Origin of the sequence: Bradyrhizobium dasycarpum (genome assembly GCF_042019905.1) — a bacterium.
GTDB classification, from domain to species: Bacteria; Pseudomonadota; Alphaproteobacteria; order Rhizobiales; family Xanthobacteraceae; genus Bradyrhizobium; species Bradyrhizobium japonicum_B.
The window spans coordinates 3,752,207-3,808,143 of record NZ_CP169574.1 but is presented as its reverse complement, the minus strand read 5'-3'; the positions used below and the strand labels follow the sequence as shown (position 1 = coordinate 3,808,143).

At 64.5% G+C, this 55,937-nt stretch carries 49 protein-coding genes and 7 pseudogenes (1 of these 56 cut by a window edge); 30 read left to right on the top strand and 26 right to left on the bottom strand.

Annotated elements, in window-relative coordinates:
- Positions 1-982, top strand: partial view of a helix-turn-helix domain-containing protein gene (locus ACETMP_RS18405; protein WP_375157291.1) — the 3' portion only. The gene continues 29 nt to the left of window position 1, outside the view; only the last 982 of its 1,011 coding nucleotides appear in the window; its start codon lies off the left edge, out of view; it ends in the stop codon at positions 980-982.
- Position 983: 1 nt separating this feature from the next.
- Here the strand turns inward: ACETMP_RS18405 and ACETMP_RS18400 are convergent.
- A pseudogene (locus tag ACETMP_RS18400) lies at positions 984-1,738 on the bottom strand (16S rRNA (uracil(1498)-N(3))-methyltransferase).
- 210 nt (positions 1,739-1,948) lie between these two features.
- Here ACETMP_RS18400 and ACETMP_RS18395 point away from each other — a divergent pair.
- Positions 1,949-2,602: a hypothetical protein gene (locus tag ACETMP_RS18395; RefSeq protein ID WP_375157290.1), complete on the top strand. Its 654-nt coding sequence runs from the start codon at positions 1,949-1,951 to the stop codon at positions 2,600-2,602.
- On the top strand, positions 2,599-3,531 hold the full coding sequence (gene ubiA, locus ACETMP_RS18390) for a 4-hydroxybenzoate octaprenyltransferase (RefSeq protein ID WP_375157289.1): 933 nt from the start codon (positions 2,599-2,601) through the stop codon (positions 3,529-3,531). The genes ACETMP_RS18395 and ubiA overlap by 4 nt, the downstream gene beginning before the upstream one ends.
- Before the next feature lie 100 nt (positions 3,532-3,631).
- Here the strand turns inward: ubiA and ACETMP_RS18385 are convergent, their stop codons facing one another.
- Complete coding sequence (locus ACETMP_RS18385) at positions 3,632-4,150, bottom strand: DUF6101 family protein (protein WP_375157288.1); 519 nt, start codon at positions 4,148-4,150, stop codon at positions 3,632-3,634.
- 264 nt (positions 4,151-4,414) lie between these two features.
- On the opposite strand from ACETMP_RS18385, the gene ACETMP_RS18380 reads away from it, so the two are divergent.
- The 6 genes and pseudogenes from ACETMP_RS18380 to lpxK all read left to right on the top strand — a co-directional run bounded on the left by ACETMP_RS18380 (position 4,415) and on the right by lpxK (position 9,955).
- Entirely contained in the window at positions 4,415-5,803 is a 1,389-nt protein-coding gene (locus ACETMP_RS18380) for a TldD/PmbA family protein (RefSeq protein ID WP_375157287.1), read from the top strand.
- The gene (locus tag ACETMP_RS18375; RefSeq protein WP_375157286.1) at positions 5,790-6,599 is read left to right on the top strand and encodes a 3'(2'),5'-bisphosphate nucleotidase CysQ; all 810 of its coding nucleotides are present in this window, start codon (positions 5,790-5,792) and stop codon (positions 6,597-6,599) included. Before ACETMP_RS18380 ends, ACETMP_RS18375 begins: the two co-directional genes overlap by 14 nt.
- 78 nt (positions 6,600-6,677) lie before the next feature.
- A complete protein-coding gene (locus ACETMP_RS18370) occupies positions 6,678-6,920 on the top strand; it encodes a DUF4170 domain-containing protein (RefSeq protein WP_028134338.1) in 243 nt (80 codons plus the stop codon).
- Positions 6,917-7,637: pseudogene (locus ACETMP_RS18365) on the top strand (lysophospholipid acyltransferase family protein). Before ACETMP_RS18370 ends, ACETMP_RS18365 begins: the two are co-directional and overlap by 4 nt.
- Positions 7,600-8,946, top strand: coding sequence for a 3-deoxy-D-manno-octulosonic acid transferase (locus ACETMP_RS18360; protein ID WP_375157285.1), 1,347 nt, complete (start codon positions 7,600-7,602; stop codon positions 8,944-8,946). The pseudogene ACETMP_RS18365 and the gene ACETMP_RS18360 overlap by 38 nt, the downstream one beginning before the upstream one ends.
- On the top strand, positions 8,939-9,955 hold the full coding sequence (gene lpxK, locus ACETMP_RS18355; RefSeq protein ID WP_375157284.1) for a tetraacyldisaccharide 4'-kinase: 1,017 nt from the start codon (positions 8,939-8,941) through the stop codon (positions 9,953-9,955). The genes ACETMP_RS18360 and lpxK overlap by 8 nt, the downstream gene beginning before the upstream one ends.
- Positions 9,956-10,200: 245 nt before the next feature.
- On the opposite strand, the gene ACETMP_RS18350 is transcribed toward lpxK, so the two are convergent.
- Complete coding sequence (locus ACETMP_RS18350; RefSeq protein WP_375157283.1) at positions 10,201-10,431, bottom strand: DUF2093 domain-containing protein; 231 nt, start codon at positions 10,429-10,431, stop codon at positions 10,201-10,203.
- 316 nt (positions 10,432-10,747) lie between these two features.
- On the opposite strand from ACETMP_RS18350, the gene ACETMP_RS18345 reads away from it, so the two are divergent.
- On the top strand, positions 10,748-11,572 hold the full coding sequence (locus ACETMP_RS18345) for a dienelactone hydrolase family protein (RefSeq protein WP_375157282.1): 825 nt from the start codon (positions 10,748-10,750) through the stop codon (positions 11,570-11,572).
- A gap of 206 nt (positions 11,573-11,778) precedes the next feature.
- Positions 11,779-11,922: a hypothetical protein gene (locus ACETMP_RS18340; RefSeq protein ID WP_375157281.1), complete on the top strand. Its 144-nt coding sequence runs from the start codon at positions 11,779-11,781 to the stop codon at positions 11,920-11,922.
- Positions 11,923-12,230: 308 nt separating this feature from the next.
- On the opposite strand, the gene xseA is transcribed toward ACETMP_RS18340, so the two are convergent.
- Positions 12,231-13,853, bottom strand: a complete 1,623-nt coding sequence (xseA, locus tag ACETMP_RS18335; protein ID WP_375157280.1) for an exodeoxyribonuclease VII large subunit — start codon at positions 13,851-13,853, stop codon at positions 12,231-12,233.
- Between the two features lie 134 nt (positions 13,854-13,987).
- Here xseA and ACETMP_RS18330 point away from each other — a divergent pair, with 134 nt between their 5' ends.
- From ACETMP_RS18330 to ACETMP_RS18305, 6 genes are all read left to right on the top strand, one after another.
- Positions 13,988-14,647: an alpha/beta hydrolase gene (locus ACETMP_RS18330; RefSeq protein ID WP_375157279.1), complete on the top strand. Its 660-nt coding sequence runs from the start codon at positions 13,988-13,990 to the stop codon at positions 14,645-14,647.
- Positions 14,536-15,006 (top strand): alpha/beta fold hydrolase, encoded by a 471-nt coding sequence (locus ACETMP_RS18325; RefSeq protein ID WP_375157278.1) that lies wholly within the window; start codon positions 14,536-14,538, stop codon positions 15,004-15,006. Before ACETMP_RS18330 ends, ACETMP_RS18325 begins: the two co-directional genes overlap by 112 nt.
- A 2-nt stretch (positions 15,007-15,008) precedes the next feature.
- Positions 15,009-15,530, top strand: coding sequence for a DUF2306 domain-containing protein (locus tag ACETMP_RS18320; protein WP_375157277.1), 522 nt, complete (start codon positions 15,009-15,011; stop codon positions 15,528-15,530).
- A complete protein-coding gene (locus ACETMP_RS18315) occupies positions 15,527-16,078 on the top strand; it encodes a hypothetical protein (protein ID WP_375157276.1) in 552 nt (183 codons plus the stop codon). The genes ACETMP_RS18320 and ACETMP_RS18315 overlap by 4 nt, the downstream gene beginning before the upstream one ends.
- Positions 16,078-16,377, top strand: a complete 300-nt coding sequence (locus ACETMP_RS18310) for a winged helix-turn-helix domain-containing protein (RefSeq protein WP_375157275.1) — start codon at positions 16,078-16,080, stop codon at positions 16,375-16,377. The genes ACETMP_RS18315 and ACETMP_RS18310 overlap by 1 nt, the downstream gene beginning before the upstream one ends.
- 329 nt (positions 16,378-16,706) lie before the next feature.
- On the top strand, positions 16,707-16,895 hold the full coding sequence (locus tag ACETMP_RS18305; protein ID WP_375157274.1) for a hypothetical protein: 189 nt from the start codon (positions 16,707-16,709) through the stop codon (positions 16,893-16,895).
- A 40-nt stretch (positions 16,896-16,935) separates the two neighbouring features.
- Here ACETMP_RS18305 and ACETMP_RS18300 read toward each other — a convergent pair whose 3' ends face one another.
- Positions 16,936-17,481, bottom strand: a complete 546-nt coding sequence (locus ACETMP_RS18300) for a hypothetical protein (RefSeq protein ID WP_375157273.1) — start codon at positions 17,479-17,481, stop codon at positions 16,936-16,938.
- A gap of 191 nt (positions 17,482-17,672) precedes the next feature.
- On the opposite strand from ACETMP_RS18300, the gene ACETMP_RS18295 reads away from it, so the two are divergent.
- Positions 17,673-18,485: a nickel-binding protein gene (locus tag ACETMP_RS18295; RefSeq protein ID WP_375157272.1), complete on the top strand. Its 813-nt coding sequence runs from the start codon at positions 17,673-17,675 to the stop codon at positions 18,483-18,485.
- Positions 18,486-18,850: 365 nt separating this feature from the next.
- On the opposite strand, the gene ACETMP_RS18290 is transcribed toward ACETMP_RS18295, so the two are convergent.
- Positions 18,851-19,369, bottom strand: a complete 519-nt coding sequence (locus ACETMP_RS18290; RefSeq protein ID WP_375157271.1) for a very short patch repair endonuclease — start codon at positions 19,367-19,369, stop codon at positions 18,851-18,853.
- Positions 19,326-20,462 (bottom strand): DNA cytosine methyltransferase, encoded by a 1,137-nt coding sequence (locus ACETMP_RS18285; protein ID WP_375157270.1) that lies wholly within the window; start codon positions 20,460-20,462, stop codon positions 19,326-19,328. Before ACETMP_RS18285 ends, ACETMP_RS18290 begins: the two co-directional genes overlap by 44 nt.
- 83 nt (positions 20,463-20,545) lie before the next feature.
- On the opposite strand from ACETMP_RS18285, the gene ACETMP_RS18280 reads away from it, so the two are divergent.
- The 6 genes from ACETMP_RS18280 to ACETMP_RS18255 all read left to right on the top strand — a co-directional run bounded on the left by ACETMP_RS18280 (position 20,546) and on the right by ACETMP_RS18255 (position 28,663).
- Positions 20,546-21,946, top strand: coding sequence for an Eco57I restriction-modification methylase domain-containing protein (locus ACETMP_RS18280; protein WP_375157269.1), 1,401 nt, complete (start codon positions 20,546-20,548; stop codon positions 21,944-21,946).
- A 20-nt stretch (positions 21,947-21,966) separates the two neighbouring features.
- The gene (locus tag ACETMP_RS18275) at positions 21,967-24,258 is read left to right on the top strand and encodes an ATP-binding protein (protein ID WP_375157268.1); all 2,292 of its coding nucleotides are present in this window, start codon (positions 21,967-21,969) and stop codon (positions 24,256-24,258) included.
- Positions 24,255-25,403 carry a hypothetical protein gene (locus ACETMP_RS18270; RefSeq protein WP_375157267.1) on the top strand — a complete coding sequence of 383 codons (1,149 nt, stop codon included), beginning with the start codon at positions 24,255-24,257 and terminating at the stop codon, positions 25,401-25,403. The genes ACETMP_RS18275 and ACETMP_RS18270 overlap by 4 nt, the downstream gene beginning before the upstream one ends.
- Positions 25,404-25,505: 102 nt before the next feature.
- A complete protein-coding gene (locus ACETMP_RS18265; protein WP_375157266.1) occupies positions 25,506-26,129 on the top strand; it encodes a hypothetical protein in 624 nt (207 codons plus the stop codon).
- Positions 26,130-26,271: 142 nt separating this feature from the next.
- Positions 26,272-27,555, top strand: a complete 1,284-nt coding sequence (purD, locus tag ACETMP_RS18260) for a phosphoribosylamine--glycine ligase (RefSeq protein ID WP_375157265.1) — start codon at positions 26,272-26,274, stop codon at positions 27,553-27,555.
- Positions 27,556-27,760: 205 nt separating this feature from the next.
- Positions 27,761-28,663, top strand: coding sequence for an alpha/beta fold hydrolase (locus tag ACETMP_RS18255; protein WP_375157264.1), 903 nt, complete (start codon positions 27,761-27,763; stop codon positions 28,661-28,663).
- 144 nt (positions 28,664-28,807) lie between these two features.
- Here ACETMP_RS18255 and ACETMP_RS18250 read toward each other — a convergent pair whose 3' ends face one another.
- On the bottom strand, positions 28,808-29,266 hold the full coding sequence (locus ACETMP_RS18250) for a nucleoside deaminase (RefSeq protein ID WP_375161933.1): 459 nt from the start codon (positions 29,264-29,266) through the stop codon (positions 28,808-28,810).
- Between the two features lie 119 nt (positions 29,267-29,385).
- On the opposite strand from ACETMP_RS18250, the pseudogene ACETMP_RS18245 reads away from it, so the two are divergent.
- Positions 29,386-31,457: pseudogene (locus tag ACETMP_RS18245) on the top strand (pseudouridine synthase).
- Positions 31,458-31,597: 140 nt separating this feature from the next.
- Positions 31,598-32,152: a 16S rRNA (guanine(966)-N(2))-methyltransferase RsmD gene (gene rsmD / locus ACETMP_RS18240; RefSeq protein WP_375157263.1), complete on the top strand. Its 555-nt coding sequence runs from the start codon at positions 31,598-31,600 to the stop codon at positions 32,150-32,152.
- A gap of 90 nt (positions 32,153-32,242) precedes the next feature.
- Here the strand turns inward: rsmD and mutL are convergent, their stop codons facing one another.
- Positions 32,243-34,054, bottom strand: coding sequence for a DNA mismatch repair endonuclease MutL (gene mutL / locus ACETMP_RS18235; RefSeq protein ID WP_375157262.1), 1,812 nt, complete (start codon positions 34,052-34,054; stop codon positions 32,243-32,245).
- A gap of 211 nt (positions 34,055-34,265) precedes the next feature.
- Here mutL and ACETMP_RS18230 point away from each other — a divergent pair, with 211 nt between their 5' ends.
- Positions 34,266-34,676, top strand: coding sequence for a hypothetical protein (locus ACETMP_RS18230; RefSeq protein WP_375157261.1), 411 nt, complete (start codon positions 34,266-34,268; stop codon positions 34,674-34,676).
- A gap of 211 nt (positions 34,677-34,887) precedes the next feature.
- Here the strand turns inward: ACETMP_RS18230 and arfB are convergent, their stop codons facing one another.
- The 7 genes and pseudogenes from arfB to ACETMP_RS18195 form a co-directional block, all read right to left on the bottom strand.
- The gene (gene arfB / locus ACETMP_RS18225; protein ID WP_257192697.1) at positions 34,888-35,304 is read right to left on the bottom strand and encodes an alternative ribosome rescue aminoacyl-tRNA hydrolase ArfB; all 417 of its coding nucleotides are present in this window, start codon (positions 35,302-35,304) and stop codon (positions 34,888-34,890) included.
- A gap of 179 nt (positions 35,305-35,483) precedes the next feature.
- Complete coding sequence (locus ACETMP_RS18220) at positions 35,484-36,851, bottom strand: M16 family metallopeptidase (RefSeq protein WP_375157260.1); 1,368 nt, start codon at positions 36,849-36,851, stop codon at positions 35,484-35,486.
- Positions 36,848-38,239, bottom strand: coding sequence for a M16 family metallopeptidase (locus tag ACETMP_RS18215; RefSeq protein ID WP_375161932.1), 1,392 nt, complete (start codon positions 38,237-38,239; stop codon positions 36,848-36,850). Before ACETMP_RS18215 ends, ACETMP_RS18220 begins: the two co-directional genes overlap by 4 nt.
- 186 nt (positions 38,240-38,425) lie before the next feature.
- Positions 38,426-39,156 (bottom strand): annotated as a pseudogene (locus ACETMP_RS18210) (hypothetical protein).
- Positions 39,157-39,250: 94 nt separating this feature from the next.
- On the bottom strand, positions 39,251-39,745 hold the full coding sequence (gene lspA, locus ACETMP_RS18205; protein WP_375157259.1) for a signal peptidase II: 495 nt from the start codon (positions 39,743-39,745) through the stop codon (positions 39,251-39,253).
- A gap of 8 nt (positions 39,746-39,753) precedes the next feature.
- Positions 39,754-42,761, bottom strand: a pseudogene (gene ileS / locus ACETMP_RS18200) (isoleucine--tRNA ligase).
- A 218-nt stretch (positions 42,762-42,979) separates the two neighbouring features.
- The gene (locus ACETMP_RS18195) at positions 42,980-43,951 is read right to left on the bottom strand and encodes a bifunctional riboflavin kinase/FAD synthetase (protein ID WP_375157258.1); all 972 of its coding nucleotides are present in this window, start codon (positions 43,949-43,951) and stop codon (positions 42,980-42,982) included.
- 230 nt (positions 43,952-44,181) lie between these two features.
- Between ACETMP_RS18195 and ACETMP_RS18190 the strand changes: the two genes are divergently transcribed.
- On the top strand, positions 44,182-44,577 hold the full coding sequence (locus ACETMP_RS18190) for a response regulator (protein ID WP_008567674.1): 396 nt from the start codon (positions 44,182-44,184) through the stop codon (positions 44,575-44,577).
- A 162-nt stretch (positions 44,578-44,739) separates the two neighbouring features.
- Here the strand turns inward: ACETMP_RS18190 and ACETMP_RS18185 are convergent, their stop codons facing one another.
- Together ACETMP_RS18185 and ACETMP_RS18180 are read right to left on the bottom strand one after the other, a co-directional pair.
- Complete coding sequence (locus ACETMP_RS18185; RefSeq protein ID WP_375157257.1) at positions 44,740-45,594, bottom strand: TIGR01459 family HAD-type hydrolase; 855 nt, start codon at positions 45,592-45,594, stop codon at positions 44,740-44,742.
- 15 nt (positions 45,595-45,609) lie between these two features.
- Positions 45,610-47,097, bottom strand: a complete 1,488-nt coding sequence (locus ACETMP_RS18180; RefSeq protein WP_375157256.1) for an EAL domain-containing protein — start codon at positions 47,095-47,097, stop codon at positions 45,610-45,612.
- Between the two features lie 310 nt (positions 47,098-47,407).
- On the opposite strand from ACETMP_RS18180, the gene ACETMP_RS18175 reads away from it, so the two are divergent.
- Complete coding sequence (locus tag ACETMP_RS18175; protein WP_375157255.1) at positions 47,408-48,247, top strand: class I SAM-dependent methyltransferase; 840 nt, start codon at positions 47,408-47,410, stop codon at positions 48,245-48,247.
- Between the two features lie 66 nt (positions 48,248-48,313).
- Here the strand turns inward: ACETMP_RS18175 and ACETMP_RS18170 are convergent, their stop codons facing one another.
- The 7 genes and pseudogenes from ACETMP_RS18170 to uvrC form a co-directional block, all read right to left on the bottom strand.
- Positions 48,314-49,444, bottom strand: a complete 1,131-nt coding sequence (locus ACETMP_RS18170) for a YihY/virulence factor BrkB family protein (protein WP_375157254.1) — start codon at positions 49,442-49,444, stop codon at positions 48,314-48,316.
- Positions 49,444-50,031: a phage holin family protein gene (locus ACETMP_RS18165; RefSeq protein WP_375157253.1), complete on the bottom strand. Its 588-nt coding sequence runs from the start codon at positions 50,029-50,031 to the stop codon at positions 49,444-49,446. Before ACETMP_RS18165 ends, ACETMP_RS18170 begins: the two co-directional genes overlap by 1 nt.
- Positions 50,032-50,123: 92 nt before the next feature.
- Positions 50,124-51,084, bottom strand: a pseudogene (gene prmB, locus ACETMP_RS18160) (50S ribosomal protein L3 N(5)-glutamine methyltransferase).
- Entirely contained in the window at positions 51,084-51,566 is a 483-nt protein-coding gene (locus tag ACETMP_RS18155) for a molybdenum cofactor biosynthesis protein MoaE (RefSeq protein WP_028134373.1), read from the bottom strand. Before ACETMP_RS18155 ends, prmB begins: the two are co-directional and overlap by 1 nt.
- Before the next feature lie 4 nt (positions 51,567-51,570).
- The gene (moaD, locus tag ACETMP_RS18150; protein WP_375157252.1) at positions 51,571-51,822 is read right to left on the bottom strand and encodes a molybdopterin converting factor subunit 1; all 252 of its coding nucleotides are present in this window, start codon (positions 51,820-51,822) and stop codon (positions 51,571-51,573) included.
- Positions 51,819-52,436, bottom strand: a complete 618-nt coding sequence (gene pgsA, locus ACETMP_RS18145; protein WP_375157251.1) for a CDP-diacylglycerol--glycerol-3-phosphate 3-phosphatidyltransferase — start codon at positions 52,434-52,436, stop codon at positions 51,819-51,821. Before pgsA ends, moaD begins: the two co-directional genes overlap by 4 nt.
- Before the next feature lie 108 nt (positions 52,437-52,544).
- A pseudogene (gene uvrC / locus ACETMP_RS18140) lies at positions 52,545-54,604 on the bottom strand (excinuclease ABC subunit UvrC).
- Positions 54,605-54,844: 240 nt separating this feature from the next.
- On the opposite strand from uvrC, the gene ACETMP_RS18135 reads away from it, so the two are divergent.
- Positions 54,845-55,468 (top strand): outer membrane protein, encoded by a 624-nt coding sequence (locus ACETMP_RS18135; RefSeq protein ID WP_375157250.1) that lies wholly within the window; start codon positions 54,845-54,847, stop codon positions 55,466-55,468.
- Between the two features lie 99 nt (positions 55,469-55,567).
- On the opposite strand, the gene ACETMP_RS18130 is transcribed toward ACETMP_RS18135, so the two are convergent.
- A complete protein-coding gene (locus tag ACETMP_RS18130) occupies positions 55,568-55,783 on the bottom strand; it encodes a cold-shock protein (protein WP_008544396.1) in 216 nt (71 codons plus the stop codon).
- Positions 55,784-55,937 lie beyond the last annotated feature (154 nt).

Below are 55,937 nucleotides of genomic sequence, written 5' to 3'. Positions count from 1 at the left end.
CAACGGAGCGGAAAAGACCGCGGGCAGCCGTTCGACGTCCTTCCAGCGTCTCAAGCCCTCGTCAGCGCTCGAGCTCCGAGCCTATGACATCGACCATTTCGGCGAGACGGAGAGATATGCCGGCGCGTCCAGCATGCCTTTGTCGCCGGGAGCGACGGCCATCATGCGTGCGCGGCTCGGCCTGCCGAGCCTGACCCTGTCCCTGGTGAAGACCTTTCCGCGGATCATTCGTGGCTATCAATTGACGAATGCCGCCGTCGTCGTGGTGCCGATGGATCACGTCACCTCGGCCCGTATCAACGGGCAATCGATAGGGCGTTCCGTCGTGGTTCTGAGAGGCGTCTCCGATTGCCTGGTGCACGAGCCGGAGGGCCGGCTGGTAGCCGTCGTGTCTTTCACCCCGCCCCGGCGCGAGCCCTGGACGCAAATGGGTGACGGCTACTATCTGGTGAACCCGGCGTCGGACGTCCTTGCCTCGTTGCGCCGTCTGGTCTGCGTCACCCTCGAAATCGCAGCGCATGATCCGGACTTTCTCAACGAGCCGATGTCGCTGACCGCCGTCGAGCAGTCTCTACTCAGCACGATGGAAGCTGCGCTGAGCAGCAGCGCAAAGGACAGACCCGTGTCGTCCACGATGGATGGCTATCGGCGCATCGTCTCAGACATGGAACGGCTGATCCGGCAGGATCTGACGATCTGGCACAAGACGCCCGAGCTCGCGGAGCAGGTGGGCGTCTCCGTCCGCACGCTCCAGAGCGCGACCCAGGCCATTTGCGGCCTCAGCCCGCATCGCTATAGCCGGGTTCTGCGCCTCTGGTCGGTGCGCAAGCAGCTGGGCGACGGTGGGGGGCACCGCAGTGTGAAGGCCTGCGCGCTTGCGCACGGCTTCGGGCATCTGGGCGAGTTCGCGGCGAGTTACAAGGCGGCCTTCGGAGAGCTGCCATCCGAGACCCTGCGCCGCGCCGAGCGGGACACGATCTAAGTTAGCCCCCTTTACTGCCCCAATCGCCCAATACCGCCTGGACCAGCGCCAGCGCCGCCACGGCGGCTGTGTCGGCCCGCATGATCCGGGGGCCCAGGGCGAGCCGGAGGATCTTGGGCTGCCGCAGCAGCAGGGCCCGCTCGTCCTCGGCAAAGCCGCCTTCGGGGCCGATCAGGACGTCGACACCTTGTCCGGCCGCGCGCACGGCTTGCAGGCTCTGAACCGGGTTTTCGACCTCTGCTGCCTCGTCGCAGAAGATCAGCAGGCGGTTGGCCGGGCGCTGGCTGAGGAAGCGCTCCAGGGCGACCGGTTCTGCGACAGTGGCGATGCTCAAGATGCCGCACTGCTCGGCTGCCTCGACGACATTGGCCCGCATCCGCTCGGTGTTGACGCGGGAGGCCTGGGTGAACCGGGTCAGAACCGGATGCAGCGCGGCGGCGCCCATCTCGATGGCCTTCTGGACCATGTAGTCGAGCCGGGCATGCTTCAGCGGGGCGAAGACATAGGCGAGGTCGGCAAGCCGGTCCTGGGGCCGGGTCTGCTGGAGGATGACGAGGCCGTCCGGCCGCTTGCGGCCTTCAATGGCGGCCTGCCACTCGCCGTCGCGGCCGTTGAACGCCAAGACCGCGGCCCCGGCGGAAAGCCGCAGCACGTTGCCGAGATAATTGCTCTGGTCGCGGTCGAGCGCGACCCTGGCGTCCTGGGCAAGGGGGCATCGACGAACAGGCGGGGAGCTCGAAAATCGTGGGAGGGCATCGGTCAAAAGTCCAATTTGGCGCCGTTATTAACCGAAAGCGGCCATTTCGGGGGTAAATATTGCCAAGCCGCCGCGTCGGTGCGCCGCGCTCTTGCCCTATTCGGCGGGTTGTTAAGCGCCGGCGGGAATCGTAAAATCGCGAGCACGCTGGTTGCGCTTCGATTGGAAGACGCTGGACCCCGTAAGCTCCTGCCGGAGAGATTTTCTTGATGATCCGTCATTTGATGGTTCCGATCGCTGCCGCCATGGTCACCATGGGCGCCTCTTGTGCCTATGCGCAAAGCGCGTTCCCGGCTCCCTTGCCCAATCAGGCCCCCGCCAGTTCGCCGTTTCCGCCGGTGAACGGTGCGGCGCCGACCGCGTCGGTCGGTACGGCTCCGCAATCGTCATTTCCCGTGAACGGCGCGGCGCCGATCGGTGGTGCCGGTGCTTTCGGCGCGGCTCCGCCGACGCAAGCCGGTCCCGGCGAGGATTGCATGAAGGCGTTCATGCCCCTGCGCGAAGAAGCCGAGAAGCGCGGCAAGCTGATTAAAGCCGCGAGCGACCGTCACGCGCCGCCTGACGAGGCCTGCAAGCTGCTCCGCAATTTCAGCCAGGCCGAGAGCAAGATGATCAAGTACATCGAGACTCACGCCGCCAAATGCGGAATTCCGCCGCAGGTCGGCGCGCAGATGAAGGACGGCCACAAGAACACCGAGTCTATGGCCAACAAGGTCTGCAACGTCGCGCAGCAACAGCAGGCGCGCCCCGCAGGCCCGTCGCTGAGCGAGGTGCTTGGGTCGGCCTCGGCGCCTGAGGCCAATGCCGGCAAGAAGGGCGGCAGCACCTTCGACACGCTCAACGGCAACGTCCTCACCCGATGAGCGACGCATCCGCCCGCGTTGCCGATTCCACCGGCAACTGGGTCGATACGCTCGCGCCGCCTTGGGCACGGCCTTACCTCCGCTTGTCCCGCTTCGATCGTCCGATCGGCTCCTGGCTGCTGCTGATGCCATGCTGGTGGTCTGCTGCGCTTGCAAGCGGCATGGCGCATGACGTCCGCGGGCTGCCGCTCACCATCGTGTTGTTCTTCATCGGCGCCTTCGTGATGCGCGGCGCGGGCTGCACCTGGAATGACATCACCGATCGCGATCTCGACGACAAGGTCGAGCGCACGCGCTCGCGGCCGCTGCCGTCGGGGCAGGTGAGCACGAAGCAGGCGCTGGCCTTCATGGTCGTGCAGGCGCTGGTCGGTCTCGTGGTGCTGCTGCAGTTCAACCGCTTCGCGATCGCGACCGGCATCGCATCGCTCCTGATCGTCGCGATCTACCCCTTCATGAAGCGGATCACCTGGTGGCCGCAGATCGTGCTCGGGCTTGCCTTCTCCTGGGGCGCGCTGATGGGATTTGCCGTCACCTTCGGCCGCTTCGATGTCACCGCGCTGGTGCTCTATGCCGGCGCGATTTGCTGGGTGATCGGCTATGATACGATCTACGCGCATCAGGACGCCGAGGACGACGCGCTGATTGGCATCAAGTCGACCGCACGCCTGTTCGGCGCGCATACGCACCAGGCGCTGATCCTGTTTTACGGGCTCGCGGTGATGCTGATCGGCGTCGCGCTGGCTTCCGCCGATGCGCTCTGGCCGGCCTGGCTCGGGCTCGCCGCCTTCGCCGTGCATCTGGCGTGGCAGATCATGCGCCTGCGGATCGAGGATCCGGAATTGTGCCTGCGCCTGTTCAAGTCGAACAAGCATGCGGGCTTACTGCTGTTCGCCGGATTGCTCGCGGACGCGGTGATGCGGTCGGCGTAGCTCTCGTAGGGTGGGTTAGCGAAGCGTAACCCACCACTTCCGTGGCCGCGGAAATATAAGAGGTGGGTTACGCCTTTGGCTAACCCACCCGACGGCACCTTTAATTCCGCGCGATGATCTCGCGTTCGCCCTGATGAACGGTGAGTTCGCGCGCCATCGCAACGCGGCGGCGCATCAGGAATTTCGGACGGCGGGCGCGGATCGCGTTGGCGCGGCGGCGGCGCGGGGCGGGCTTGCGGGCACCCTCGTCGAGCTGCGGCAGCGCGAAGATTTCGCTCCAGACCGCCCAGGCCTGCGCGATCTCGTCGCCGTCGGCCCCGACCAGCAGCGGCACGGACAGCGAGGGATCGCGATGCACCAGCACGAGGGCCTGGGCCTCGTCGTTGCCGCGCAGCGCGACGCCGGTGAAGTCGCTGACGCGGACGTTGATCGCCATCTGCATGCCGCGGACGGCACGGCGCAGCACGACACGCTCGCGATGAAGCTCGATCTGCCTGACATATCCGTCGGCGCGCGGGTCATGCGCATCGAAGCGGACCGGAAGGGAAAGAGGGTCGAGCCGCAGCGAGCGGCTCGACCCGGCGGGGTGGGCCCCGCATGTTGCTGTTTGACGCCTCACGGCTTTCGTTCTCCCCGCCGGGATTATGTTCCCGGTCGATGCGAGGACCTTAGCGCGCGCCCTTCCGAAACCGCTTAAAAAGGCTGGTTAACCCACCGTCACTGCTCCTCATGATTGACAAGACCTTGGCGCGCATGATTGACGAGACGTTGCGCCGATGGTGCGAATCTGAGCTTTTGGTGGGCTGAAATGCTTGAAGTCCGCGTGATCAGGGCACATCTGTGGGTTCCGGTCCCCGCACTCCGCCCCAACAGGATTTCGTTCGTGAACTCTTCTCCGTCCGCAAGCTCGACCACAGCCAATCGCGACCTGTTCGATCAGTCCGCGCTCTCCGATCTCGCGCAGCGGCTGGTCGAGGCGGCCAGGCGCGCGGGCGCGGACGCGGCCGATGCGGTCGCGGTGCGCGGCGTCTCGCAGGGCGTCGAGGTGCGCGACGGCCGCGTCGAGGAATCCGAGCGATCCGAGGGTGACGATGTCGGCCTGCGGGTGCTGGTCGGCCAGCGCCAGGCGGTGGTCTCGACCAACGACGTCAGCGGCGATGCCGTGACCAAGCTTGCCGAACGCGCGGTCGCGATGGCGCGCGTTGCGCCCGACGACAAATATGTCGGCCTCGCCGATCCCGCGCTGCTCGCGCGCGATTTCCCCGATCTCGACCTGCTCGATCCCGATGTGCCCGCAACCAGCGAGCTCGAGCGCCGCGCGCTCGCGGCCGAAGCCGCGGCTCTCGCGGTGAAGGGCGTGACAAAATCCGGCGGTGCCTCGGCTTCGGCCGGCATCGGCGGCATGGTGCTCGTCACCTCGACCGGCTTCCACGGCTCCTACCTGCGCTCCAGCCAGGGCATCTCGGCCACCGCCATCTCGGGCGAGGGCACCGGCATGGAGCGCGATTACGACTTCACCTCGGCCCCGCATGCCGCCGATCTGTTGTCGCCGGAAGCCGTCGGCCGTTCTGCCGGAGAGCGCACTGTGGCGCGCTCCAATCCGCGCAAGGTCGAAACCTGCAAGGTCCCCGTCGTGTTCGATCCGCGCGTTGCCGGCTCCCTGGTCGGCCATCTCGTCGGCGCCATCAACGGCGCCTCGATCGCGCGCAAGACCAGCTTCCTGAAGGACAAGCTCGGCCAGCAGCTGTTCGCGAACAACATCCGCATCGTCGACGATCCCCTGCGCAAGCGCGGCCTGCGCTCGCAGACCTTCGATGCCGAGGGCGTCGCGGTGCAGAGAACCGCGCTGGTCGACGAGGGCGTGCTGACGACCTGGCTGCTCGATTGCGCCACCGCGCGCGAGCTCGGTCTCGTCACCACCGGCCACGCCCATCGCGGCGTCTCCTCCTCGCCCTCGCCGGGGCCTTACAATCTGCATCTGGAGCCCGGCACGCCGAGCCCGGCCGAGCTGATCTCCGACATCAGCCAAGGTTTCTACGTCACCGATCTGATCGGCTCCGGAGTCAACGGCGTGACCGGCGATTACAGCCGCGGCGCCTCCGGCTTCTGGATCGAGAACGGCGAGATCACCTATCCCGTCAGCGAAGTCACCATCGCCGGCCATCTGTTCGAGATCTTCAAATCGATGCAGCCCGCGAACAATCTCGAATTCCGCTACGGCATCAATGCGCCGACGGTGCGCATCGAGGGCTTGACGCTTGGCGGACGCTGACGCGAACGACACGATTCTGATGCGCGACGCGGCGCTGCTGCGGGACACGGTGCGGGAGGCGGGCGCGCTGGCGCAGTCGATGTTCCGCACCGAGCTGAAGAAGTGGACCAAGGGCGCGTCCTCGCCGGTGTCGGAGGCCGACATCGCCGTCAACGATCTGCTCGAAACGCGCTTGCGCAGTGCGACGCCGGATTATGGCTGGCTCTCGGAGGAGAGCGCCGACGATGCGGCCCGGCTGTCGCGGCGGCTGACCTGGATCGTCGATCCCATCGACGGCACCCGCAACTATTTGGGTGGCCATGACGATTGGTGCGTCAGCGTCGCACTGGTCGAGGATGCCACTCCCGTGCTGGCCGCGGTGTTCGCACCGACGACCGGCGAGTTCTTCTTCGCCGTGCGAGGCCAGGGCACGACGCTCAACGACAAGCCGGTGCGGGCGACCTCCGGAGCCGAACTGGATTTCGCCCGCGTCGCCGGGCCGAAGCCGCTGGTCGAGCGCCTGAAGCCGTCGCTCGGCGACATCAAGCTGCGTCCGCGAATCGGCTCGCTGGCGCTGCGGCTGTGCCGGGTCGCCCATGGCGCGCTGGATGCGGCTTTTGCGGGGGGCAACAGCCACGATTGGGACCTTGCGGCGGCCGATTTGATCGTGCAGGAAGCCGATGGTAGGATGAGCGACCTCTCCGGAGAACCCATCCTCTATAACCGCCGGGAAGTGGCGCACGGGGTGCTGGTGGCAGCGGGACGCGATCGTCATGCGGGCATTGTCGCGCATTTTCGAAACCGTCCCCTGGCCTGAAGCGCCCGTCGTCGTGCTTGTCGAACACTGTGCTTGTCGAACAGTGCTTTGCCGGGCGGCCCGTTAGGAACAGAACTGATGCCAGATAGTGCCCCGCAACAATTGCTTCACCTCGTCATCGGCGGCGAGCTCGTCGATCTCGAGCAGAACGTCTTCAAGAATCTCGACGACGTCGAGATCGTCGGCCTCTATCCGAATTACGCGACCGCCCACGCCGCCTGGCGGGCCAAGGCGCAGTCGACGGTCGACAACGCGCAGATGCGCTATTTCATCGTCCATCTCCATCGGCTGCTCGACCCGAATCAAGAACCGGCACGTTGAAAAGACTGCTTCGCAATACGCTGCGGAGCAGCTGGTTTCAGCGTGCCGTCGGGGTTCTGGCGGCCGAATATCTGCGCCTGGTCTGGCGCACCAACAAGTTCACGTTCGATCCGCCTGATGTCTATGGACGCGTCGAGCCGCAGCTCCCCGCGATCTTCGCGTTCTGGCACGGCCAGCATTTCCTGACGCCCTTTATCAAGAATCAGGACAAGGCCTCCTATCGGGCCAAGGTCCTGATCTCCCGCCACCGCGACGGCGAGTTCAACGCCATCGCGGTGGAGCGGCTCGGCATCGGCCTGATCCGCGGTTCCGGCGATCATGGCGGCGCCTTCCATCGCAAGGGCGGGGTCGGCGCCTTCAAGGAAATGGTGCGGACGCTCCAGGACGGTTGTAATGTCGCGTTGACTGCCGATGTCCCCAAGCGCGCGCGCGTGGCCGGGCTCGGCATCATCATGCTGGCACGGGAATCGGGGCGGCCGATCATGCCTTTCGCGATGGCGACCAGCCGCTTCCATCCGGCTGAAGAACTGGGACCGCACCACTATCAACCTGCCGTTCGGGCGGGGCGTCCTGGTCGGCATCAAGGAAATCCACGTTCCCGCAGATGCCGACGCGGCCACGATGGAAGCGCTGCGGCTGGAGCTGGAAGAGACGTTGAACGAGGCGACCCGTCGCGCCTATGCGCAGCTCGGCCGCCCGGGGCCGCAAGATGGCTAAATCGCTGCCCATTGCACTGCCGATGACGCTGCGGATGTATCGGCGCCTGGCCGCGGGCCTGGTGCCGCTTGCGCCTGCGCTGATCAAGCGGCGGCTGAGGCAGGGCAAGGAAGACCCCGCGCGCGTCGGCGAGCGGCGGGGCCTGTCCCGCGACGTGCGGCCGCATGGCCCGCTGGTCTGGATTCACGGCGCCAGTGTCGGCGAGGTGCTGGCCGCGGCGGCGCTGATCGAGCGCTTGCGCGATCTCAACCTGCGCATCCTGCTCACCTCGGGCACCGTGACCTCGGCCGCGGTGGTCGCAAAGCGCTTTCCGCCCGACGTCATCCATCAATATGTGCCGTACGATTCGCCGCGCTACGTCGCGCGCTTCCTCGACCATTGGAAGCCGTCGCTGGCACTGTTCATCGAATCCGATCTGTGGCCGAACCTGATCCTGGCCGGCGCGGCGCGCCGGGTGCCGATGGTGCTGATCAACGGGCGGATGTCGCCGCGCTCCTTCCCGCGCTGGCAGCGCATGCACAGCACTATCTCGGCTCTGCTGTCGCGGTTCGACATTTGCCTGGCGCAGTCGAAGGTCGATGCCGAGCGCTTCTCCGCGCTGGGCGGCCGCGATGTCGTCACCACGGGCAATCTCAAGCTCGACGTGCCGGCGCCGCCGGCCGATCCCGCCAGGCTCGAGCGGCTGATGGCGATGACGCGCGGCCGGCCGATCATCGTCGCGGCCTCGACCCATCCGGGCGAGGACGAGATGCTGGTGGCGGCGCATCGCAGCCTGGTCGGCTTCTTCCCGCAGCTCCTCACCGTGATCGTGCCGCGGCATCCCGATCGCGGCTCTTCGATCGCGGGCCTGATCACGGCCTCGGGCCTGACGCCGGCGTTGCGCTCGCGCGAGGAGCTGCCGACCGCGACCACCGACATCTACGTCGCCGACACCATGGGCGAGCTCGGCCTGTTCTATCGCCTCTCGCCGATCGTGTTCATGGGCGGATCGCTGATCCGCCACGGCGGGCAGAATCCGATCGAGGCGATCAAGCTTGGCGCCGCCATCGTCCATGGTCCGCACGTCTTCAACTTCGCCGAAGTGTTCGAGGCGCTCGATGCGAGCGGCGCGGCGCGGCAGGCCGATACACAGGAGGCGCTGGTCAAGCAGCTCGGCCTGCTGCTGGCCGAGCCGACCGTGTGCGACAAGATGCAGCGCGCAGGCGCCGGCGTGGTCGAGCAGCTCGGCGGCGCACTGGATCGCACCATGACGGCGCTCGAGCCCTATCTGCTGCAATTGCGGATCGAGATGGGGGCCGCCAATGCGTGAGCCGGCCTTCTGGTACCGGCCACGTTCTGTTGTCTCAAATGCGTTATGGCCGCTCGGAGCGCTCTACGGCGCGATCGCCGAATGGCGCATGCTGCGCCAGGGCGCCGACGCCGGCATTCCCGTGATCTGCGTCGGCAACTACCACGTCGGCGGCGCCGGCAAGACCCCGACCGTGCTGGCGCTGACGAAGCTGCTGCGCGCGCTCGGCGAGACGCCGGTGGTGCTCAGCCGCGGCTATGGCGGGCGCCTGAAGGGCCCTGTCATGGTCGACCGCGCACGCCACACCGCGGTCGATGTCGGAGACGAGCCCCTGATGATGGCGCGCGACGTCCCGGTCGCGGTCGCGCGCGACCGCCTCGACGGCGTCGCGCTGGCGAAGTCGCAAGGCGCCACGATGATCGTGATGGACGACGGTTTTCAGAATCCGCGCCTGCTCAAGGACGCCTCGCTGATCGTGATCGACAGCGAGCGCGGCCTCGGCAACGGCCAGGTGTTTCCCGCCGGCCCCTTGCGCGCGCCGTTGCAGGCGCAGCTCGCGCGCACCGATGCGCTGGTGCTGATCGGCGATGGCCGCGCCGCCAACGACGTCGCTGCCGAGCTCGCCAAGCGCGACAAGCCGGAGCTGCGCGCGCGGCTCAAACCGGATGCGGCCTCGCTCGCGCGGCTGCTCGGCCGGAAAGTGTTCGCCTTCGCCGGCATCGGCGATCCCGAGCGCTTCTTCCGCACCCTGCGCGCCTGCGGCATCGAGGTCGCGCGCACCCGCGCTTTCGCCGATCATCACATGTTCTCGGGTGAGGAGATCGCAGCCCTCGCGGCGGAGGCCCTGCGCGAGCAGCTCACGCTGGTGACGACGGAGAAGGACCTCGCACGCCTGCGCGGCAGCGAGGGCGTGCCTGACGATATCGTCGCGTTCGCCGTCCATCTCGAGTTCGATGAGCCGGCCAAGCTCGAGCGCTTGATCAGCGAGCAGCTCTACAAGGCGCGCGAGCGGCGATTCTCGGGGCGATGATCTCGTAGGGTGGGTTAGCTCGGCGACTGCGCGAAGCGAAGTCGCCGGGCGTAACCCACCATCTTCGTCCCGCGTTTGCGGATGCACGGTGGGTTACGCGGAGCAGATGCGCTTCGCACATCTGCTCCGCTAACCCACCCTACGGCGCTTTGCCCACCCTGCGGCATCTCACCATTCAGCCGACATTCATCGCAAGGCTTCTATCGATCTTCGGACGATCGGAGAGTTCGATGATTGCTGCGAGATCACGATTCCTGCGGTTTCGGCGCGCCGGGAAAATGCCGCTGCAGGACGGCGGCGGGCGTGGCGTAGGCCTCCTGCAGGTCCACGCTCCAATACTTCAGCTCGTCGAGCGGGATCCGGACGTCTGATATCGCGCAGCGCACGAAGGTCCCCGGCGAGATCACGCGGAAATCGCCGTCGAGATATTGCACTTGCGCTTCGCCATGGCCAGAGGGGCCGAACTTGTTCAGCACGGTCGAAAGTCTCCGTGGAAGGCCGCTCCCAGGGAAACCCCTGGAGGGCACGATGTGTTGGCCGGGATGTAGCATAGATAGGGCGGCTTGTCCGCCCGGTAAACCCACCGGCTTGTGATGTTTTGCCGCCGCTCCCGCGCAATGGAGCTCTCCGTCATTCCGGGGCGATGCGCAGCATCGAACCCGGAATCTCGAGATCCTGGGTCTGGTCCGCAGGGTCGCTTCGCGATCCCTTCGGACCATCCCGGAATGACGACGAAGGAGAGACTTCGATCCGAGGGCCGCCGGTTTCAGCAACTCCTGCGGACAGAGTCCGATGCGCCTTCGATTGACCGCCCTGTTCGTGACGCTGCTGATGTCGGCCGCGCGTGCCGCGCCGGCCCCGCAGCCGGTCGAGATTCCGCTGCCGTCAGGCGTCCTCCATGCCCAGCTCTACAAGCCGGACGGCGCAGGCCCGTTTCCGACCGTGATCGCGCTGCATGGCTGCGGCGGCCTCAGTGGCCATTCCGAGTCCGTCCTGCCGCGCTATCGCGACTGGGCCGAGCGCCTGCTCAAAGCCGGCAATGCGGTGCTGTGGCCCGACAGCTACGGCTCGCGCGAACTCGGACCGCAATGCCGCGTCAAGGAGATGCACGTCAAGGCGCGACGTGAGCGCGTCGGCGACATCGCGGCGGCGCGGGCCTGGCTGATGAAGCAGAATTGGGTGGCGCGCGACCGCGTCAGCCTGATGGGTTGGGCCAATGGCGCCAGCGCGCTGCTCTGGGCCGTGCGTCCGCAGAGTGCCGCGCGGGACCTGGGTCCGGATTTCCGCGCCGCGATCGCGTTCTATCCCGATTGCCGGATTTCCGCCGGCCTCGGCTGGAGCACGCGGGTGCCGACCCTGGTGCTGATCGGCGCCGATGACGACGTCTCGTCTCCGCCCGCCTGCCGCCAGATGGTCGAAGGCGCGCATGGCCGCAGCGCACTCGCGCGCATCGTGGTCTATCCCGGCGCCGATCACGATTTCGACCGCGCCACCACGCCGCTGCACGCCGCCGCCGGGAGCGTTGATGCCGCCGCGCCCGAGCGCGGCCATTCCGGCATGGATGCGCAGGCGCGCGCGGAGTCGCAGAAGGACGTCGTGAAGTGGCTGGCGCGCTGAAGGTAACGCCGTAGCCCGGATGGAGCGCAACGAAATCCGGGATAGTGGAGCGTGGAGTACTTCCCCGGATTACGCTGCGTTCCATCCGGGCTACCGTGACCAACGTGAAGCGCGGCCGACCTGGAATCTACCGATCGCACAGGACGCCGGTTTCAGCAGGTGACGGCGCCTTGGTTCGGCCACGATATCGATTCAACGCAGGTCCCATGCGCAACCGCATCGTCCTCTTCTCCGCACTGGTCGTCTTCACCGTCGCGCTCTTGCTGTACGAGGCCCATGCCGGCCAACAGCGCGCGCCGGACCATTGCGGCTTCTGGACCACGATCGACGCGGGATTGTCCTGCCGGTAGGGCGAGCTGTTTCCACGCACGCCGTCATTGCGAGCCAACGGGTCCGCGCGAAGCGCGGCCCGATGACAGGCTCCGCGAAGCAATCCAGAATCTCTCCGCTGAAGGACTCTGGCTTGCTTCGTCGCAAGGGCTCTTCGCAATGACGGGGTTGGTGGATGCACGCGTCTCACACACTCCCTGTCATCGCCCGGCTTGACCGGGCGATCCAGGACTCCGAGACATGAGTGGTTCACCGAGACGCCGCGGCGTACGGGATTGCCCGCATTCGGCGGGGAATGACATCGAGGGTGGAGCGCCGCCCTCGCGCCTCAGAACAGGCTGCCCTGATCCACCGGCTTGGCCACGCGCTTCGGTGCGGGCTTGGCATCCGCCGCGGCCGGCTTTGGCTGCGCCGGCGTGCGCTTGGCCGCCGGCGCCGGTCGATCCGCATCCGCGGTCGCGCCGACGCGGCCATCGGCGAACTCGATTTCGACGCGTGCGCCAGGACCGATCGTATCCGCCGCATGCAGCGGATGTCCCGCCTCATCGCGCACCAGCGCGAAGCCGCGCGCGAGCACGCTGCGATAGGACAGCGCCGACAGCAGCTTGCCGCTGTTCTCGACGCGGGCATCGAGCCGGTGCAGCAGCGTGGCGAGCGCGCGTTGCGCCCGCTCCGCCAGGCGATGCGTGCGCTCGCGTTGGCGGAGAATCGCATTGCGCTGCGCCTGCGCATTGGAGAGTTTTGAGGCGCGCAGGCGGATCTGGAGCCCGGCGAAGCGGTCGCGCCGCTGCCGCAGCAGCGAGCGCGCGGACAGGCCAAGCCGTTCGCCGCACACGGTCAGGCGATGATCGGCCTGCGCGATCTGGCCGTGCAGCACTCGCAGCGTCAGCTTCGAGCTGGCGGCGGTGAATCTGCGGAAATGCGCGTGGGTGTTGGCCTTGAGGCAGCGGGGCAGGGAGGCGCCGGCCGAATCCAGCCGCTGCCGGGGAATGGCGAGCAGATCGCCGGCTCCCGGCAGCGCGCGTGCGGCGGCGCGCAGCTCGCTGCGGCGGCTTTCCTGGGCGCGTTGCCAATAGGCGCGGGTGCGGCGGCCGAGATCGGCGACCTCGACGAACAATTCGCTGCGCACCGGCACCGCCATCTCGGCCGCCGCGGTCGGCGTCGGCGCGCGCTTGTCGGCGACGAAATCGATCAGCGTGATGTCGGTCTCGTGCCCCACCGCGGAGATCAGCGGGATCATGCTCTCGGCCGCCGCCCGCACCACGATCTCCTCGTTAAACGACCAGAGATCCTCCAGCGAGCCGCCGCCGCGCGCGACGATCAGCACGTCGGGGCGCGGAATCTTGCCGCCTTCAGGCAGCGCGTTGAAGCCGCGGATCGCGGCCGCGACCTGCTCGGCCGAGCCGTCGCCCTGCACCTTGACCGGCCACACCAGCACGCGGCGGGGAAAGCGGTCCTCGAGGCGATGCAGGATGTCGCGGATCACCGCGCCGGTCGGCGAGGTCACGACGCCGATCACCTCCGGCAGCCAGGGCAAGAGCTGCTTGCGCGCCTCGTCGAACAGGCCCTCGGCGGCGAGCTTTTTCTTGCGCTCCTCCATCAGCGCCATCAGCGCGCCGATGCCGGCGGGCTCCAGCGCCTCGATCACGATCTGGTATTTCGAGGAGCCCGGATAGGTGGTGAGCTTGCCGGTGGCGATCACCTCCAGCCCCTCCTGGGGCTTGAAGCGCATGCGGCCGTGCACGCCCTTCCAGATCACCGCCTCGATCTTGGCGCTCTCGTCCTTGAGCGCGAAATAGCAATGCCCGGAGGAATGGGCGCCGCGGAATCCCGAGATCTCGCCGCGGACCCGGACGTGGCCATAGGTGTCCTCCACCGTCCGCTTCAGGGACTGCGAGAGCTCGGAGACGGTGAATTCGAAGGCGTTGTTGAGTTGTTCCGCAGGCGGCATCGGCAAACGATTCGGCTTTTTGGGGTCGAGGACGACGTTAAGGATTTTCGCAGGCCAGCGCCAATCAAGGGATTGATCGAAAGAGTACTCTGTAGTACAGAGTTCTCTATTAATTGATAAATTGGGAGTGCGTTATGGCCATCCGATTGCTGCGCGGCGTCTTGAACGGCCTGAAATGGGCCCTGTGTGGCGTCGGCGCCGTGGCGCTGACCTTGACCGCCATGATCGCAACGCCGCTGCAGCGGCCGCCGGAGATGCGCTCGGTCTCCGATTCCGCCAAGGGGATCGACTGGTCCACGCTGCCGCCGCTCGAGCGCTTCCAGGCCCGCGACGGCACCTGGATCGGCTATCGCCATTATTCGCCGGGCGGCCCTGCGACCGGCGGCGGCGCAATCTTCATCCACGGCTCCTCCGGCTCCAGCGCCACCGTCAACCATGTGCTGACCCATGCGATCGCTGCGCGCGGCGTCGAGACCTGGGCGCTCGACATCCGCGGCCATGGTGGCTCCGGCACCCGCGGCGACATCTCCTATGTCGGCCAGCTCGAGGACGACCTGATCGATTTCGTCGCCCATGTGCGCAAGAGCGCGCCGGACCTGCCGCTCACCCTGATTGGCCATTCCGCCGGCGCCGGCTTCTCGCTCCGCGTCGCCGCGTCGCCGCGACGCCGATCATGCAGGACATGTTCGTTCGCACCGTGCTGCTCGCGCCCTATCTCGGCTATGACGCGCCGACCAACAAGCCCGGAAACGGCGGCTGGGTCAGCGTCGACATTCCGCGTTTCTTGGGCCTGACCGCGCTACGCAGGCTCGGCATCGATTGCTGCACGCAGCTCCCGGTGCTCGCCTTCGCGGTGCGGCCGAACATGGAGAAGCTTCTCGTCTCCACCTATTCCGACCGTCTGATGCGCAACTTCGCCACGCGCGGCTATCGGCTCGATCTGCCGGCAACCACACGACCGATCACCATCATTGCCGGCGCCGAGGATGAGATGATGATCTCGGACAAATATGCGGACACGGTGCAGGCGATCAAACCGGCGATCGACGTCAGGATCATCGACGGCGTCAACCACATGGGCATCGTCACCAATCCGAAGGCGCTTTCGGTCATCGCCGAGGATGTCGCGACACGCGGGGCGGCGGGGAGCTGATCATGTTTGCGCATTTGACACCAATAGGGGCCATTCATGCGGTGCTGGCGCTGCTGTGCCTCGTCGTCGGGCTGGTCCAGTTTCTGCGCCCGAAGCGCGGCGCAGGTCATCGCGCGCGCGGCTATTTCTACGTCTACGCGATGCTGGTCGCGGACGCCGCGACCTTGCTGCTCTATCGGTTCACCGGCCAGTTCAACGCGTTCCACGTCGCGGCGATCGTGAACTTCATCTTGATCGTGCTGGCGATCGTCCCGCTCCTGCGCACGCCGCGTCCGTCGAACTGGCGAAGAATCCACTACAATTTCATCGCCTGGTCCTACGTGTCGCCGGTTTCGGCGGGACTCACCAACGTCTCGACACGGCTACTGCCGCTGGCAACACGCGAGCAGGTCGTCTTGATTGCGCTTGCCGCGTCGCTCGTCACGATGACGATCGCCTATATCCTGATCCGGAAGCATCAGCCTCCGTCAGAGGCACCTATCGCGTCCGCCGCCCTGGCCGGGCAGAATGGAGCGCCATCGTGATCGACAGCAAGCGGGCCACCGACGCGATGGCCGATATCGACGAGACTGTCCGCCGCGTGCGCCAGTCGATGATCTATCAGGTGTCCAGCCTTGCTCTGCTGATGTGGGGCGTGCTCGCGTTCGTCGCCAACATCGCGGGTTGGTTCTGGCCGCGTTATGGGCTCCATTTCTGGATCGCCGCCTACGCAGTATCGATCGCCGGTTTCGTCGCCATCGGCGTCTATCACCGGTCGCGCAGCCGCCTTCGCGTCTTCGATCGCCGGTATCTGCTGACGTTCCTGTTGATCGCCGCCTTCGGCATCTTCGTCTGCTATTTCGGCCAGTTCACGCCGCGCCAGCAGACGGCGTTCTGGCCGATCTACATCATGCTGTTCTACATGATGGCGGGCGTCTGGTTCGGCACTGCGTTCCTCGTGATCGGCGCCACCATCATCGCGCTGACGCTGATCGGTTACTACTTCATTCCCGGCCTGTCTCTGCAGTTGTGGATGGCCGCCGTCAACGGCGGCGGCCTCACCATCGGCGGCCTCTGGATGCGGCGGAACTGATGGCTGAGCTCGACGACATCATCCACCAGCCGCTGCGGCTGAAGATCATGGCGGCGCTGAACGCGTTGCCCGCGGAGGTCGGCCTGGAGTTCGTGCGGCTGAAGAAGCTGACCGGGGCGACCGACGGCAATTTGGGGGCGCATATCGAGACGTTGGCGAAGGCGGGATACGTGTCGGTGGAGAAGGCGTTTGTCGGCAAGAAGCCGCAGACGACGGTGACGGCTACCGCTGCCGGGCGCGGCGCGTTTGCGCGGCATGTGGCGACCTTGCAGGAGATTATTGCGGGGAAGCAGGTGTAGTCTCCGCAGTCATTCCGGGGCGCGTCCTCTTGGGCGCGAACCCGGAATCCATCCCTCCGCCGAAGCTGCGACCCAATGGATTCCGGCTTCGCGCTGCGCGCGCCCCGGACCCAGGACAGACATTTCCAGCGCTAATAAGCCCGCATGGAAGCTTGAATGACGCAGCGAAGTCGGCCCGGCCTGTTCGGCTGGTACGTGCCGCGGCTCCACGCAGAGCCTCAACGAAACCGGGAACAATGTCCAGGCGATCTGATTGGAACGTTGGTACGTCAATCCGGGATAGAGCAGCGAATTTCCTGGGAGGCGTCTTATCAGGAGGAGCCCACCAAATGGATGGCGAACGAAAATCATCAAAGGCGGGAGCACAGGCCGCCGAAGGCTTGCGTGAAGCGGCTTCCAAGGAAGAAGCGAAGAACGAGAGCAAGATGGGGCACGATCTAGCCAAGGGGGCTGATCGTTTCGAAGAGCGCTCGAAAAGCTCCGATGGAAAAAGCGCAGAAGAGAAACAAGAACGGTGAATCCAGGCCGCAATCAAACCTGATCTCATCACGCTTTAGTCTAGCTCTCTCGCTCAGGCTTTACCGAGATCAGGCGTGAGATAGCCTCGGCACTCTCGGACGGCTTCAGATGACCTGCATCGATGGTGAGTGCGGGCTGAGGCATCGACAGCATGCAGGCGTCGAACTGCGGTCGGAGTGCGCGCAGTAGCGACAGATCCCGCATCTTGCCGAATGCGGCACGATCTTCATCGACCAGGCGTCGCTCTTGCTCTGCCTGTTCCAGGTGAAGTGCCACGAAGATGACCTCGCCGCCGTTCCGCTCCACCAGTTCCTGTACCCGGACCGGAAAGTCTCCAGCCACCGTCGGCTCGGGGGCGAATGTGAATATCAACGATCGCCTCTGCTTTGCAGCTTCCTCGAACACGGCCATCCAGAACTGCTCGCGCAAACGCGAGAATGCCTCCGTGCCGAACGGAAACACCGCGCCAACTGCGTCGACGACGAGGTGGTTGTGAAACAGCGCAATCCCCGTCCGGGAGGCAAGATGGCGCGCGATAGTCAGTTTTCCCGAGGCGACTTGCCCATAGATGAAAATAAGCTGCATCGGATCATGATATCACAGGGACTCCCTCGAAGGCTTCTCCTGGAATCGCCACGTCCAGGCATTGCGGCGGCTCCAATTTCGCCTGTTGGCCCCGGAGCTGACATCAGGACGCAGGAATTGGCCCTTTCGGGAACTACAAGCTTGGTGCAGACTTCAGGCCATATTTCGAAGAATTCTATAGGGTGCTGCCGATGCCAATTTTCCTCGATCGACACGATCTCTCGGGGCTGACGGCCGCCGATATCGCCGAGGCGCATCGCAAAGATTTGGAAGTGCAAGATCGCTACGGCGTTCGTTTTCTGACGTACTGGTTTGATGAATCGCGCGGGACGGGCTTCTGTCTCATTGACGCACCGGATATCCGAACGGCGATGAGGGTTCATGACGAAGCTCACGGCGACGTAGCGAAAGATGTCATCGAAGTGGACCTCTCGGCGGTCCAGGCGTTTCTGGGGAGGGTGTCCGACCCGGTCCTTGGCGGCGGGGCAGACGATGTCAAATTCGATTCAGCGCTGCGAGCTATCATGTTCACCGACATCGTTGGCTCGACCAGCATGACGGAGCGTCTTGGCGATGCCCGTTCAGTGGAGATGGTTCGGGCTCATGACGCGCTGGTGCGCCGGGCCTTGAAGGACGAGGGCGGGCATGTGGTGAAGCACACCGGCGATGGTATCATGGCATCCTTTGCCGACGCCTCTGCCTCCGTGCAATGCGCCCGCGCCATCCAGCGTGCATTTGAAGCCTTCAATCTGGCAAGCAAGGAAAAGCTTCAGGTGCGAATTGGCATCGATGTCGGCGAGCCGATTGCTGACAGCAACGACCTTTTCGGTGCGACCGTTCAACTGGCCGCTCGTTTGTGTCAGTTGGCCGACCCCGATGCCATTCTGGTGTCAAAGGCTGTACAGGATTGCATCCGGGATCGCGCGCAAGTGTCAGGCTTGGGTGCCTACCATCTGAAAGGCTTTCAGCAGCCCATTGATGCATACGGAATCGAATGGCGTTAACTGTCGCGACTACTGGCGACGTCTGCGTTTGGCCCTTGTGCGACCTTGGAAGTTTGCTGCTTCTCCGCCGCTGTCGGGTCTGAGTGGACCTCACGCGCCGAGCCGCTTATGAGCACACGTCCTAGCGGGTTGGCTTCGGCTCGAAGGGATTGCTGCGGATCGTTCACCTCTCCCGCTTGCGGCGGGGGTAAGGGGGACTTAGCCTATTGAATATTGTTTCTTTGAGGATCCACCCTCTCTCCAGCCCTTGTCCGCAATGCGTTCAGCTCAGGAACCCAGGCAATTTCAGAGGCACAAGACTCCGCTGTCAGACTTAGTGCTAGTAAGCCTTGTTACCACTCGCAACCGACAGCCTTGGTGGCCTATCACGCATTTCGCCTGCTCCGCAGAAATTTCCTCAGGAGCCCTTCAATTCTCGCTTCTTCAAAAGTCTCGCACTCCCAGATCACCAACACCTTCCAACCAAGACGACGCAGGGCCTCAATAGCTCTGATATCGCGCTCGACGTTTTCCGCGAACTTATTTTCCCAGTATTCGGCGCGTGTTTTGGGGGTGGTAGAGCGCGTACAGTTCGGATGTCGATGCCAAAAACAGCCGTGCACGAATACAGCACGGCGGCTTCCGGGAAAAACGATGTCAGGCGTTCCGGGCAGGTCGCGACGATGCAGCCTGAACCGAAATCCCAACCTGTGAGCTACACGCCTTACAATCAGTTCAGGGCGCGAATTCTTTGCCCCGATCCGAGACATAAGTGCCGACCGAGCGGCGGATACTGTGCCCGCAGCGAACCTCGATCTAGTTCGGCTCCTTTGAATGTCGTCTCGGCGTGCCACGGAGTTACTACGCTGCTCGCGTCGTTTTTCGCCTCGCGTTACGCAAGGCATTAAGAAACCCGTTTGGCACCCTGAGCCCGCCCTCTTCCGCTCGCCTGATAAATCCGTCTAAAGCCCTATCCGAGAGGCGCGACCAAGTTTCGTCCCGGTATGTAGCTATAGACCGCCTAGGGACGGAAATAGGTTGATCATTTGCGAGGACCCCAATCCTCCCGGCTCCAATATTGTAGCCAGCGTCGGGCCACTTTTTGCCATCTCGAATAGCGGTCACGGGGAAATCAAGGGGCTCACCGGGCGCCTTTATGCGCCTCGCTACCCAATTAGCAACAGGCACTGAAACTGCGTTGCCGATCATTCGCCATTCCGGCTTTCTTCCGGTATGCACGGTGCTCACGCTTGTCCAGCCAGACGGAAACCCCTGCAACCGCTCGCATGAAGGCAAACTCGGCATCAATACTTCGCCGTCAGGAAACAATACGGCTGGTGCCGACGGAATACCCAGGGCCGAGCCCACTTTAAGCGGCGGAATACCGTCGACGGTGAAGCCAATGCCCGAACGTCCTTCAGTCCAATAGAACCCAAGGGGCTTCTCAAGAGTCTTCTCATGCGTCGCAGGTGAGGTCGCTTGGTCCGCCAGCAGCACACGCCTCGGATCAATATCGCGGCTCGCGACGATGTACACGCGTCGCCGCCGCTGGGGCAGACCGAATCCCATTGTGTCCAGTACGCGATACGCCCACATGTATCCGCGACGCTCAAATTGATCCGCGAGCCAGCGCATGCCGTTTCCGGAATCCAGCTGCAATAGGAAGTAGACGTTCTCGATGACCACCGTTGGCACCTGAGACCGCTCAATCAACTCGAACATTCTCTCTACAACCCCGGACTTCGCTCCCCCGATCCCGGCCTTGTCTCCGGCCATGCTCAGATTTTGGCAGGGAAAGCCTGCGACGAGGATCGATGTCTTCGGTGGTAAGCTGTGGATGGTCGCAACGTCGGCGGACTTCGGCACGTCCGGAAAATGACGCCCAAGGACGGCAAGCGCTGCCGGATCGATTTCGGCAAGGAGGATCGCTTCAAAGCCGGCCTGCGAAAAAGCCAGTTCGAACCCCCCGATCCCTGAAAAAAGCCCGGCAACCCGCATTTTCTTAACCTGTTAAGAGCGATAGTAATACACTGTTTACGTGTGTATCTGCCCAGCCCCCAGTGAGTCTACCAGGATCAAGCATGCCAGCGGTGAGCTATCGACAGGTATCTAGTGCAAGCTCATTGAAAGTGCCTGCTCTGATCCAAAGAGCTGAAATTCAGGAACTCCACGAAAAGTGCGGAATCTACACGAAACCTGAAGTCGTCCGGAACATCTTGGACGGTGTTGGATGGCTTGCCGACGCTCAACTCTTTCGGTTTCGACTCCTTGAACCAGCTGCCGGCGACGGAGCGTTCCTGATTGAAGCAGCTCGGCGCTTGATATTGTCATGCACGGCATTCGGCGTAGCGCCGCGGGTCTCAACGATTGGTCACTGCATTCGTTCGTTCGAGCTTCATCCCGGCGAAGCAAAGGCCGCCCGCTTAAGGGTATCGCGCATCCTCAAGCAACTTAGCGTGCACCCTGCCACGGCGAGCGCGCTAGCACAGCGGTGGATCACTTGCGCCGACTTTCTCCTTACTCCGCATTCGGGAGACTTGTTCACGCACGTGGTCGGGAACCCTCCATACGTTCGCTGGTCAAAAATTCCGAGTCACTTACAGCGAACGTACAAGCACGCGCTGCCACGAGGAACGACGGGTGGCGATCTATTTCTTCCGTTTCTTGATCGTTCTCTTGAACAATTAGGGCAAGATGGGAAGTGCGGCTTCGTTTGCTCTGATCGGTGGAGGTTCATGGCGTTTGCAGAAACTTTTCGTAGGAAGTGGCTTCCTCGCCTGCACATGATCTCCGAAGTTCGCCTCGCAGCTGGAACTGCCTTCGAGAAGAGCGTCGATGCGTATCCAACCGTCTTTGTGGCGGCACGAGTTAGCGCGACGCCTCCACCTCAGATATTACGCTCTACTAAGAGAACTATCGCCGAGGCGGGCTTCATCGTGAAGGTTGGTCCCGCACTGGGGCACACGGCCGCCTTTGTTCTCCAACCAGACGAAGACAATGTTGAGGCCGAATTGCTGCGTCCTTGGATTGAACCGCCTGAGATCCTCGAAGGCAAAATTCATATGAGCGGCAAGCGTGTTATCGCCATGCACGACCGCAACGGCCTGATCGCTCTGGAAAACTACCCGATGCTGGCCGCGCGCTTAAAGCGATTTAAGTCAATACTCAGCAAGCGCTCCATAGTCCGGAATGGCGCTCCCTGGTACAAGACGATTGATCGTGTTGAAGCATCGATGTGGGCGAGGCCAAAGTTGCTGATTCCAGAATTGGCCAAGGTGCCTAGGATCGCGATTGACCGTTCCGGAGCAATTCCGTCTCATGGCGTCTACGCTATCTTTGCAGGCGACCAGCAGCTTGAAGCGCTTTACGGCTCACTAAGTGATGGCCGCTTGGCACGAGCGCTCGAAGGCATCGCCCCCAAGGTGAAGGGCGGGTTCATTAGATGCTACAAGCGATTTCTCAATGAGATTCGGATACCCTAACGGTTCGACCAAGGATTCGCATGGCTGAATTTACTGTCGATACGAAACTCTTTCGCGAACTTGGCGAACTACTCGTCGGTCGAGATTCGACAGCCGTCGTCGAGCTGATCAAGAACTCGTACGACGCGGACGCAACCAAGGTAACAATTTTCGGCGAGAACCTTAGCGATCCACACAAGGGTGCAATCATCGTCGAGGACGACGGCGTCGGAATGGACATCGACGATTTCGAAAACGGATTTCTTCGGATCGCAGGAAGAACTAAGAACACAAGTGACCGTCGGTCCCCGTGGTTCAAACGTCGCTTCACTGGTGAAAAAGGCGTCGGACGCCTTGCAGCTCATAAGCTAGCTTGCAATCTTGAAGTAATCTCAAGGAAGTGGAATGGCTCTAAACGAAGCGCATTAACTGGTTTTCTTGTCTCCAAAGGCGTTAGAGCGACCATCGACTGGGATCAGGTGGAGAGGCTTGAGACGTTAGCACAAGTCGCGAAGTCGAAAGCAGTAGCCGCGCACGTTCTTCCGCAACAAGAACTGAAGGGTCGCTCTGCAGGCACACGTCTTATTTTGAAGAAGCTCCGCCGCGCGTGGAGCAGTCGCGTGCTCGCTACTTTTTTTCGCGAAGTGATAACACTTACCCCACCGAGAGCTCTAGCTGATCCGCTGCCCAAGAACCTCATCGACGGGACCTCAATATTGCCCGACGTTGCAGTTCGTGATGCGCAACGTGAAGCCGGCTTCAATATCGAGTTCGCAGGCGAGTTTTCATTGCAGGAGCCTGATATTGCGGGCACAGTCGAGAGTGCCGCTTGGATAATCGAGATCGACTGCGACTCGGAAACTCGCGTTCTTAGGATTGCTGTTGTTCCCACGAAAGCGACTTGCAAGGAATTTCCTGGTGCCGAGCCATTTTACCTGAAGAGAACACTTGACTCGACTGTTCCGCGGATCGGCTTCCAAGCGCGGATACTCCAACGGCAACACACCGCGTGGCCCAACGCCGTGGCCGGCGTAAGGGTTTACTATGAAGGATTTCGCGTGCTGCCCTACGGGGATCCCAGCGACGATTGGCTCGATCTAGACAGAGACTACCGCTCTCGAGGCAGAGGCGAGCTTGGCAGGCTCCGCCGCTTCTCAGGCTGGAAGCTTCCCGACGGCGATCCGAGAGAGGGATTGACCCTTCAAGGAAACAAGATGTGGTTTGGCGCCGTCTTCATCACAAGACAGCGCGCCGGCGACCTTCAAATGCTCGTCAACCGCGAGGGATTCCTTCCAGGCCAGACGTTTGAATTCATTATCGACATGGTTCGGCTCGGGATCGATCTACAGATTCGTCAGAATTACTCTGCGCGAACGGTCGTAACGCAGGCGCGAAAGAACGATCAACAGCGTCAGCAACGCGCGGCGAGCTCTTCGTCCTCATATGAAGCGCCTACTTCCTTCCTTGTTGGAAGCTTGCAAACTGACGCTCTTGGATCGCTGCGCGAGGCTCGCGCAGCACTCTCTCGTGGAGACACCCAAACCGCGAACGACACGCTGACTTCCGTCGAACGGGCAATATCATCAGCAAAGGAACTTATTGGAGAGAATGCCTCGGAGGCGACAATGTATAGAGTGCTGGCTTCAATGGGACTGGAGCAAGCAGCGTTCATACACGAGGTGAACGCCTTAGCCGTGCTGTCGCAGGGGGTCGCACTGTCGCTTGAAGAGTTAGCTAAGACCACCAAAGAGCAGAAGCTTTCCCGGCGGATCAACTCGATTGCGAAGGACTCTCGCGATATACGCGACAGACTTCGACGGAACGCTGTGTATCTCGCCGATATGACCGGAATTGAAGGTCGCCGCAGGCGTTCTAGACAACCGCTCCTAGAGCGCTTCCAAAAGGTCGCAGATTTTTATCGCGCCTCAATCGAGAAGCGGGGGGTGGAAGTTCGCAGCGTCATTCCGATTACCTTAAAGACGCCAGCAATGTTTCCGGCCGAGGTCTCTGCCATATTCAACAATCTGATGAGCAACGCTATAAAATTCGCAGGCGAAAGTGGCAGAGTGGAAGTGTCGGCTACTCCTGAGGAGGACGAATTGGTGATCCGGGTTGAAAATACCGGGGCTCGCGTCGATCTAAGGACGGCTGAGAAATGGTTCGAACCCTTTCGCTCGTCCACTTCGGAGGTTGATGATTCACTGGGGCAGGGAATGGGGCTTGGACTGACCGTCACCCGAAGCTTACTTCAAGAATATGGAGGCACAATCCAGTTCGTCAAACCGTCCAAACCTTACGCGACTGCCATTGAAATACGGATACCGGCACCATGAATTCCGAACCGCTAATCCTTGTCATCGACGACGATGAAAACGAAGTCCTGCCCAAGTTGCCCGAAGGTTTTGCTCTAGAAGTCGTTGACCCGAATTCGGAGCGAGAGGCGTTCGCCAAATCGGTCTCGGAGCAAGCGACCGAGGCCTGCTTGATCGTACTGGATCAGAAGTTTGTCGATAATCCCGTTTCAATTTCGCTGGATGCTCAAGACGGCTCCAGCTTTGTATCTCATCTGAGGTCGTGGTCGCGCAGGGCCAACCAGCCACTACCGCCGATTGTAATGTTCACAAACGATCCTGAGGTTTTCGCCAACGAGATACCGGCGGTTGGCCCCGCCGTCCCGATAATGGGCACTTTCGTGGGGAGAGAGCACCGGCTAGCACCAGCTCTCGACGTCGAGTGGATCCAGTTCAAAGACGGCGAGCGTGCGACTGAGAACTTGCGAGACTTGGCGGAGGCATTTCTGAATATTGCAGACGAAATTGGAGACGATGGCGTAAGTTTGGATGACTTGAGCAGCGCTTTAGAGATCCCTGACGCTGTATGGTCTGATAAAGCCATCGAAGAGTTGCAGAATGCAAGGCCTCCGGTAAACCAAAAGGAGAACATCTCCCTAGATTCGACCCGCGGCGCATCACAAGTTGTGAGGTGGCTTTGTCATAAAGCACTGCCTTATCCCGGACTCTTCTTGTCCGATCACTACGCTGCATGGGCTTTGAGCTTATCGGTCGAGGATTTTCGGCGCGTTGCAGATCAGGAGCGCTCGGGTGAATGGCTCAAGGAGTTGGACCGCTCCGAATATATCGGCCCATTGGATGAATTCATGGGACGCCGCTGGTGGCGAGCGGGAATTGATCAAATGGTTTGGCTTCTTGATGAGGCGGCAACGTCTGCCGGAAGTAGGAAGGCGGCCTTATCCTTGCTCGTCCCCGGTTTTGAAATAAGCGAAACGAAATCCTCATCCTCTCACGTAGTAGTTTGTAATGAGGACTTCGTTGGATCGCAGATAGTTTCAATCGAAGAAGCAATCCAGGTACACCCGCCGGGGTGGCCGGCGGAAGCGCTTGAGCCTTGGATGTTGAGGGCCGAGGTCCGAAGTGATCCGATCCTCAAGGCGATGGCCGATCCAAATGATTTAGATTAGGGGGATCGAACTTTGCCCGTCGTTTTTGACATTCGCTTGATGCAGAGTGATTTAAATGCGTTTGCGAAAGCCAGCGCTAGATTCCTTGCAAATGGGAACCGATTGAATGAGCTGCAGGCGCAGCTGGCCACCGCCGCTACGAACGCAAAACAAGGCGACCGGCTGGTCCACTGGACAACCAGCCACGGCGGCGATGATCGGCCTATCCGCACGCGCCCAAGCACCAGCTACCGAAGTCACGGCACTTATGCGAAGCCGTTGATTGCCGAAATCTCATTCAAGCTTTCGGGCACGCTAGCTGATGATGACGACAATCGACTAATCGTCTCATCGGGGGGAACATGCATTAAGCTGCGATGGGACGGCGAAAATCCTGATTGCACCGAGTGTCACTTTGATATCCATCCAAACAAGCTTGGTCACCCAACACTTCACACACAGTTTGTAGGGCAAGTTAAAGAGCTTCCGCGTCTAGTTTCTTTCTTTGCGCACCCTCTCGATATTCTCGAGTTCGTGCTGATGGAGGTGTTTCAAGAGAGCTGGAGAAGGGCGAGAGCTGGAGTGACGTGCAAAGCCCAACTTCACAATTATCCGATAAATCAGCGCGGCCGATTGGTCTCGGTGCTGCAGACTTACGCTAGTTGGCTAACGGCCGAAGACGAAGTCGCTCCTCTTTTGACCTTGCAGACCACGCCTGTCCCGCCTTTCGACCTTTACCCTGCGTGAGCCACGATAAGACAACTTCGTTTAAGGGTTCGCCCGCCGGGCTTCGCGAGGTGGGCGGTTGATCCGTATAGCCTACCCCCCTTCACACCCGCCCCGATTCGTGCGACCTCCGCCCCAGCAAAACCCTCATCCTGAGCCCTCGATGCACATTCTCCTGCTCGGTTCCGGCGGCCGCGAACATGCTCTGGCGTGGAAGATCGCAGCTTCTCCCCTGGTGACCAAATTCTGGTGCGCGCCCGGCAATGCCGGCATCGCCAGGGAGGCGGAGTGCGTGGCGCTCGATGTCGCCGACCATGCCGCGGTGATCGACTTCTGCAAGGCGAACAAGGTCGAGCTCGTGGTGGTCGGACCGGAGACGCCGCTGGCGGCCGGCATCGTCGATGATCTCACCGCCGCCGGCATCAAGGCGTTCGGGCCGAGCAAGGCGGCGGCGCAGCTCGAAAGCTCCAAAGGGTTCACCAAGGCGCTGTGCACCGAGTTCGGCATTCCGACCGGGGCCTACAAGCGGTTCACCAAGGCCGATGACGCGCGCGCCTATGTGCAGAGCCAGGGCGCGCCGATCGTGGTGAAGGCCGATGGCCTTGCCGCCGGCAAGGGCGTCGTCGTCGCCAAGACCGTGCGCGAGGCCGAGGACGCCATCGCCATGATGTTCGAGGGCGCCTTCGGCGAGGCCGGCGCGGAGGTCGTGATCGAGGAATTTCTGCCTGGCCGCGAGATCAGCTTCTTCGCGCTGTGCGACGGCGAGACCGCGATCCCGCTCGCCTCCGCGCAGGACCACAAGCGCGTGTTCGACCACGATGTCGGCCCGAACACCGGCGGCATGGGCGCCTATTCGCCGACGCCGCTGGTGACGCCTGCCATCCACGACGCGATCATGGCCAAGATCATCCTGCCGACGGTCGCGGGGATGAAGCAGCGCGGCACCCCGTTCCGCGGCGTGCTCTATGCCGGGATCATGCTGACGACGCAGGGCCCGAAGCTGTTCGAGTTCAACGTCCGCTTCGGCGATCCCGAGTGCCAGGTGCTGATGCTGCGCATGATGAGCGACCTCGTGCCGGCGCTGCTCGCGTCATGTGATGGCCAGCTGAAGAATTTCGATCTGCGCTGGCACAAGGAATCCGCGCTCACCGTGGTGATGGCCGCACAAGGCTATCCCGGCGATTACCAGAAGGGCACGCGCATCGAGGGGCTCGATGACGCGGCCAAGGTGGACAATGTCGAGATCTTCCACGCCGGCACGGTGGCGAAGGATGGCGCCATCCTCGCCAATGGCGGCCGCGTGCTCAATGTCTGCGCGCTGGGAGCGACCGTGACGGAAGCGCAGGCGAGGGCCTACCAGGCCGTCGACCGCATCCGCTGGCCGGAAGGCTTCTGCCGCCGCGACATCGGCTGGCAGGCGGTGGAGGCGGAGAAAGCCAGGAATTAGCGCGTCATTCCGGACGGCGCGCAAGCGCGCCGATCCGGAATCTCGACGTTGGCGTCACCGGATCGCCACACCTGCGCTTCAGAATATCTAATCAATCATTGGGCTTAGTGACCCCGATGATCATACCGCTACTGTGCATGGGGTTGTTTTCGCACTTTTTGGTGTCGGGGGCCGGCCCCGAGTGACCCCTCAAGGATGCAACAAGATGTCCGATCTCGCCGACCTCTATCCTGGCTTTGCCGCCGAATGGATCGATACCTCGTTCGGCCGCATCTTCGCCCGCGTCGGCGGCAAGGGACCGCCGCTGTTGCTGCTGCACGGCTTCTCCGAGACCCACGTGATGTGGCACCAGGTGGCGCCTGAACTGGCCGAGCACTTCACGCTGATCATCGCCGATCTGCCCGGCTACGGCTGGTCCGACATGCCCGAGAGCGACGCGCTGCACATCCCCTACAGCAAGCGCGCGATGGCCAAGGCCATGGTCGAAATGATGGAGCGGCTCGGCCACGTGCACTTCGCGCTCGCCGGCCACGACCGCGGCGGCCGCGTCTCCTACCGCCTCGCGCTCGACCATCCCGGCCGGCTGTCGAAGCTCGCCGTGCTCGATATCCTGCCGACCTATAATTACTGGGAGCGGATGAACCGCGCCTACGCGCTCAAGATCTATCACTGGACCTTCCTGGCGCAGCCCTATCCGCTGCCGGAGACGCTGATCTCTGGCAACGGCGAGTTCTTCCTGCGCTTCAAGATGGCGAGCCAGACCAAATCGAGGACGCTCGATGCGATCGATGAGCGGGCGCTCGAACATTACCTCGCCCCGTTCCGCGATCCCGCCCGCATCCATGCGATGTGCGAGGATTATCGCGCCGGCGCCTATTTCGACTACGACCTCGACAAGGCGGATTTCGAGGCCGGCAAGAAGATCACGATCCCGATGCTGGCGCTGTGGGGCAATGCCGGCGTGGCCCAAGCCGCCGCGACGCCGCTCGATACGTGGAAGCAATGGGCCACCGACGTCGACGGCATGCCGGTGGATTCGGGGCACTTCCTGACGGAGGAGAACCCGGACGTGACCGCGAAGGCGTTGCGGGAGTTCTTCTTGGCCTAGGCACCGCCCTCCGCCACACACTCAACTGTCATCGTCCGCGAAGGCGGACGATCCAGTACTCCGAGACGAATGTGGTTCACTCGATAGGCCGCGGCTTACTGGATGCCCCGCCTGCGCGGGGCATGACAGCGGAGTGTGGACCACTCAGCGCCGCTCCCGAAAGAACTCCTTGAGCAGCCGCGCCGCCTCGCTCTCGCCAACGCCGGAATAGACGTCCGGCGCGTGATGGCAGGTCGGGGAGGCAAAGAACCGCACGCCTGATTCCACCGCGCCGCCCTTGGGGTCGGCGGCGCCGTAATAGAGCCGCCTGACCCTTGCAAACGAGATCGCGCCCGCACACATGGTGCAGGGCTCCAGCGTCACGTAGAGGTCGCAGTCGACGAGGCGCTCGCTGCCGATCTTCGCTGCGGCCTCGCGCAGTGCGATGATCTCGGCGTGGGCGGTCGGATCATGGTCGGTCAGCGTCCGGTTCGCCGCGCTGGCGATCACCTCGTAATTGCGGACCACCACGCATCCGATCGGAACTTCGCCCGCCTTTCCGGCGTTTTCCGCCGTTTTGAGCGCCAAATCCATGAAAGAGGGGGCTTTCAAGCCTCGTATCATCGCCAGAAACCTGCTAGTAGCTCCGCCTTCAGCAAGAGTGGATACCGATTTTGCCTGAGCATGCGGCTCGGAACGAGCGCGCGCAATGCTCATCGCGCTACCCCCAAGTGAGATCATTCATGCCGCGCGACAGCGACAAAGACAACGATTCCCGCGGCCGGCGAGGCCCGCCCAAAGGCGGCCGCAGCGGCAAGGCGCGCGGCCCCGAGAAGAAGTTCGCCAAGCGCGGTTTCGAGGGCAAGAGCGAGGGAGGGGCGACAGCCGCCCGCCCCGTGGCGATCGCGACAGCCGCCCATTCCGCCGCCGCGAGGAGGGCGATGCCCCGCGCCGCGATTCGTCCGACCGTCCGCGCTTCAAGCGCGACGATCGCAGCAGCGAAGGCCGCGGCGAGCGCAGCTTCAAGCCGCGTGGCGACCGGCCATTCTCCGATCGTGGATCACGCGATGGCGACAAGCGCTCCTTCAAGCCGCGCGGTGACCGCCCGTCCCAAGGCCGTGACGATCGTCCGCCGCGCAGCCGCGATCGCGGCGAGTCCCGTCCCGCCGGCCGGTTCGGCGACAAGAAGTTCGGCGACAAGCGGCCGTATTCGCCGCGCGGCGACCGTCCGGAGCGTCCGTTCGACGGCGAGCGGAAGTTTTCGCGGGGCGGTCCGGATCGCGACCGTGGCGATCGCGGCGAGTCAAAGCCCTGGCAGAAGCGCGACGACCGCCCGCGCGGCGATCGGCCGCCGCGCAAGGATTTTGGCAAGGGTCCGCGCAAGGATTTCGGCGGCCGTGACCGCAGCGGAGACAAGCCCTGGCAGAAGCGCGACGAAAGTCGCGACGGCGGCCGCGGCGAGGATCGTCCGCGGTTCTCGCGTTCACGCGACGATCGCGCATCGGGCGATCGCCCGTTCCGCGAGCGGCCCAAATTCGACCGTCCGCGCGAGGATCGTCCAAAGTTCGACCGGCCCCGTCGTGACGGCGATGGCGACCGCGGCGGGCGTGGCGGCGACCGGCCGAAATTCAATCGTCCGCGCGAGCGGTCTGAGGGCCGTTCCGATTGGCACGAGCATCCGCGCAGCGAAGGCCGTTTCGGCGATCGCCCGCGCCGCGAGAACGAGGATGACAGCAGGATCTTCGAGAGACGTCCCGCCTTCGGCGGCCGCGGTGCCTATCGCGAGCGCGATCGTGACGTCGACCGGCGGCCGCGCCGGGACGAAGAGTCGAAGCCGAAGAAGGCCGGCGAGCGCATCGCCAAGGTGCTGGCACGTGCGGGCCTCGCCTCGCGCCGGGACGCCGAGGAGATGGTCACGCAGGGCCGCGTCACCGTCAATGGCCGCGTCATCAACTCGCCCGCGCTGGACATCACCAAGAACGACGTCGTCATGGTCGACGGCAAGCCGTTGCCGGAGCGCGAGCGCACGCGGCTGTTCCTCTATCACAAGCCGCGCGGGCTGATGACCACGCATGACGATCCCGAGGGGCGTCCCACCGTGTTCGACAATCTGCCGGAAGGTCTGCCGCGGCTGATCAGCGTCGGCCGGCTCGATTTCAATACCGAGGGCCTCTTGCTGCTCACCAACGACGGCGGGCTGGCGCGCACGCTGGAGCTGCCCGATACCGGCTGGCTGCGCCGCTACCGCGTCCGCGCCCACGGCGACGTCACCCAGGCGCAGCTCGACGAGCTCAAGAACGGCGTCGAGATCGAGGGCGTCAAATACGGTCCGATCGAGGCGACGCTGGAGCGCGACCAGGGCGCCAATGTCTGGCTGGTGTTCGCGATCCGCGAGGGCAAGAACCGCGAGGTGCGCAACGTCTGCGCCCATCTCGGCCTCGAGGTGAACCGGCTGATCCGCGTCTCCTACGGCCCGTTCCAGCTCGGCGAGGTCCCGGAAGGCCAGGTCGAGGAGATCAAGTCGCGGGTGCTGCGCGAGCAGCTCGGCGACAAGGTGATCGAGAAGTCGGGGGCGCAGTTCGACGTGCCCGCGAAGCCGGCCGCGCGCGAGGACGATGCGCCGCGCGAGACGAAGCCCGCCAGCAAGCGCGCCGTGATCAACGACCGCAAGGGCCGCCGCGTGCTGGTGCAGCGCACCGGCAGCGAGGAGGCGCGCGAGCGCAACGAGGAACAGGCCAGCGGTTACGGCCCGCCGCGCCGTCCCAAGCGCGGCTATCACGGCAAGCGCGACCTGACGCCGCGGGATGGCGAGTAAGCTTCAATGCTTGGAGCGACGCCGACACCGCGCAACAGGTCGTCACGGCCGGGCTTGACCCGGCCATCCACGTCTTGCTTGCGTCGACTACTGAAGAACGTGGATGCCCGGGACAAGCCCGGGCATGACGGAGTCGTGTAATGCGCGTCGTCGGCGGTCGCTTGAAGGGGCGCAATCTGGCCTCGCCGTCCTCGCGCGACATCCGCCCGACGGCGGACCGCTTGCGCGAGTCCGTGTTCAACATCCTCGTGCACGCCTATGACGATCCGATTGCCGATGCGCGCGTGCTCGATCTGTTCGCCGGCACCGGGGCGCTCGGCATCGAAGCGGTCTCGCGCGGGGCGAAGTTCACGTTGTTCGTCGACAATGGCGCGGAAGCGCGGGCGCTGTTGCGCAGCAATGTCGAGACGCTGGGCCTGGGTGGCGTCACCAAGGTCTATCGCCGCGACGCGACCGATCTCGGACCTGCGCATCCCGTCGAGCCGTTCTCGCTGGTGTTCCTCGATCCGCCCTATGGCAAGGGTTTTGCGGAGAAGGCACTGGCGTCCTTGCGCGACGGCGGCTGGCTGACGCCGGGCGCGCTGCTGGTGGTGGAGGAGGCCAAGGCCGCGCAGTTCGCGACACCGGCGGGCTACGAAGAGCTAGAGCGGCGGGCGTATGACGACACGGAGTTCGTGTTTTTGCGGAAGCCGTAGGATGGGTAGAGCGTAGCGAAACCCATCGTCTCACCGCGTGGGTGGAATTGATGGGTTTCGCTTCGCTCTACCCATCCTACACGACCGGAACTATCGCCGCCCGAACAGCTTCTCGACGTCGCTCAGCTTCAGCTCGACATAGGTCGGCCGGCCGTGATTGCACTGGCCGGAGTTCGGCGTCGCCTCCATCTCCCGGAGCAGGGCATTCATCTCTTCCGGCCGCAGCCTTCGGCCGGCGCGCACCGAGCCGTGGCAGGCCATGGTCGCCGCGACGTGCATCAGGCGGCGTTCGAGCGGAAGCGCCTCGTCCCATTCGGCCATGTGCTCGGAGAGATCGCGCAACAGGCCGCCGGCATTGGTCTTGCCGAGCAGCGACGGCGTCTCGCGCACGGCGACCGCGCCGGGGCCGAAGGACTCGATGGCGAGGCCGAACGAGGCGAGCTCCTCGCTGCGCTCCAGCAGGCGCTCGACCGTGGCCTCGTCCATCTCGACGATCTCGGGGATCAAGAGGATCTGCCGCTGCACGCCGTTCGTCGCCAGCGACGCCTTCAGCCGCTCATAGACGATGCGCTCATGCGCGGCATGCTGGTCGACGATGATCAACCCGTCGCGGGTTTGCGAGACGATATAGGTTTCGTGGATCTGCGTGCGCGCCGCGCCGAGCGGGCGGTCGACGAGGTCCGCCACCGGCTGCGTCTCGAACCGCACATCCGCGCTGGGAGCACCGACATCGAACGCGGCCTGCGCGCGCTCCGCAAGAACGGATGCCGCGGCGCCCTCGAATGACGGCATCGGCGCGACAGGCGCGGCGGGCGAGGCGCGCCAGTCCCAGCTCGCTGGACGCGGCGTGAAAGCGGGCCGGAACGCGGACAGCGCGCTCTCGCCGCTGTTGGCGGCGGTGCGCCGGCCCTCGCGTGCCAGCGCTTCCTTCAATCCGTGCACGATCAGCGCGCGGACGAGGCCGGCATTGCGGAACCGCACCTCGGTCTTGGCCGGATGCACGTTCGCGTCGACCTCGCGCGGATCGAGCGTGACGAACAGCGCCAGCACCGGATGGCGGTCACGCGGCAGATAGTCGGAATAGGCCGCGCGCACCGCGCCGAGAATCAGCTTGTCCCGCACCGGACGGCCGTTGACGAAGAGATATTGCCCGAGTGCGTTGGCCTTGGTCAGCGCCGGCGCCGCCGCATAGCCGGCGACGACGATGCCCTCGCGCTCGGCATGAACCTCGATGGCGTGGCTGCGAAACTCCGCGCCCAGGATGTCGCCGAGCCGGGTCAGCCGTCCGGCCGCGCCGGGCAGCGCGGCTGCCCAGGTCACCGGCGCGCGCTCCTCGCCGGCAAGCGTGAAGGCAATGTCGGGCCGCGTCATGGCGAGCCGCCGCACCACCTCGCGGATCGCCTCGGCTTCGGTGCGGTCGGTCTTGAGGAATTTCAGCCGCGCCGGCGTCGCATAGAAGAGGTCGCCGACCTCGACGCGCGTGCCGTGCGCCAGCGCGGCCGGCATGATCTCGGATTTCTCGCCGCCTTCGACCGTCAGTGCCCAGGCATGCGGCTCGCTGGCGTGGCGCGTGGTGATGGAGAGCCGCGCGACGGAGCCGATCGAGGGCAGCGCCTCGCCGCGGAAGCCAAGGGTCCGAATCTGGAGCAGGTCCTCGTCGTCGAGCTTGGAGGTGGCATGGCGCTCGACCGCGAGCGCGAGGTCTTTCGCGGACATGCCGCTGCCGTCATCGGTGATGCCGATCCGCCGCCGCCCGCCGCCATCGGTGAAGACGTCGATCCGGCTCGCACCGGCATCGATCGCGTTCTCGACCAGTTCCTTGACCACGCTCGCGGGGCGCTCGACCACCTCGCCGGCGGCGATGCGGTTGACGACTTGCTCTGGAAGTTGGCGGACGGGCATGAGCTTCACTCGGCGAATATCCCAATCTAACGCCCCCTCGCAACAAATGCATGGGGAAGGTTGCGCTTCCCACATACCAGATGTGGGAATCTCCAGCATTCACCGGTCGTTGACGAATGCGGCGCGCGCTCGCGCATTGCCGCATGTGAGGAGTACAATTCCGCGAAACCGCCGCGAAATCCCTAAACCATCAACACACGATACGGCTTGGATGAGCACCGCGCCGTTCGCACGCTTGACGCGATGTCACGGTCCGATCCAGGCGAACGGCGCTGGGAACCATTGGACTGTCATCGCGGAAAATCCAGGAGAAATGGATGAAGTTGGTCAAGACCTCGATGATCGCATGCGCTCTGTCGGCTTTCATTGCGACGCCCGTTCTCGCGCAAAGCGCGCCCCCACCGCCAAGCCGGGCGGCACCGTGCAAAGCAAACCCATGCAGGGCAGCACGATGGGCAGCGGCGACGAGGAGATGAATGCGCAGCCGGGCGCAGCGGGCGAGAAGACCGGCATGAAGCCGACCAAAAGCACCCGAGGCACGGCCGGCACCACGGGCAGCGCTACGCACAAGGGGACGGCCGACGATGCCGCGACCGGCGCAGCCCCGTCCAAGCGTTACTGACGCAGATGGCTTGAGGTTGAAGCGATCACCACGGCGGATCGTTCACCTCTTCCGATTGCGCATGCGGGAGAGGATGGCGCGGAGCGACGGGTGAGGGCTTTTTTCCGCTTGGGGATTGTCCCGTTGCGGAGACACCCTCTCCCCAACCCTCCCCGCAAGCGGGGGAGGGGGCGCACCTGCGTTGCAGCAGCCAAGCCAGTCTCTTCGCGCTTTAGTCGTCGAAGCTTCGGCCGCGTCCGGCCTTGATATCGCTGCGGCGCTTCTTGCCCTCGAGACGGCGCTGCTTTGAGCCGAAGGTCGGTTTTGTCGCGCGCCGCGGCTTTGGCCGCACCATGGCCTCGCTCAGGATTTCGACCAGCCGGTCGATGGCATCCTGACGGTTGCGCTCCTGGGTGCGGAAGCGCTGCGCGTGGATCACGATGACGCCGTCCTTGGTCATGCGCTGGCCGGCGATGCGGGCAAGGCGTAGCGCCGCATCCTCCGGCAAGGTCAGCTTGCGCGTGTCGAAACGCAGCTGGGCCGAGGTCGCGACCTTGTTGACGTTCTGTCCGCCCGGGCCGGAGGCGCGGACAAAGCCGATCTCGATGTCGTCCTCGTCGATGACGAGATCGCGGGATATCCGCAGCATGATGGCACCAGGAAAAGAATCGGGTGCGCACAATAGCGGTTTTAGATGGGGTTCGTCATTCCGGGGGCGCCCAGAGGGCGAACTATGGTGCGCCTTTGCGCACCAGAGATCTCGAGATCTCAGGTGCGCGATTGCGCACCCTCGTTCGATGCTTCGCATCGCCCCGGAATGACAGCTGTTTAGTTCGACTTCGTCGCCGGTGCCGCCGCCGGTTGCGCCGCGGCCTGCGGGGCACGGCCGACGACGACGGTCAGGAGGCCCTGGCCCCAGAGCCGCCTGGCGGCCGCCTTGGCGTCGTCCAGCGTCACGGCATCGACGATGGCGTTGCGCTTCTCGATATAGTCGATCGGCAGCTTGTCCTGCTGGTACTGCAGCAGCGCTTGCGCCAGCTTGGAGGAGGTGTCGAGCGCCAGCATCTGCGAGCCCTTGAGGTAGGACTTGGCCTCATCGAGCTCCTTCTGCGTCGGGCCTTCCTCGGCGATCCGGCGCACTTCCTTCTCGATGGCATCGATGGTGTCGCCGGCGCGGTCGGCGCGCGTACCGGTATTGCCGATGAAGATCGCCGAATGCTCCATCCAGAGCAGCGATTCGAACACCGAATAGGCGAGGCCTCGCTTCTCGCGGACCTCGCGATAGAGGCGCGAGGACAATCCGCCGCCGCCGAGAATGTGGTTGACGACATAGGCCGCCATGAAGTTGGGATCGCTGCGCTTCACCCCGGGCCCGCCGAAGGTGATCACGGTCTGCGGCACGTCGAGGGTGACGAAGGCGCGTTGCGGCGGCTTTGAGGCCTCGACGTCGGGGACCGGCGTGAGGTTGGCCTTGGCGGGCAGGGCGCCGAAGGTGTGGTCGAGCAGCTTGCCGAGGGCCACCGGATCGACGTCGCCGACGACTGCGATCTTCAGCCCATCCCTGGCCAGCACACGGCCGACATAATCCTTCATGTCGGCGATCGTGATGGTCGGCACGCTGTCGAGGTTGCCGTTGGTCTGCCGGCCGTAGGGATGATCGCCGAAGGCGACTTCCAGGAATTTGCGGCTCGCCAGCGAGGTCGGGTTGGTGGTCTCGCGGCGCAGGCCCGAGATGACCTGGGAGCGGATACGTTCGACGTCGGCGGGATTGAAATGCGGCGAGGTCAGCGCGCCCCGCAAGAGATCGAAGGCCTCGTCCTTGTTGTCGCGCAGCATGCGCAGGCTGCCGCGGAAGGTGTCGCGGGTGGCGCTGAAGGACAGCTCGATGGCGCGGCGGTCGAGCCGCTCGTGGAAGGTCTTGGAATCGAGATCGGCGGAGCCTTCGTCGAGCAGGTCGCCGACCAGATTGGCGACACCAGGCTTGTCCTTGGGATCCTGGGCCGAGCCGCCGGCAAAGGAATATTCCATGGCGATCAGCGGCACGGTCGCGTCCTGCACGAACCAGGCCTCGATGCCGCCGGGCGAGACCAGGCGCTGGATCTTTGCGGCGGCGTGCGACGGCGACACCGCCGCCAGTGCGAGTGCGGCCCCGGCGACGAACGAGAATGCAACGCGTCGAAGGAAGGGATAGGTCACGAACGCTTCTCCTCGCGCTTTGCAGCACTGGTGTCCTTGATCAGATAGCCCGTCACCGAGCGCTTCTTATCGAGCCATTTCTGCGCGACGGCGCGGACCTGCTCGGCGGTGACCGCGCGGATGCGATCGGGCCAGCTCCTGATATCCTCGATCGACAGGCCGGTGGTCAGCGCGCCGCCATACCAGCGTGCCAGCACCGCCTGGTTGTCCTGGGCGTAGATCGCTTCCGCGATGAGCTGGGTTTTCACGCGCTCCAGATCCTCGGCGCGGATCGGGTTCTGCGCCACGTTGGCGATGACGCCGTCGACCGCCTGCTCGATCTCTGCGAAGCTGACGCCGGCTTTCGGCGCGGCCGAGATCGCGAACTGGGTCGGGTCGAGCGAGATGCTCGAATAGCTGGCGTTGGCGGAGACCGCGAGCGGCTTGTCGACGACGAGGGCGCGGTAGAGATAGGAATTGCTGCCGCTGCCCATCAGCTGCGCCAGCACGTCGAGGGCCGCGCTCTCGCCGGCCGCGGCCGTGGTCGCCGACGGGACGAGGTAATAGCGCCGCATGTTCGGCTGCTCGACGCGGGGATCGGCCAGCGTCACGGTGCGCGGGGCGGCGGGCTCAGGCTCCTGGGGACGTACCCGCCGTGCCGGGATGGCAGGCTGCGCCGGGATCGAGCCGAAATTGCGCTCGACGAGCGGGCGGATCTCGGCGGCGTCGACGTCGCCGGCGATCACCAGGATCGCGTTGTTCGGCGCATAGAAGCGGCGATAGAAGGCGAGCGCGTCCTCGCGATCGAGCTTCTCGATCTCCTGATGCCAGCCGATTACCGGCCGGCCGTAGGGATGATTGAGGTAGAGCGCAGCCATGATCTGCTCGTTCAACCGCGCGTCGGGATTGTTGGCGACGCGCATGTTGTATTCTTCGAGCACGACGTCGCGCTCGGGCAGCACGTTCTCGTCCTTGAGGATCAGGCCGGTCATGCGGTCGGCCTCGAACTCCATCATGGTCGGCAGCTGCTCTTTCGGCACACGCTGGTAGTAATTGGTGTAGTCGACCGAGGTCGAGGCGTTCTCGTTGCCGCCGACGCGGAGCACGGTCTGGGAGAATTCGCCGGCGGGATGCTTCGAGGTGCCCTTGAACATCAGGTGCTCGAGGAAATGCGCGAGCCCGGATTTTCCCGGCGTCTCGTCGGCCGAGCCGACCTTGTACCAGATCATCTCCGTGACCACGGGCGTGCGGTGATCCGGGATCACCACGACCTGCATGCCGTTGCTGAGCGTGAAGCTGGCGGGCGGGGCCGATGTGACCGTGGTCTGGGCGAGGGCCGCACCTGATGTCAGGACACTGGTCGAGAGCAGCGCGGCAAGGAGGCAGGCAGCCGATCGGGAAGAGGGCATCATGATCCTTTTGGAACGCCGAGGTCCGGATCTCCGGCTCGGAGGCGCCGCATGCTACACCGTGCGGCTGAGACTTCGCGTCACGAAGCAGAGAACGCCATCAACGCGTGAGCAAGTCAGGCCGAAGCCATGCAGGGGCCGGCAGCCAGCTCCGCGATCCGAAATGCTCGGGGCCGGGCAGGAGTGCTATTGCACCTTCTCCTTGCCGGACAGGACGTCGAAATAGGTTCGCTTCGAGTTGTCCGGCCCGGAGCCGTAGGCGTAGTTCGGCGAGGGCGTCTGGTATCCCGGCGGCGGCTCCACCAGCGATTGGCGCGGCGGCTCCGACGTAAACTGCTTCGACTCGGGCTCGTTGCCTTTGAACAATTTGAACAGTCCGCCGGTGTATCCGAGCTGGGCGGGGCTGAGAGTCGGATTGGTGGTGTTGGTGCCCGGCTGAAGCGGATCATTGCTGGTCTTGTCGGCTGCCGCCGTCTTGTGGGCGTTCATCTCGGCGGGCGAGAGCGGCCGGGCATTCTTCAAATACTCTGCTGCCTTGTCGCCGCCCCCTTCTTTCGCGCCGCGATGGCGTCCTTGCGGCGCTTCTCGTCGGGGTCCTTCGGCCAGTTTGGCGCAACCGCGGCCTCCGCGGTGGCCGGCGGCGGCAGGTCGAGCTTGGGCGGCACGACCAGCGGCGAACGCTCACGGTATTCGATGCCGGGCTTCTCCATGCTCTTGGCGCCGAGGCCGGACATCAGGTTGTCGATCAGCTTCTCTTCGAAGGTCATGTCGTCGTCGTCTTCGTCGTCACCCGCGCGGGCGGCGCCGGTCGACATGACGAGGCCAATGCCGAGCGCGACAGCGGACAATTTCAAAGCCCGCCAGAACCCCCATTGGGAGTCTCGAACCATTGAACCGCTGGTCTTCGAGCTGCGCATTACGATACCTGTTCCATATTGTGGCAGATCGCCGCTCAAACGCGGCCAGTCCCTCGCAAAACGGGTTCCGCCTGCCGGTCCGTATCGGCCGGGATCAGGGCGCTTTTGCGGCGGGTACCCCCAGGAAGGAATCATACAATAGCGCCGCCACCCCAGCAACGATCGCCACGTCGGCGAGGTTAAACACGTACCAATTATAGGTATTTCCACCGATCTCGATGTGGAACAGCGCGAAATCGACCACCGCGCCATGGATCAGGCGGTCGATGCCGTTGCCGAGGGCGCCGCCGATGATCAGGCCCAGCGCAACCGTGGCAAGCCTGGTGTGCGAGCGGGCCATCCAGATCGCCAGCGCGACCACGGCGAGGGCCTTGACCGCCATCAGCGCGAGCTGCGCCGCCTGGCTGTCGTGCTGGAGCCAGCCGAAGCTGATGCCGATATTCCAGGCCAGCACCAGGTCGAAGAACGGCGTCACCTTGACGACGCCGCGCCGGGCGAGGTCGAACCCGTTCAGCAGCCAGAGCTTCGAGGCCTGGTCGGCCACGAGCGTGACAATTGCCGCGAGGATGCCGGCGCCAAGCGGGGTCATGGGGGGAATCAGACCGCCACTCCCAACGCCTTCCATTCGCGCAGCGCCTTGGCGTCGCGCGGGGTGACGTCGGGGTACTCAGGATCGTCGCCGACAAACTGCGAGATCTTCCAGGACCGGGCGCATTTGGTGCCGACCGCCTTCTCCACCACGACCGCGACACCGGGCACCGCTTCGAGACGGAACGCAGCAGCCGGCGCCTCGCCCTCACGCACCTCGTAATTCGAGGTGATGCAGACTTCAGCCAGATCGATGTCGAACAACGTCGCCAGCATCCCGCGGTCGGAGACATAGATCACCGGCGAGGCCTCCAGCGACGAGCCGATGTTCTTGGCGGCGCGTTCGAGCTCGAGCGCGCCGGTGACGACGCGGCGGACGTCGCGGATCGTCTCCCATTTCGCGGCGAGACTGTCGTCGCGCAAGCCGTCGAGATCGGTCGGGAACAGCGTCAGATGCACCGACGGCTCGGCGCCGGGGCGGTACATGCGCCAGGCTTCCTCGGCGGTGAAGCTGAGGATCGGCGCCAGCCATTTCAGCACCGAGGTGCACAACAGTTCGATCGTCGTCAGCGCCGCCTTGCGTGTCAGGGAGGACGGCGGATCGCAATACAGCGTGTCCTTGCGGATATCGAAATAGAACGCCGAGAGCTCGCTGTTGAGGAAGGCCGAGAGGGTCGCGACCACGGTTTTGTAGTCGAACTCCCGATAGGCCTTGTCGATGGCGGCGGCGCGCACCGCCAGTTCGTGCAGCATCAGCCGCTCGAGCTCGGGCATCTCGGCGGGCGCGACCGCCTCGGCCGGCTTGTAATGATGCAGCGTGCCGAGCATCCAGCGCACGGTGTTGCGCAGCTTGCGATAGGTCTCGACCGTGTTCTTCAGGATCTCGGGACCGATGCGCTGGTCGTCGGTGTAGTCGCAGGACGCGACCCACAGCCGAAGGATGTCGGCGCCGGATTCCTTGATGACCGCCTGCGGCTCGATGGTGTTGCCGAGCGACTTCGACATCTTGCGGCCGTCCTCGGCCTGGGTGAAGCCGTGGGTCAGCACGATGTCGTAAGGCGCGCGGCCGCGCGTGCCGCAGCTCTCCAGCAGCGAGGAGTGGAACCAGCCGCGATGCTGGTCCGAGCCTTCCAGATACATCACCGTGTCGGTGCCGCCGTCGACCTTGCGCTTGATGCCGGCGAGCCCGGGAAACTGCTCGGGGTCCTCGAGCACGAAAGCGTGGGTCGAGCCGGAATCGAACCAGACGTCGAGAATGTCGTCGACCTTCTGCCAATCCTCGCGCGCGCGCGCGCCGAGGAAGCGCTCGCGCGCGCCCGTCGCGTACCAGGCGTCGGCGCCTTCTTGCTCGAACGCTTCGCCGATGCGGGTGTTGACCGCCTCGTCCTGCAGGATCTCGGCGGAGCCGTCGCCCTTCTCGCGCACGAATACGGCGATCGGCACGCCCCAGGCGCGCTGGCGCGAGATCACCCAGTCGGGCCGCGCCTCGATCATGCCGTTGATGCGGTTCTCGCCCGACGGCGGTACCCATTGCGTCACCGAGATCGCGTGCAGCGCGCGGGCGCGCAGCGTGTCGCCGCTCTTCGCCTTGCCGCCCTGAGCCACGTCCTTGTCCATCGCGATGAACCATTGCGGCGTGTTGCGGAAGATCACTGGCTTCTTGGAGCGCCAGGAGTGCGGATATTGATGCTTCAGCCGGCCGCGCGCGAGCAGCATGCCTTTCTCGACCAGCGCCTTGATCACCGCCTCGTTGGCATCGCCCTTCTCGCCCTTGTCGGTGATGACGCGCTTGCCGGTAAAGCCCGGCGCATGGTCGGTGTAGGCGCCGTTCTCATCGACGGTGTAGGGGATCGCGGTGTTGATGCCGCGCGCATCGAGATCGCGTGCCTGCGCCATCCAGACATCGAAGTCTTCGCGGCCATGGCCGGGCGCGGTGTGCACGAAGCCGGTGCCGGTGTCGTCGGTGACGTGATCGCCGGGCAATAGCGGCACGATGAAGTCGTAGCCGCCGGAAAGGCCCTCAGCGGATGGGCGCATTCGATCGCGTCCATGGTGTCGCCGGGGACGTCGCGGAGCTTCTCGTAGGCGGTCACGCGCGCCTGCTTGAAGACCTCTTCAGCGAGTGCGTCGGCGAGGATCAGGAGATCGCCGGCCCTGGTCCAATTGTCGGCGGGCGCATCCGTCACCTTGTAAAGGCCGTAGGCGATCTTCGGAGAGAACGAGATGGCGCGGTTGCCGGGGAGCGTCCAGGGCGTGGTGGTCCAGATCACGACGCTTGCGGAGGCGAGCGCACCGTGCGCGGGCGAGGTGACCGGGAATTTCACCCACACCGTATCCGAGGTGTGGTCCTCGTACTCGACCTCGGCCTCGGCCAGCGCGGTCTTCTCGACCACGCTCCACATCACCGGCTTGGAGCCGCGATAGAGCGTTCCGTTGGCGGCGAACTTCATCAGCTCGCGCGCGATCTGGGCTTCGGCCGGGAAGCTCATGGTGGCGTAGGGATGGTCCCAGTCGCCGATCACGCCGAGGCGCTTGAACTCCTCGCGTTGCACGCCGAGCCAATGCGTGGCGTAGGCGCGGCACTCGCGGCGGAAGTCGATCATGGCGGCGCTGTCGCGGAAATCGGGCTTCTGCTTGCCCTTCTTGCGATAGTGCTCCTCCTCGACCTTCCACTCGATCGGCAGGCCGTGGCAGTCCCAGCCGGGGACGTAGTTGGAATCGAAGCCGAGCATCTGCTGGCTCTTTGTGACGAGATCCTTGAGGATCTTGTTCAGCGCCGTGCCGATATGGATGTTGCCGTTGGCATAGGGCGGGCCGTCATGCAGCACGAACTTGGCGCGGCCACGGGCAGCCTCACGCAGCTTCTCGTAGAGACCGATCTCGTACCAGCGCTTGAGGATCTCCGGCTCGCGCTGCGGCAGGCCGGCGCGCATCGGGAATTCGGTCTGCGGCAGGAACAGGGTCTTCGAATAGTCTTTGGCTTCGGATTTTTGGGACTTTTGCGGCTTTTCGGACATGAGGCTGACTGGCTCGGAATGGCGCGGGAACGGATGGCGATGCGGAATCGCGGGGGTGAAACGGCCAAATCCCGGTCTTGCGCCGAGCCCTTAAGCTCAGGCGGAAGCCGGGCCGCTAATCCCTATGATGCGCCGCGCAAACATGGGCTCTCCATAGCAGGGGGCCAAGAGAAGCGCAAAAGGGAAGCGCAAAGGTTCGGGAAGGCCGGATTCGGGGCTCAATCGACGGCGCCGAGCCGCGGAAATGCGTCCGGGGCGGCGGCCAGGATGGCGCGGGCGCGGGCGGAATCGTCGTCCATCTGCCGGATCAGGGCCTCGATGCCCTCGAACTTCAGCTCCTCGCGGATGAAGCCGATAAAGGCGCAATCCAGCGACTGACCGTAGAGATCGCCCTTGAAGTCGAACAGGAAGATTTCCAGCAGCGGGGCGCCATTGTCGAAGGTCGGGCGGCGCCCGAAGCTTGCCACTCCGTCCAGCCGCTCCGTGCCGCGGCCGACCCGGACCGCATAGATGCCGTGCTTCAGGCCACAATTGGCATCGAGGCGGATGTTGGCGGTGGGATAGCCGAGATCGCGGCCGCGCTTCTCGCCGTGGATCACCTCGCCGGTGATGAACCAGGGCGCACCCAGCATGGTGGTGGCCTCGTCGAGCTGGCCTTCGGCGAGGGCGATGCGGATCGCGCTGGAGGAGACCGGCCGCTCGTCGATATCGACATGCGGCTGCACGTCGACCTCGATGCCGAGCCGGGGCGCCTCGTTGACCAGCAGGCTCGGCGAGCCGACCCGACCCTTGCCGAAATGGAAGTCGTAACCCACCGCGATCCCGCTGACGCCGAGCCGTCCGATCAGGTCTTGGTGAATGAAATCTTGCGCGCTGGTTCCGGCGCGGGCCTTGTCGAAGGTCATGACCACGGCGCCGGCAAGCCCGGTGCCGGCCAGAAGCCGCAGCTTGGCCTGTTCGTCCGTCAGGCGGAATTGCGGGGTGTTGGGGCTGAAGAATCGCCGCGGATGCGGCTCGAAGGTGAGCGCCAGCGCGGGGCGGCCATGGGTCCGGCCCATTTCCAGGGCGGCGGCGATCACGGCGCGGTGACCGAGATGAACCCCGTCGAAATTGCCCATGGCGACCACGGCGCCCCTTGGAATCGCGGAAACGGGCGTGGTGTCGCGGATAACGTCAAAATGCGGGGCCATCAGGGAAATTCTCGAACCGGCGGGACCGGCCGGGACCGTGGCGCGACCGGCCCGATGAAGTCAAGCGGAAGGGGGAGCGCCGAATCCCACGCAATTTCAGTTCTTTCGGGGTGCCCCCAATTAACGCGCTGTTTAACGCCTTGGTGCTAGTCCTTGCATCTGGAACAGGCGGGCCCCGGCCCGGCAGGTTCGATCTTAAATATTCCTGGGTATGCGTTGGGGGAGTCGAGATGGCGGTTGATTTGTCGATGCCGGTTCTGGTGGTGGATGACTACAGCACCATGATCCGCATCATCAGGAATCTGCTGAAGCAGCTTGGCTTCGAGAATATCGATGATGCCAGCGACGGCTCGGCAGCGCTGAACAAGATGCGCGGCAAGAAGTATGGGCTCGTGATCTCCGACTGGAACATGGAGCCGATGACGGGGTACGACCTTTTGCGCGAAGTGCGCGCGGATCCGAACCTCGCCACCACGCCCTTCATCATGATCACGGCGGAATCCAAGACCGAGAACGTGATCGCGGCCAAGAAGGCCGGCGTGAACAATTACATCGTCAAGCCGTTCAACGCGGCGACACTGAAGACCAAGATCGAGGCGGTGTTCCCGGACATGGCCAGCGCGTAAAGCGCGATCGAAGCATCAGGTGAATTCGAAAGGCCCGGGCTCGTCCCGGGCCTTTTTGCTTTTGGTTCGTCATTTCGGGGCGGTGCGCCAGCACCGAACCCGGAATCTCGAGATTCCGCGGTTCGCGCTTCGTGCGCCCCGGAATGACGGAAGTTTAGGCCGTCACCACTTCAATTCGCGCATCAGCGCCTTGGGCGGGTGGCCGAACAATTCCAGTACCGATGCCGGGTCGAGCTGGTCGAGGCCCTCGAACTCCTCGGCATGGATGCCGCGGGTCACGAACAGGCAGTCGATGCCGAATTCGCGCGCGCCGGTTAAGTCGGTGCGGACGGAATCGCCAATCGCCAGCACCTTCTTCCGGTCGATCTGGTGGCCCTGGCGTTCCCCGGCGAGCGCCATGGCGCGCTCGTAGATCGGCCGGTGCGGCTTGCCGTAGAAGATCACCTCGCCGCCGAGCTCGCGATAGAGCTCCGCGATGGCGCCGGCGCAGTAGATCAGCCGGTCGCCGCGCTCCACGACGATGTCGGGGTTGGCGCAGACCAGCGTCAGCTTGCGCTCGCGCGCCTTCAGCATCATGCCGCGATAGTCTTCTGCCGTCTCGGTCTCGTCGTCATAGAGGCCGGTGCAGACGATGTAGTCGGCTTCCTCCAGCGGCGCGGTCTTCGCATCGAGGCCGCGATAGATCGAGTTGTCGCGCTCGGGCCCGAGCCAGAACATCTTGCGGCCGGGATGCTCGGCGACATAGAGCCGGGTCAGGTCGCCCGACGAGACGATCGCGTCGTAGGTCTCGTCGGGGACGCCGAGCTTGCGCAATTGCCGCTGCACGGAATCCGCCGGCCGCGGCGCGTTGGTGATCAGGATCACCGTACCGCCGTGGCTGCGATAGGTGTGCAACGCCTCGCAAGCTTCGGGAAAGGATTCGAGGCCGTTATGGACGACGCCCCAGATGTCGCTGAGAACGACGTCCACACCGCCCACGAGCTCGCGCAGGCTTTCGGCGAAATGCAGCGTGGTCATGATAGGTGCGGCCGATCAGATGCGGCGCGCCAGCGCCGCATTGCCGGTGATGCGTTGTGCCGGAGCAGCGGCCGCGCCAGATGTCGCGCCTTGGCTGGGGGAAGCGGAGCCATTGGTTCCTTGCGTGTCCTGCGCCTGGTTCGGCGCGGCCCCGCCGGTAGCAGATGCCCCTTCCGGCCGCAATGGTCGGGGCGGCGCGAACAGGAAGCCCTGGCCGAACCGCACGTCATAGTCGAGCAGGTCCACGACCGCGCGCTCGCCCTCGATCCTTTCGGCGATCAGGTCGATGCCGAAGCGGCCGAGCAGGTCGGAGAGGTCGGAGGGATGGATGTCCGAGGTCGACGCCCGCCTGGGGTCGAGCAGCAGCGCGGCCGGCACCTTGATGAAGCGCACCCCGCGGTCGGCCAGCTCGCGCGGCTCGATGCGCAGGTCCGTGACGTGGTCCATCGAAAAGCGGAAGCCGCGCTGGGCGAGTGCGGCGAGATTCTCGGTCTCGGTCGGGCCGAGATTGCGGAAGGTCGATTGCTTGAACTCCAGCACCAGCGAGGGCGCCAGCGCCCGGTTGGCTTCGAGGAAGTCGAGGCATTGTGCGAAGGTGGTGGAATTGCCGAGCGTGGACGCCGCGACGTTGCAGAACACGCCGACGTCCTTGTTGCGCACCATCAGGCGCCGCAGCACCTGCACACAGCGCAGCATCACCATGTTGTCGATGCGCCCGATGAGCCCGGAAGCCTCCGCGATGCTGATGAACTCCTCCGCTGCGACCAGCTGGTCGCGTTCGTCGCGCAGGCGCGTCACCGCCTCGTAGAACCGCACCTTGCGCTGCGGCAGCGTCACCATCGGCTGGAGGAAGATATCGATGCGGTTCTCGTCGATGGCATTACGCAGCGTCGCCAGCAATTGAGTCTGGTTGCGCCCGGTGGCCGTCTGAATCGGGCTGGAGACCGGGGGCTGGACCGCCGGCGCTGGCCGCGGCTGCGCCGATGCCGACGGAGGCGGAGGTGCTGCGGCAAGCGGGGGAGGGGCGGCCGGCCGCTCCTCGAACGGCGCAACCAGCTCGATCGGCGGCTCCGGCTCGGACTTGAGCTCGGACTTGAGCTCGGACCTGGCGACCGGGGCGGGCGCCGCCGCGCCGCCGGCCAGCATGTCCTCATGGGCCGACACGGTGGTGGCGAGCTGTCTGACCAATCCGCCGAGCTCGTTGATCTCGCCGACCACCGACTGGATGCGGTCGGAGTTGGTCGAATTGGACGAGGCGATGCGTGCCTCGATCGCGGCCAAGCGGCGGCCGAACTCGGCCACCTGGCGGGCGAGGTCGGCGGTGCCGCGCGACAGATCCGTGATCTGGCCGCCGACGTCGCTGCGGTCACGCAGCCGCATCGACACGGCGTTGTAGAGGATGAGGAAGGTCAGCGCGGTGAGCGCCACGATCGCGGACTCGGTTCCGCTGATACCGGCGACGGCGTAGAGCACAAGCCCGAGCGAGGCCGCGACCAGAACCATGCAAATGGCGATGAAAATCGTCGAAATGCAGAATCATGCCGCGCGTTACGCCTCAAGAGCTGACTGCTTTCCCCGGGAAAACACGGGTCGCGTTCGAACCCGTCGCGGCTCATGCTTCCCCAAGCAATGCATGACCCTAACATCATTGCTGATTCGAGGGGATAGTGACTGTCTGGCGGCCTGCAGCAGGCTCGTCGCGGCTCCCATCAGCAAATCAAGGCGCTCTCAGCGCAAAATAACGCTTCTCTCAAGGCCAGCGGACCGCATGCGCCCTATCGTCCCGGCGTTTTTAACCCCAGGAGATTTGCCCATGTCGACATCCGCAGCCCTCAAACAGCCCACATCCCAGCCCGATCTTGCCGCCGTCAAGCTGCGCCAGCACGGTGCCTGGTCGTCGGGCGACTATGCCGTTGTCGGCACCACCTTGCAGATCGTCGGCGAACAGCTCTGTGAGGCAGTCGATTTGCGCGCCGGCAGCAAGGTGCTGGACGTCGCCGCCGGCAACGGCAACGCGACGCTGGCCGCGGCGCGGCGCTGGTGTGACGTCACATCCACCGACTATGTGCCGGCGCTGCTCAAGCGCGGCCAGGAGCGCGCGGCGGCGGACCATCTGATGGTCGAATTTCGCGAGGCTGACGCCGAAGCGCTGCCGTTTGCGGACGCGAGCTACGACGTCGTGCTCTCGACCTTCGGCGTGATGTTCACACCGGACCAGGAAAAGGCGGCCTTCGAGCTTGCACGCGTCTGCAAACCCGGCGGCAAGATCGGCCTTGCCAACTGGACCCCGCAGGGTTTCATCGGCCAGCTGTTCAGGACCATCGGCAAGCATCTGCCGCCGCCAGCCGGGGTGAAGTCTCCGGCGCTATGGGGCACGCCGGCGCGGCTCGAGGAGATGTTCGCAAGCCAGGCCTCGGATATTTCGGCCGAGCCGCGCATGTTTGTGTTCCGCTATCGCTCGCCCGAGCACTGGCTCGACGTCTTCAAGACCTTCTACGGGCCGACGCTGAAGGCGTTTGCCGCGCTCGACGAGAGCGGGCAGGCCGCGCTGAGGCGCGATCTCCTGGCGCTGCTCGGCGAGTTCAACCATGCCGACGACGGCACCATCGTCGTGCACAGCGAATATCTGGAAGCCGTCATCACCAAGCGCTGACATGTCGCTCGATCGGGCCGGGTGAGTTCCGGCCCGATCGTCGTCATTGGCTAAAATGGCGCGGCGTCAGGCCGGCGCGGCGGCGCCGACGGTGTCGGCCGAGACCGCATCGCGGGTGCCGAGCGGCTTGGGCTGCCCCTCGGTCGTGTCCCTCAGCGTCTGCCGCTCGATCTCCGAATTCAGCTCGGCGCCGAACATGATGACGATCGCCGACATCCACATCCACGTCATCAGGCCGATCGCGGCGCCGAGAGAGCCATAGGTCGCGTTGTAATTGGCGAACTCGGAGAGATACCAGGACAGCAGTGCCGAGCCGGCGATCCAGAGCAGGGCGGCGGTCACCGCGCCGAGGCTCAGCCATTGCCAGCGTGGTGCGTCGCGGCTGGGCGCGAAGCGGTAGAGGATCGCGAGCGCGACCAGCAGGACGAGGAACATGAGCGGCCATCGTGCCAGCGCCACGATCAGCTTGCTTTCGGGCGCCATGCCGAGATGATTGAGTGCCAGCGGGAAGGCGACGACAACCCCCACCATCACCAGCAGCGCAACGATGCCGCCGATCGTGAAGGCGAGCGACACCGTGTTGAGCTTGATGAAGCTGCGCTTCTCACGCTCCTCATAGGCCACGTTGAGGGCATCGAAGATCGCCTTGACCCCGGCATTGGCGCTCCAGATCGCCAGCAGGAGGCCGAACAGGAAAGTGGCGCCCAGCGTGGTATTGCCGTTCGAGACCACGCGCGCCACCTGGTCCTCGACGATCTGGAAGGAACCCTCGGGCAGCATGGTCGCCAGCGTCTGCAGGTTGGCGCTGATCGTGGCGGGATCGGCGAACAGGCCGTAAGAGGAAACCAGTGCTGTGACCGCCGGAAAGATCGCGAGTAGCCCGAAGAAGACGACGCCGCCCGCGGTCGCGAGCAGGCGGTCCTCGTCGATGCGCTGATAGGTCCGCCAGAAGATGTCCTTCCAGCCGGCCCACGGGATCGAGAACGGGCTCTTCGCACGGCGGCCGTGCCCGGGCTGCACGGCCGCGCGCGCCGGGTGTGTTTCCGGTGAATTCGCCTCGCCTTTGCGGTGGTCTTGCGGAGGGCCCGACCCGACCAGGCCCGAGCCCTGGAAGTAGCGCTCCGCCGTCAGCACGAACACGGCTGTTGCCGCCACCAGCAGCCAGGAATCGATCTGCTCGGAGCGCCGCGGCAGCATCAAGCGTCCAATCGATGACCGTGCCGCCTGCGGCGCACCGCCGTATACCCCGCCAGTCCAATCGCCGCGAGCATTAGGCCAAGCTGCACGGGTCGGTTGGTGCGAACCGGCCAGGCTCCTGCGCCATGGCGGCGCTCGCCCGGCGCCAGCGGCGCAAGGGGAGTCGTGGTCGCGACCTCTTTCACGGCCTCCTTGACCGTTCCGCGGGGAATCCGCGGGGTCGCAATGGCAACGCGCAACCGGCTGGCAAGCGGCACGATCGGCTTGGTTTTGCGCTTCGTTTGCGCCATCGCCACGCCGGCGCAGACCGCCGCCAGCACCAGCAGCACGCCCGCGACGACACCGAAACCCCAGAACTGCCCGTAGCTGATGGCGACCCAGCGGTACAAGGCGATCAGGCCGACGAAGAACGCCGCCATGACGAACAGGCCCGCGGCCGCGAACAGCCCGCCGGCCACGGCGTAAGACGTCACCTTGCCGGTGGCCTGGCTGGTCTGGTCGCGCAGATAGGATTGCGCGGCCCGTTTGACGTGATTGAGCTTCAGCGCCATGCCGGCGCGCAGCAATTCGCCCGATGGCGCGAGCATCTGGACATCCTCCGAGAGCGGCAAAATTCGTTCGGAGGATGAACGTGGCCGAATTTGACTTGTTCCGACCGCGCTCCGTTCGCCGCGATGAATCAGCCGAGATCGGCGGCCGCGACCCAGAACACCTCGCCCTCGGACTCCTCGGTGTCGAGCCAGAGCAGCGGCAGGTCCGGGAAAGCCTCGTCGACCAGGTCCCGGCCGCGGCCGATCTCGCAGATCAGCCCGCCATCCGGCGTCAGGTGATCGGGCGCCTCGCGCAGGATGCGGCGCACCACGTCAAGGCCGTCGGCGCCGCCATCGAAGGCGAGCTTGGGCTCGGCCCGACATTCCGGCGGCAGCGCGGCCATGCCTTCGGCATCGACGTAAGGCGGGTTGGTGATGATCAGATCGTACCTGCTGTCACCGAGGGGAGCGAACAGGTCGCCGCGATAGAGGTTGATCCGCTCCTCGAGCCCGTAGTCGCCGACATTGCGGGCGGCGACTTCGAGCGCGCCCTTGGAGATGTCGACGGCATCGACAACGGCGTTCGGGAAATGATGCGCGGCGAGGATGGCGAGGCACCCCGACCCCGTGCAGAGATCGAGCACGCGCCCGACGGCGGTGGGATCGTCGATCAGCGACCCGGCCTCGCCGTCGCCGCCGAAATGCGAATCCAGGAGCTCGCCGATGAAGGAGCGCGGAACGATGACGCGCTCGTCGACATAGAAGGGCAGGCCGCGCATGTAGATCTTGTTGACGAGATAGGCGGCCGGTTTGCGCGTGGTCACGCGCTGGTGGATCAGATCGAGGACGGTCTTGCTTTCCGCGGCCGTGACGCGCGCGTTGGCGAAGCTCTCGAGGCTGTTCGGGATGCAGATGCAGCGCCTCGCAGACCAGAAAGGCGGCTTCGGCGACCGGATCCGTCGTGCCGTGGGCAAAAGCGAGCTTGGCCTCATTGAAGCGGCTCACCGCATAGCGGACGAAATCGAGCAGCGTGAGCAGCTCGCCGCGCCCCACTTTCGCGAGCTTTGGCGCGGCGCGCCGGCGCGCAGTCTTCTTGGATGCTCTTGCCATCAGGATTTGGTCCAGCGTGCGGCGGCTTCGTCGTCACGGGCCTGGGCTTCGACCCAGCCGGTGCCGGTGGCGCTCTCTTCCTTCTTCCAGAACGGGGCGTTGGTCTTGAGGTAATCCATCAGGAACTCGGCCGCCTGGAACGCGGCCTGGCGATGCTGCGAGGCGGTCAGCACCAGCACGATGTTCTGGCCCGGCATGAAGCGACCGACACGGTGGATCACCGTGACGCCGTTGAGCGGCCAGCGCGAGACGGCCTCGTCGGCATGACGCCTGATCTCTTCCTCGGCCATGCCGGGATAATGCTCGAGCGTCAGCGCCGCGACCTTCGCGCTGTCATCGTCGGCGCGGCAGATGCCGGAGAAGCTCACGACCGCGCCGATGTCGGTCCGGCTCCGGGTCAGGGCCGCGATCTCGCGGGCGATGTCGAAATCGTCTTCCTGAATCCGGATGGTGACGGGGCAGGTGGCGACAGCGGAGGTCATGGGCCTAGCCGCCGGTCATCGGCGGGAAGAACGCGATCTCGCGGGCGCCGGCGATCGCGGCGTCGGACTTGACGTGGGCGTGGTCGATGGCGGCGCGGATCACCTTCGGCTTCTCGAACGCGTAGGCATAGGCCTCGCTCTGGCCGGACAGCCAGGCAATCAGCTCCTCGACGGTGCGCACGGTCGGCGGCGGCTCGATGGTCTCCTCCGCCTTGCCGACGCGCTCGCGCACCCAGGCAAAATACTTCACCTTCATCCCTCGTCCTCCTTGATGAGGTGATGGATGCCGGCGCGGAAATAATCGTAGCCGGTGTAGATGGTCACGATCGCCGAGGCCCACAGCAGCGCCAACCCGATCATCGAGACCACGGGCACCACCTCGTCGCCGGCAGGTCCGGCGAGCAGGAAGCCGATCGCGACGAGCTGGACCGTGGTTTTCCACTTCGCAAGCTTGGTCACGGGCACGCTGACGCGGAGCGCGGCGAGATATTCGCGCAGGCCCGAGACCAGGATCTCGCGGCACAGGATCACGATGGCGGCCCACAGCGACCAGCCATGAATGATGCCGTCGGCGGCCAGCATCAAGAGGCAGGAGGCGACCAGCAGCTTGTCGGCGATCGGGTCCAGCATCCGGCCGAAGGCCGATTGCTGATTCCAGATCCGCGCATAATAGCCGTCAAGGTAATCGGTGACCGCGGCCGCGATGAAAATGGCGACTGCAACCCAGCGCAGCCACAGCGGCTGATCCAGGATCGACTGCGCATAGATGCACCCGACCACGACCGGGATCGCGGCGATCCGGCCATAGGTCAGGAGATTGGGGAGGGACATCGCGCGGCTGGTGGTCCCTCGTGTCGTGGCGATGTTCATCCGTCCTACCAATACCGCTGCAGCCTGAAGGTCAACCGTTCCGCTCCCCAGATGGGGTGCGGGATGCGACGACCATATGACCGAGGCTACCTTTGGGTCCCCTTTAGTTCATCCCGGCTGGGGATGGAAATACTCGAAAATCCTGCGCGCGCTCTCGGCGCTCACCCCTGGAACCTTGCCGAGATCGGCGATCGAAGCGCGCTCGATCTCCTTCAGGGTCCCGAAATGATGCAGCAAGGCACGTTTGCGTGACGGACCGATGCCCGGATCTCCTGCAAACCCGCCTCGCGGATGTCCTTCTTGCGCAGCTTGCGGTGCGAGCCGATGACGAAGCGGTGGGCCTCGTCGCGCAAGCGCTGGATGAAATAGAGCACGGGGTCTCGCGGCTCCAGCTTGATGGCCTCGCGTTCCGGCATGAACAGGGTCTCGCGGCCGGCATCCCGGTCCGGTCCCTTGGCCACCGACATCAGCGACACCTGGCTCAGGCCGAGATTGGCGAAGATCTCGCGGACGGCGTTGAGCTGGCCCCGGCCGCCGTCGATGATGACGAGGTCAGGCCATTGCGGAAAATCGTCGTCCTTGGCCTTGGTGGCGGCATCCTCCGGTGGATTGATCAGGCGCTTGAAGCGCCGCTCCAGCACCTCGCGCATCATGGCGAAGTCGTCGCCGGGCGTGATCCCTTCCGACTTGATGTTGAACTTGCGGTACTGGTTCTTCACGAAGCCGTCGGGGCCGGCGACGATCATGGCGCCGACCGCATTGGTGCCCTGGATATGGCTGTTGTCGTAGACCTCGATGCGCTTGGGCGGATGCGGCAGGCTCAGCGTCGCGGCCATGGCCTCCAGCAGCCGGCTTTGCGTGGCGGTGTCGGCGAGCTTGCGGCCGAGCGCCTCGCGCGCATTGGTCAGGGCGTGGATGACCAGCTCCTTCTTCTCGCCGCGCTTGGGCGCAGTGACCTCGACCTTGTGGCCGACCTTGATCGCCAGCGCATTGGCGAGCAGATCGCTCTCCTCGATCTCGTGAGAGAGCAGGATGTTCCTGGGCGGCGGCTTGTCGTCGTAGAACTGCGCGAGGAAGGAGCCGAGCACCTCTTCGGGGGTGAACGACTTCTCCGCGCGCGGAAAATAGGCGCGGTTGCCCCAGTTCTGGCCGGTGCGGAAGAAGAACACCTCGACGCAGGAGAACCCGCCTTCCTGGTGGATGGCGAACACGTCGGCTTCCTCGACCGTGCGCGGATTGATGCCCTGCTGCGACTGGATCGCCGAGAGTGCAGCGAGGCGGTCGCGGTAGAGCGCCGCGCGCTCGAACTCGAGCTCACCCGCCGCCTTCTCCATCTCGCCGGCGAGCTCCTGCTTCACCGCGTGGCTCTTGCCGGACAGGAAGTCGCTCGCCTCGCGCACCAGCGTCGTATAGCCGCCAAAGTCGATCTCGCGGGTGCAGGGGCCGGCGCAGCGGCGGATCTGGTACAGCAGGCAGGGCCGGGTTCGGCTCTCGAAGAAGGAATCGGTGCAGGAGCGGATCAGGAACGCGCGCTGCAGCGCCGTGATGGTGCGGTTGACCGCCCCGGCGGAGGCGAACGGACCGAAATAGCGTCCGGGCCGGCTCTGCGCGCCGCGATGTTTCAGGATCTGCGGCGCCCAATGATCGCCGGTGATCAGGATATAGGGAAACGACTTGTCGTCGCGCAGCTGCACGTTGAAACGCGGCCGCAGCTGCTTGATGAGATTGGCTTCCAGCAGCAGCGCTTCGGTCTCGGTGTTGGTCGAGACGATCTCCACCGTCACGGTGGCGGCGATCATGCGCAGGATGCGCGCCGGCTGCGGCGCGCTCTGACGCGCATAGCTCGACAGGCGTTTCTTGACGTTCTTGGCCTTGCCGACATAGAGCACGTCGGCATTGGCGTTGAGCATGCGATAGACGCCGGGCGAGGTCGGGGCGAGGCGGACCGCGCGCTCGATCGCCTCATGGCCGGTCGCCAGCGGCTCCTCGCCGACCGCGCCGCTTTCCTCCAGGATATCAGGCAGCCGCGAATCATCCTCGTCGTCGCCGCCCGGGGCGGCGGGATCGACGTCCGGCGCCGTCAACGTCTCCGGCGGCACGTCGCTCGCCGCAGCGCGCGGCAGTTTGCGCGCGCGTTCGTCCGGATTGTCGGTGGAATCGTGAACCATGGGGCGATCTAGGCGCTCGGGGTGCCGATTTGAAGTTCCGGCCGTGCGGCACGCACAGGACGGCGGCGGTAACGCTTCCTTAAGTCTGTTAACAGCGCGGTAACCCGGCTTAACAGCCCTTTAAGCTAAAACTCTCGATAAATCCTGCGCGAAAAAGTGGTGGTTCCGTAACCATGCGGTTTGCCTCGCGCGGCAAGCGCAGGCGCCGCAGCGGCGACGGCAGTTGCGTTGGAGTGAGTGATGAAGAGGCTCGTTGTGGGCGCGGCCGCGTTGGTTGCAGCCGGCTGGACAGCTTCGGCAGAGGCCGCCGATCTCAATTACGGGCAGCGCGCCCCCTATACCGTCAACCAGCCGCTCAATGCCTATAGCTGGGCGGGTCCCTATCTCGGCGGCAACATCGGCTACGAATGGGGCTCGGTCGACAACAATCCCTCGAAGCCGTCGGGCTTCGTCGGCGGCGTGCAGGCCGGCTACAATTTCCAGAACGGCCCTTGGGTGTTCGGTGTCGAGGGCGATATCCAGGCCAGCGGTGCCGACGACACTTTCGCGCCGTGGAAGTTCTCCAATCCGTGGTTCGGCACATTGCGCGGCCGCGCCGGCTATGCCTTCAACAACGTGCTGTTCTACGGCACCGCGGGCCTTGCGTTCGGCGAGCTGCGTGGACAGACCTTCGGCTGGGCGGAATCGCACACCACCGCAGGCTGGACCATCGGCGGCGGCGCGGAAGTCGGCCTCACTTCGAACTGGAGCGCCAAGCTCGAATATCTCTACATCGACCTGTCGACCAGCCAGTTTGCGATTACGGGGGTGTCAAACGGCTATAGCGCCAGCGTCGTTCGCGCAGGCGTGAACTATCGCTTCTGATAGCTGAAGAAGAAAATACCGGACAACACCTTCCCGGCCGCTCGCGGCCGGGATTTTTTTTGCACGAAATATTGCGCGGCGTGCTTTGCGTCAGGCCCGCTAGGAGAGGATGACCAGGTTGACCGCCTTCGGCCCCTTCCCCTTCTTGTCCGGTTCGACTTCGAAAGTAATGCGCTGTCCTTCCGCAAGGTCCTTCAGTCCGGCCCGCTCCACAGCAGTAATGTGCACGAAGACGTCGCGGCCGCCGTCGTCAGGCTTGATGAAACCGTAGCCGCGTTCGCCGTTGAAAAACTTGACCGTTCCCGTCATGGCCATCGGGAAACTCCCCCTCATTGCTCCTCCGCCGCGACGCAGACTCACGTCGCGACATGACCGGGCCTTACGAAGCCCGGGAGAGCTGGCCATCCTTGGGCGGACCCTGACGGTCCGGCCGGATCTTTCTTAGGCCTTCACTCCGCCGCAACCATTC

What these genes read in the sequence shown, in the direction of transcription:
- ACETMP_RS18395 (WP_375157290.1), top strand. Translation starts at nt 1,949, where the DNA reads ATGATCCGTCATTTGATGGTTCCGATCGCTGCCGCCATGGTCACCATG.
- ubiA (WP_375157289.1), top strand. Translation starts at nt 2,599, where the DNA reads ATGAGCGACGCATCCGCCCGCGTTGCCGATTCCACCGGCAACTGGGTC.
- ACETMP_RS18370 (WP_028134338.1), top strand. Translation starts at nt 6,678, where the DNA reads ATGCCAGATAGTGCCCCGCAACAATTGCTTCACCTCGTCATCGGCGGC.
- ACETMP_RS18360 (WP_375157285.1), top strand. Translation starts at nt 7,600, where the DNA reads ATGCGCAGCTCGGCCGCCCGGGGCCGCAAGATGGCTAAATCGCTGCCC.
- lpxK (WP_375157284.1), top strand. Translation starts at nt 8,939, where the DNA reads ATGCGTGAGCCGGCCTTCTGGTACCGGCCACGTTCTGTTGTCTCAAAT.
- ACETMP_RS18345 (WP_375157282.1), top strand. Translation starts at nt 10,748, where the DNA reads ATGCGCCTTCGATTGACCGCCCTGTTCGTGACGCTGCTGATGTCGGCC.
- ACETMP_RS18340 (WP_375157281.1), top strand. Translation starts at nt 11,779, where the DNA reads ATGCGCAACCGCATCGTCCTCTTCTCCGCACTGGTCGTCTTCACCGTC.
- xseA (WP_375157280.1), bottom strand. Translation starts at nt 13,853, where the DNA reads ATGCCGCCTGCGGAACAACTCAACAACGCCTTCGAATTCACCGTCTCC.
- ACETMP_RS18330 (WP_375157279.1), top strand. Translation starts at nt 13,988, where the DNA reads ATGGCCATCCGATTGCTGCGCGGCGTCTTGAACGGCCTGAAATGGGCC.
- ACETMP_RS18325 (WP_375157278.1), top strand. Translation starts at nt 14,536, where the DNA reads ATGTTCGTTCGCACCGTGCTGCTCGCGCCCTATCTCGGCTATGACGCG.
- ACETMP_RS18320 (WP_375157277.1), top strand. Translation starts at nt 15,009, where the DNA reads ATGTTTGCGCATTTGACACCAATAGGGGCCATTCATGCGGTGCTGGCG.
- ACETMP_RS18310 (WP_375157275.1), top strand. Translation starts at nt 16,078, where the DNA reads ATGGCTGAGCTCGACGACATCATCCACCAGCCGCTGCGGCTGAAGATC.
- ACETMP_RS18305 (WP_375157274.1), top strand. Translation starts at nt 16,707, where the DNA reads ATGGATGGCGAACGAAAATCATCAAAGGCGGGAGCACAGGCCGCCGAA.
- ACETMP_RS18300 (WP_375157273.1), bottom strand. Translation starts at nt 17,481, where the DNA reads ATGCAGCTTATTTTCATCTATGGGCAAGTCGCCTCGGGAAAACTGACT.
- ACETMP_RS18295 (WP_375157272.1), top strand. Translation starts at nt 17,673, where the DNA reads ATGCCAATTTTCCTCGATCGACACGATCTCTCGGGGCTGACGGCCGCC.
- ACETMP_RS18290 (WP_375157271.1), bottom strand. Translation starts at nt 19,369, where the DNA reads ATGCCTTGCGTAACGCGAGGCGAAAAACGACGCGAGCAGCGTAGTAAC.
- ACETMP_RS18285 (WP_375157270.1), bottom strand. Translation starts at nt 20,462, where the DNA reads ATGCGGGTTGCCGGGCTTTTTTCAGGGATCGGGGGGTTCGAACTGGCT.
- ACETMP_RS18280 (WP_375157269.1), top strand. Translation starts at nt 20,546, where the DNA reads ATGCCAGCGGTGAGCTATCGACAGGTATCTAGTGCAAGCTCATTGAAA.
- ACETMP_RS18275 (WP_375157268.1), top strand. Translation starts at nt 21,967, where the DNA reads ATGGCTGAATTTACTGTCGATACGAAACTCTTTCGCGAACTTGGCGAA.
- ACETMP_RS18270 (WP_375157267.1), top strand. Translation starts at nt 24,255, where the DNA reads ATGAATTCCGAACCGCTAATCCTTGTCATCGACGACGATGAAAACGAA.
- purD (WP_375157265.1), top strand. Translation starts at nt 26,272, where the DNA reads ATGCACATTCTCCTGCTCGGTTCCGGCGGCCGCGAACATGCTCTGGCG.
- ACETMP_RS18255 (WP_375157264.1), top strand. Translation starts at nt 27,761, where the DNA reads ATGTCCGATCTCGCCGACCTCTATCCTGGCTTTGCCGCCGAATGGATC.
- ACETMP_RS18250 (WP_375161933.1), bottom strand. Translation starts at nt 29,266, where the DNA reads ATGATACGAGGCTTGAAAGCCCCCTCTTTCATGGATTTGGCGCTCAAA.
- rsmD (WP_375157263.1), top strand. Translation starts at nt 31,598, where the DNA reads ATGCGCGTCGTCGGCGGTCGCTTGAAGGGGCGCAATCTGGCCTCGCCG.
- mutL (WP_375157262.1), bottom strand. Translation starts at nt 34,054, where the DNA reads ATGCCCGTCCGCCAACTTCCAGAGCAAGTCGTCAACCGCATCGCCGCC.
- ACETMP_RS18230 (WP_375157261.1), top strand. Translation starts at nt 34,266, where the DNA reads ATGAGCACCGCGCCGTTCGCACGCTTGACGCGATGTCACGGTCCGATC.
- arfB (WP_257192697.1), bottom strand. Translation starts at nt 35,304, where the DNA reads ATGCTGCGGATATCCCGCGATCTCGTCATCGACGAGGACGACATCGAG.
- ACETMP_RS18215 (WP_375161932.1), bottom strand. Translation starts at nt 38,239, where the DNA reads ATGCCCTCTTCCCGATCGGCTGCCTGCCTCCTTGCCGCGCTGCTCTCG.
- lspA (WP_375157259.1), bottom strand. Translation starts at nt 39,745, where the DNA reads ATGACCCCGCTTGGCGCCGGCATCCTCGCGGCAATTGTCACGCTCGTG.
- ACETMP_RS18195 (WP_375157258.1), bottom strand. Translation starts at nt 43,951, where the DNA reads ATGGCCCCGCATTTTGACGTTATCCGCGACACCACGCCCGTTTCCGCG.
- ACETMP_RS18190 (WP_008567674.1), top strand. Translation starts at nt 44,182, where the DNA reads ATGGCGGTTGATTTGTCGATGCCGGTTCTGGTGGTGGATGACTACAGC.
- ACETMP_RS18185 (WP_375157257.1), bottom strand. Translation starts at nt 45,594, where the DNA reads ATGACCACGCTGCATTTCGCCGAAAGCCTGCGCGAGCTCGTGGGCGGT.
- ACETMP_RS18180 (WP_375157256.1), bottom strand. Translation starts at nt 47,097, where the DNA reads ATGGTTCTGGTCGCGGCCTCGCTCGGGCTTGTGCTCTACGCCGTCGCC.
- ACETMP_RS18175 (WP_375157255.1), top strand. Translation starts at nt 47,408, where the DNA reads ATGTCGACATCCGCAGCCCTCAAACAGCCCACATCCCAGCCCGATCTT.
- ACETMP_RS18170 (WP_375157254.1), bottom strand. Translation starts at nt 49,444, where the DNA reads ATGCTGCCGCGGCGCTCCGAGCAGATCGATTCCTGGCTGCTGGTGGCG.
- ACETMP_RS18165 (WP_375157253.1), bottom strand. Translation starts at nt 50,031, where the DNA reads ATGCTCGCGCCATCGGGCGAATTGCTGCGCGCCGGCATGGCGCTGAAG.
- ACETMP_RS18155 (WP_028134373.1), bottom strand. Translation starts at nt 51,566, where the DNA reads ATGACCTCCGCTGTCGCCACCTGCCCCGTCACCATCCGGATTCAGGAA.
- moaD (WP_375157252.1), bottom strand. Translation starts at nt 51,822, where the DNA reads ATGAAGGTGAAGTATTTTGCCTGGGTGCGCGAGCGCGTCGGCAAGGCG.
- pgsA (WP_375157251.1), bottom strand. Translation starts at nt 52,436, where the DNA reads ATGAACATCGCCACGACACGAGGGACCACCAGCCGCGCGATGTCCCTC.
- ACETMP_RS18135 (WP_375157250.1), top strand. Translation starts at nt 54,845, where the DNA reads ATGAAGAGGCTCGTTGTGGGCGCGGCCGCGTTGGTTGCAGCCGGCTGG.
- ACETMP_RS18130 (WP_008544396.1), bottom strand. Translation starts at nt 55,783, where the DNA reads ATGGCCATGACGGGAACGGTCAAGTTTTTCAACGGCGAACGCGGCTAC.